Genomic DNA, 57,037 nt, shown 5'->3' with positions numbered 1-57,037 from the left:
TGGCGACGATCATGCTTGAACCTGAGAATTAGTGACTGGTGGGAGGAGAAAATGGTAGAAAAGCGTATTCAGCCACTTGCCCGCGATGCAATGGCCTATGTTCTCGCCGGCGGTAGGGGAAGCCGCCTCAAGGAACTGACCGACCGACGAGCCAAACCAGCCGTCTATTTCGGCGGCAAGGCGCGCATCATCGATTTCGCACTGTCCAATGCCTTGAATTCCGGCATCCGCCGCATCGGCGTCGCCACCCAATACAAGGCGCATTCGCTGATCCGCCACATGCAGCGCGGCTGGAACTTCTTCCGTCCGGAGCGAAATGAAAGCTTCGACATCCTGCCCGCCTCCCAGCGCGTTTCCGAAACGCAATGGTACGAAGGCACCGCCGACGCCGTCTATCAAAACATCGATATCATCGAGGACTACGGCGTCGAGTACATGGTCATCCTGGCCGGCGACCATATCTATAAGATGGACTATGAATACATGCTGCAGCAGCATGTCGATACCGGCGCAGACGTGACCATCGGCTGCCTGGAAGTCCCGCGCATGGATGCGGTCGGTTTCGGCGTCATGCATGTCAACGAGAAGGACGAGATCTTCGCCTTCATCGAAAAGCCGGCCGATCCGCCTGGTATTCCGGACAAGCCGGATTTCGCGCTCGCGTCCATGGGCATCTACGTCTTCCGCACGAAGTTCCTCATCGAGGCGCTTCGCCGCGATGCCGCTGATCCGACTTCGAGCCGCGACTTCGGCAAGGATATTATCCCCTATATCGTCGAGCATGGTAAGGCGGTCGCCCACCGCTTCGCGCAATCCTGCGTCCGTTCAGATTTCGAACACGAGCCTTACTGGCGCGACGTCGGTACGATCGACGCCTACTGGCAGGCCAATATCGATCTGACCGCGATCGTTCCAGCCCTCGACATCTACGACAAGTCCTGGCCGATCTGGACCTATGCCGAGATCACCCCGCCGGCGAAATTCGTCCACGATGATGAAGACCGACGCGGTTCGGCAACGTCATCCGTCGTTGCCGGCGACTGCATCATCTCGGGCGCAAGCCTCAACCGGAGTCTTCTCTTCACCGGTGTCAGGGCCAACTCCTTCTCCAAGCTGGAAGGAGCGGTCATCCTGCCCAATGTGAAGATCGGCCGGCGCGCGCAGCTCAAGGATGTTGTGATCGACCACGGTGTCGTCATTCCTGAAGGTCTGGTCGTCGGCGAGGATCCCGAACTTGACGCCCGACGCTTCAGACGGACGGAAAGCGGGATTTGCCTGATCACGCAACCGATGATCGACAAGCTGGATATCTGACTTATGAAAGTTCTTTCGGTTTCGTCCGAAGTCTTCCCGCTGATCAAGACAGGGGGCCTTGCCGACGTGGCGGGCGCCCTGCCGATAGCCCTCAAATCCTTCGGTATCGAAACCAAGACCCTAATGCCCGGCTATCCCGCCGTGATGAAACTCTTGCAAAATCCGGCCGTCCGGCTGGAGTTTTCCGATCTTCTCGGCCAGCCTGCACGCGTGCTCGAGGCCGAGCATCAGGGTCTCAATATTCTCGTCCTCGATGCTCCCGCCTATTACGATCGTCCCGGCGGTCCCTATCTCGATACGAACGGCAAGGATCACCCCGATAATTGGCGCCGCTTCGCCGCCCTTTCGCTGGCAGGTTCCGAGATCGCTGCAGGCCTGCTGCCCGGATGGCGCCCGGATCTCGTGCATGCGCACGATTGGCAATCCGCCATGGTGCCGGTCTACATGCGCTATTATCCGACGCCGGAACTGCCGAGCATTCTGACGATCCATAACATCGCCTTCCAGGGTCAGTTCGGCGCCGATATCTTCCCACACCTTCGTCTGCCACCGCACGCTTTCGCTACCGAAAGCATCGAATATTACGGCACGGTCGGTTTCCTCAAGGGGGGCCTGCAGACCGCCACGGCCATCACTACAGTCAGCCCTTCGTATGCCGACGAAATCCTGACCCCGGAATTCGGCATGGGCCTGGAAGGCGTCATCGCCAGCCGCCGCGACGTACTGCATGGCATCGTCAACGGCATCGACGCTGATATCTGGAATCCGGCGACCGATCCGGTCGTCCATACCCATTACGGTCCGACGACACTGAAAAACCGCGCTGAAAACCGCAGGTCGATCGAGGAGTTCTTCCATCTTGACCATGACGACGCGCCGATCTTCTGCGTCATCAGCCGGCTCACCTGGCAAAAAGGCATGGATCTCGTCGCAAGCGCGGCCGACAAGGTCGCCGCTTTTGGCGGCAAACTCGTCGTTCTCGGATCGGGCGAAGCGGCCCTCGAAGGCGCGCTGCTGGCTGCCGCCCATCGCAACCCCGGTCGCATCGGCGTTTCCATCGGTTATAACGAGCCGATGTCGCACCTCATGCAAGCCGGCTGCGACGCAATCATCATCCCGTCGCGCTTCGAGCCCTGCGGCCTCACCCAGCTTTATGGCTTGCGTTACGGCTGTGTACCGATCGTGGCGCGCACCGGCGGTCTCAACGATACGGTGATCGATGCCAATCATGCCGCACTTGCAGCCAAGGTGGCGACAGGCATACAATTCGCACCGGTAAACGAAGAAAGCATGCTACAGGCACTGCGCCGCGCCATGCACCTTTACGCAGATCAAAAAGTCTGGACCCAATTGCAAAAGCAGGGCATGAAGTCGGATGTCTCTTGGGAGAAGAGCGCCGAACGTTATGTTGTCCTGTATTCAAGCCTCGTCTCGAAAGGCATGACCTAAAATGATCAAGTCCATTCCAACCACGCCCTATCAGGACCAGAAGCCTGGCACCTCGGGTCTGCGCAAGAAGGTTCCCGTCTTCCAGCAGCCGAACTATGCGGAGAACTTCATCCAGTCGATCTTCGATTCGCTCGAAGGTTATCAGGGCAAGTGTTTGGTCATCGGCGGCGACGGACGCTACTATAACCGCGAAGTCATTCAGAAGGCGGTCAAAATGGCCGCCGCCAATGGCTTCGGCAAGGTCATGGTGGGCAAGGGCGGCATTCTCTCAACCCCGGCAGCTTCCCATATCATCCGCAAATACAAAGCCTTCGGTGGCATTATCCTGTCGGCCAGCCACAATCCCGGCGGCCCGACAGAAGACTTCGGCATCAAGTACAATGTCAACAATGGCGGTCCGGCACCGGAAAAGATCACCGACGCGATCTTTGCTCGTTCCAAGACGATCGAGAGCTACAAGATCGCCGACTTCGCCGACGTCAATATCGACCGCATCGGCAAGGAAGAGCTGCCGGGCGGCATGATTCTTTCGGTCATCGATCCGGTCGAAGACTATGCCGCGTTGATGGAAGAGCTCTTTGATTTCGGCGCGATCCGCAACCTCATCAGCCTTGGCTTCCGCATCGCCTTCGATGCCATGAGCGCCGTTACCGGCCCCTATGCCAAGGAAATCTTCGAGAACCGTCTCGGCGCTCCCTCGGGTTCCGTGCGCAATTTCATGCCGCTCCCGGATTTCGGCGGCCATCATCCGGACCCTAACCTCGTTCATGCCAAGGAACTTTACGACGAGATGATGGGTGAGGATGCGCCCGATTTCGGTGCCGCATCCGACGGCGACGGCGACCGCAACCTCATCATCGGTCGCGGCATTTTCGTCACCCCGTCCGACAGCCTTGCAATTCTCGCTGCCAACGCCAACCTGGCGCCCGGCTATTCCGGCGGCCTCGCCGGTATCGCACGTTCCATGCCGACATCGGGCGCGGCCGATCGCGTGGCTGAAAAGCGCGGCATCGGCATTTACGAGACCCCGACCGGCTGGAAGTTCTTCGGCAACCTGCTCGACGCCGGCATGGCGACTATCTGCGGCGAAGAAAGCGCCGGCACCGGCTCCAGCCACGTCCGTGAGAAGGATGGCCTCTGGGCCGTTCTGCTCTGGCTGAACATCCTGGCCGTCCGCGGCGAGAGCGTGCAGGAAATCGTCACCCAGCACTGGCAGACCTATGGCCGCAACTACTATTCCCGCCATGACTATGAAGGCGTCGACAGCGATGCGGCAAACGGCCTGGTGGACAATCTGCGCAGTCAGCTTTCCACCTTGCCCGGCAAGACGTTTGGTGACCTCACTGTCGAGAAGGCGGACGACTTCGCCTATCACGACCCGATCGACAAGTCGGTCAGCGAACATCAGGGTATCCGCGTCCTTTTCCAGGGCGGCTCCCGCGTCGTCTTCCGCCTTTCCGGCACCGGCACGTCTGGCGCAACCCTGCGCGTCTATATCGAGCGCTATGAGCCGGATTCGACTCGCCATAATATCGAAACGCAGGAAGCGCTCGCCGATCTGATTGCGGCCGCGGAAAGCATCGCCAACATTCGTGAGCGCACGGGACGCAACGAGCCGACCGTGATCACCTGATCCGGGGGGCATATGGGGGGCAACAGTTCCGCACAGGGCGGCGCCATCGTTTTCGAAACGGGCGTTGAATTTTCTGTATGGTCGCATCATGCAGCGCAGATCGATCTCTGCCTCTTCGACGATGACGGCAAGGAATATGCGAGGCTCCCCATGGCCCGCGACAGCGACCACGTCTTCCGTCTTTTTGTCGATGGAGTGAAGGAAGGCGCGCGCTACGGCTACCGCGCTGACGGCATTTACGCTCCGGATAACGGCCTGTGGTTCGACCCCTCGAAACTGCTGATCGATCCCTATGCGAAGGCCGTCGATGGACCTTTTCATTACGACCCGCGGCTCGGCATCTTCGGAGAAGATACGCAGCACCTGATCCCGAAGTCTGTCGTCACCAAAGACGCGCCTCTCAAAAGCCAAAAGCCGCTCTTCAAACCAGGCGGCTTTATTTACGAGGTGGCCGTCAAGCCCTTCACCATCCTGCATCCGGATGTGCCGGAAGCTCAGCGCGGCACAGTCGCCGCTCTGGCCCATCCCTCCGTCATCGCGCACCTGAAGCGTATCGGCGTCGATGCCGTCGAACTGATGCCCATCACCGCATGGATCGACGAACGTCATCTGCCGCCGCTTGGACTGACGAACGGCTGGGGCTACAATCCCGTTGCCTTCATGGCACTCGATCCGCGTATCGTGCCGGGTGGTATCGCAGAGCTCAGAGAAACAGTGGCGAAGCTGCATGAGGAAGGCATCGCCGTCATCCTCGACCTCGTTTTCAACCATACGGGCGAAAGCGACCGCTATGGCACGACGCTATCGCTGCGCGGTATCGACAATCTCAGCTACTATCGCCACGTAGCGGACCGGCCATCCGTGCTCGTCAACGATACCGGCACCGGCAATACGGTTGCCTGCGACCATCCCTACGTCCAGCGGCTCATCATCGACAGCCTGCGCCATTTCGTCCGCAATGCCGGCGTTGACGGCTTCCGTTTCGATCTGGCGCCGGTTCTTGGTCGCACGGCACACGGCTTCGATCGGAACGGTACGCTGGCCGCGATTCTCGCCGACGATTTCCTCGGCGATCGCATCATGATTGCCGAACCCTGGGATATCGGCCCAAGCGGCTATCAGCTCGGCAATTTCCCTCCGCCCTTCCTCGAATGGAACGATCGGTCCCGCGATGACGTGAGGTGCTATTGGCGTGGCGATGACTGGAAGACGGGTTCGCTCGCAACCGTCCTCGCCGGCTCGTCGAACATTTTCTCAGCCAATGGTGGGGCTGAGACGCGTAGCGTCAATTTCCTCGCGGCACATGACGGTTTCACGCTCATGGACCTCGTATCCTATAGCGGCAAGCACAACGAGGCGAACGGCGAGAACAATCGCGACGGCCACAACGAGAACCATTCCTGGAACAACGGCGTCGAAGGTGAAACGGCCTATCCTGTCATCCGGGAGCTACGCAAGGCCGATGTCAAGGCGCTCATCTCCACCCTCTTTGCCAGCCGCGGCAGCGTCATGCTGACGGCCGGAGATGAAGGCGGACGCACGCAGCACGGCAACAACAATGCCTATTGCCAGGACAACGAGATCACCTGGATCAACTGGAAGCTGCTGGACGAAGACTTGATCGCCCACACCGCCTTCCTCGCAACCCTTCGCCGCCGCTTCTCGGTCTTCTCCCACCTGACCTTCTTCTCCGGCAATGGGGATGTGGAATGGATCTCGCTATCCGGCGAGCCGATGACAACGGGCGAATGGGAAACCCCCTCGCTTTCCACCCTCGGCATGATACTTACGACCGACGATCGTGCTAGCCGCAGGCGGACCCGCCTCGCCGTGCTCTTCAATCGCTCCGAACAGCACCTACCCTTCAAGCTGCCTTCAGTCGGCGAAGCAAACTGGCGCCAGCTTTTACCGGATGGCGCGCGGAAAGTCGGCGGCCGCGCCACAGTTGAGCCACGTTCGGTCGCCTTTTTCGTGGAAAATTGATCGACGAAACCCGCCCGTGCGAATCATTATCGCAATCGTCATGAATGCGGGATAAGGCTTTGCGGCTGCGGCTTTTTACGAGGAATGCATGGTCACGGAAATTTCGCTCTCGGAGGTCCAGGGACTGGTTGGTACGGAAACTGGGTTGTCCGACTGGATCCTTGTCGATCAGAAGATGATCGATGCCTTTGCCGAGGCAACCGGCGACCATCAGTTCATTCACGTCGACCCCATTCGCGCAGCAGCCGAAAGTCCCTTCGGCGGGACCATCGCCCATGGCTTCCTGACGCTCTCGCTGCTGTCGACGATGAATTACAATTGCCTGCCCAAGGTGCGCGAGCAGACGATGGGTATCAATTACGGTTTCGATAAGATCCGCTTCATGTCGCCGGTCAGGAGCGGCACCCGCATTCGCGGCCACTTCGTGCTCTCGGACGCCCGCTTTCGCGGCGCCGGCATGCTGATGACGACCTATGATGTCTCGATCGAAATCGAGAACGAAAAGAAGCCGGCACTAACCGCCCGCTGGATCACTATCATCCAGTTCGACCCGAAAGATCGGCCGGAAGACGTTTAAGGTTCTCTGCGGACCTTAATGGCTCGCGTCCTCGGCGCCTTCGGCGAGCAGGCCGAAGACATAATCCGAAAACGACCGCCAGCATTCCACCCGGAACGTATCCTCCTCGGTGCGGAAGAGCACGATCTCGGCCTTGCCGAAGATTGTCCGCGAGCAAGCGCCCACCGGAAAAGTCTCCAGAGAGAGATCCTGCGGGCAGCCCGCCGACAGCGTCACCTCCGCACCCGGTCCTGAAACAGTAATACCCACATTGCGGTGAGAAACATCGACCGCCGAGTGAAGAGCGTCCGCGCGAGAAAGAAGCGACAGAAGATCTGAACCAGCCTCGTCAATAACGAGCCATTCGTCCGGTCCCAGCCAGAGTGCCGAACGCCCTCCGGCACTGCCGGAGGTCTTGGGTGCTGTCGGCAGGGTCACCCCCAGCGCAGAAGATAGTGCGGATACGGATTCGGCCGGCGCACGCAGCGAAAGGCGGCTTGCGACCGGCGCCACCGTCAGGCGCACCGTCGCCGAGCCGGCAAGGAGACCGGAGAGAGCCGGCTTGCGAATTGCGACCTCAGCCATGGATACGGCCTCCTTCCTTGTCAAAGAACACCAGATCGGTCACCTCGACCGGAATGGTCCGATCCGGCATTGGCACATAGAGCGTTTCACCCACGAGATTGCGACCGCCTTCGATCAGCGCAAAAGCAATCGAACGACCGCAATTTTCAGACCAGTAGGCCGATGTTACGTGGCCGAGCATCTTCATCGGTTTCGGCTGGTTCGGGTTGGCAACAATCTGCGCCCCCTCCTCCAGCACCAGCTTCGCATCCTTCGTCGTAAGACCGACGAGTTGCTTGCGCCCTTCCTTAACGAGATCGGGTCGCTTCAGCCCGCGAATGCCGACAAAATCAGCTTTCTTCTTGGAAACCGCCCAGGAGAGCCCGGCGTCATCAGGCGTCACCGTGCCATCCGTATCTTGGCCGACGATGATATAGCCCTTTTCCGCGCGAAGCACATGCATGGTCTCCGTGCCGTAGACGCAGGCGCCGAGCGGCTCCGCATTGGCCCAAACCGCTTCCAGCACCGACTGGCCGTAATCGGCGGGCACATTGATTTCGAAGCCCGTTTCACCGGTGAAGGAGACACGGAAGAGACGTGCCGGAACGCCTGCCACCTTGCACTCCGCCACACTCATATGCGGGAAGACCTCGTTGGAAATATCGAGCCCTTCAACCAGCGGTGCGACGATCTCGCGCGCCTTCGGCCCTTGGACAGCGATAACAGCCCATTGCTCGGTGACAGAGGTCAACCACACCTTCAGATGCGGGAATTCCGTCTGCAGATAGTCTTCCATGTGATTGAGAACGCGCGGCGCCCCACCGGTCGTCGTCGTCACATGGAAACGGTCATCGGCGAGACGACCAACGACGCCGTCGTCATAAACGAAGCCGTCCTCGCGCAGCATGATGCCGTATCGGCATTTGCCAGGTTTCAGGGTGTCCCAGGCATTGGTGTACATGAGGTTCATGAATTCGGCGGCATCCGGCCCGACGACTTCGATCTTGCCGAGCGTCGAGGCATCGAAGATACCAGCGACCTCGCGCGCAGTCCGGCATTCGCGGGCAACCGCCTGATGCATCGTCTCGCCGGAACGCGGATAGAACCAGGCGCGCTTCCAGTTGCCGACATCCTCGAAGACTGCTCCTTTTGCTTCTTCCCAGGCATGCAGCGGCGTCTTGCGCGTCGGGTCAAACAGCGACCCACGCGAATGCGCGATCAGTGCACCATAAGTCACCGGCGTGTAAGGCGCGCGGAAAGTGGTGAGGCCGACCTGCGGAATATCCTTGCCGAGTGTTTCGGCGGCAATCGCCAGACCATGCATGTTGGATAGCTTGCCCTGGTCGGAGGCCATGCCGTTCGTCGTGAAGCGCTTGATGTGCTCGATCGAATGCATACCTTCGCGCACAGCGAGGCGGATATCCTTGGCACAGACATCATGCTGGAAGTCGATGAACGCCTTGGCGTTCGTCTCCGGTCCGGCCCCTTCGGCAGCACCAATCATGCCACCCGTCCAGTCGAACGCCTGCTCGACGGAAACGCTGATCTTTCTGCCTGCCTTTTTGCCGACGGCCTGCGCCATCAGTTCACCGGCGGCAAGCGATTCCTCGACGGTCTGCTGCAGACCATCCGTACCGTTGCAGGCGCCGACGGACAGGCAATCCTGCGCATAGGTGCCGGGCAGGAAACGCTGCGTTTCGGCATCGAAGGCGACCTTGCCACGCGACTGCGAGAAGAGATGCACGGAGGGTGTCCAGCCGGCGCAGACAAGCAGCGCATCGACGCTGATCTTGCGCGCCGAACCGCCGCCATTGCGCGCGACCGTCATCGACGAGATGCGGAGCGCACCCGACGTATCGACGACCGACTGACCGGTCAGAACATCGATGCCGAGCGTACGGGCTTCGGCCAATACTGCTGCACCCGGCGCCTGCCTGACATCGACGATCGCGGCAATCGAAACACCCGCCCGCTTCAGGTCGAAAGCAGCCTCGTAGGCAGAGTCATGGGCCGTATAGATGCCGACCGTCTGGCCGACCGCAACGCCATAATGATTGAGATACATCCGCCCGGCCGAAGCAAGCATGATGCCGGGACGGTCGTTGTTCGGAAACACCATGTGCCGCTCGATAGCACCCGTCGCCAGGATGACGCGCTTGGCGCGGACCTGCCACAGCCGCTCGCGCGGCAGATCGCGGTCGGGGCGGGCGATATGATCCGTGACGCGTTCGACGAGACCGACGAAATTATGGTTGTAGTAGCCGAAGGCCGTGGTGCGGGTCAGGAGCTCCACGTTCTCCATGGCCTTCAGGCGCGCAAAGGTTCTCTGCACCCAGGCATAGCCATCGATCCCATCCACTTTCACGCCGGCATCGAAGCGCAACGCGCCGCCGGCTTCGGCCTGCTCATCGCAGAGGATGATTTTTGCTCCGGCTTCCGCAGCAGCCAATGCCGCCGAAAGACCGGCAATACCGGCACCGACGACCAATACGTCGCAATGGGCATAACGGCTGGCATAGTGGTCGGGATCGTCTTCCGTCGGAGCGACTCCAAGACCCGCAGCACGACGGATCATCGGCTCGTATACGCGCTTCCACGCGGCCCGCGGCCACATGAACGTCTTGTAGTAGAAACCCGCCGCAAAGAAGGGCGAAAACAGGTTGTTGACCGCACCGACATCGAAGGAAAGCGACGGCCAACGGTTCTGCGACTTCACGATCATGCCGTCGAAGACTTCCTGCACGGTTGCCCGCACATTCGGCTGCTTGCGAGCGCTGTCGCGAGCAACGTCGATCAGCGCATTCGGCTCCTCGGCGCCCGCCGAAAGAATGCCGCGCGCGCGATGATATTTGAACGAACGCCCGACAAGGTGCACACCATGGGCAATCAAGGCCGAGGCAACGGTATCGCCTTCGAGCGCCGTATAGCTCCTGCCATCGAAGGTGAAACGCGCAGTCCTTGCGGGCGTCAGCCGGCCCTTGCCGACGATACGGTTCGCGCCGCTCATTGCGCCTCTCCTTCAACAGCTTCATAGGTCTCGACCGGCGCATGCGGTTCCGCCGCAGCGCCGATATCAGGCTTCGGTTCGCCGGCCTTGTAGGTCATGATGAACTTGTCGCTCACGGTATCGCGTGCCGCATTGAAGAAGCGCCCGCAGCCATGCATGTGGCGCCAGCGTTCGAAAATCAGGCCTTTCGGGTTATCGCGCAGGAAGAAATATTCCTCGAACTCTTCATCCGAGATCGAAGCAATATTGGACGGCCGGGCGATATGGGCGTCGCCGGCACCCCGGAATTCCAGCTCCGAGCGCTCTTCCTGACAGTAAGGGCAATAGATCAGCAGCATGTTTGTCCTCGTGTCAGTGCGCAACGGCGGCAGCGGCCGCCTCGTCGATCAGCCGCCCGCTGCGGAAACGCTCCAGCGTCAGTCCTGCATTGAACTTATGCGGCTCGTCGCGAGCGATCAGATGGGCGAAAAGGTTGGCCGAACCCGGCGTCGCCTTGAAGCCGCCGGTACCCCAGCCGCAATTGACGTAGAGCCCGGGAACCGGCGTCTTCGACTGGATGGCCGAACGGTCCGGCGTGTTGTCGACGATACCGCCCCACTGGCGCATCATCTTCACGCGGCGGAACATCGGGAAGAGCTCGCAGATGGCGTCGAGCGTATGCGTGATGATCTGCAGGCCGCCGGTCTGGGAGTAGGAATTATACTGGTCCGTGCCCGCACCGATGACGAGTTCTCCCTTATCGGACTGCGAGATGTAGGCGTGCACCGTGTTCGACATGACGACGCAGGGGAAAATCGGCTTCAGCGGCTCGGAAACCAGCGCCTGTAGCGGGCTCGATTGCAGCGGCACGCGCACATCCGCCATCTTCATGACTGTGGTCGTGTGACCGGCAGCCGACACGCCAATCTTCTTCGCGCCGATGAAGCCCTTATTGGTCTCGACGCCGGTGACGCGACCATCAGGACCGCGGCGAATGCCGGTGACTTCGCAATTCTGGATGATGTGCACGCCGCGGTCGGACGCTGCACGCGCATAGCCCCAGGCAACCGCATCGTGACGCGCCGTACCCCCACGGCGCTGCAAGGCAGCCCCGTTGATCGGGTAGCGTGCCGTCGCCGAAATATCGAGCGGCGGACAATAGGCCTTGGCCTGTTCCGGCGTCAGCCATTCATTGTCGATGCCGTAAAGCCGGTTGGCATGGATATGCCGCTTGAAGCTCTGCATGTCGTGCACATTGTGCGACAGCATCATCACGCCGCGCGGCGAATACATGACATTGTAGTTGAGTTCCTGCGACAGCCCTTCCCAGAGCTTCATCGAGTGCTCGTAAATGTGCATGCTCTCTTCATAGAGATAGTTGGAGCGGATGATCGTGGTGTTGCGGCCGGTGTTGCCGCCACCAAGCCAGCCCTTTTCCAAGACCGCCACATTGGTGATGCCATGCTCCTTGGCGAGGTAATAGGCTGCGCCTAGTCCGTGCCCACCGCCGCCGATGATGATCACGTCGTATTCGGATCGCGGCTCCGGCGAAGTCCACTGCTTTTCCCAGCCCCTGTGCCCACGCAGAGCCTCCCGCGCTACGGCAAAAACCGAATATTTCCGCATCCGCCATCATCTCCTTCAGGCAAAGGCATTTTCGTCGTGGCCATACAAATCGCAAATCGAATTGCGGCACAACGGTTCTTTTGCGACGTGAAAGAGCGTTTGTTTTGACACGGCGGGAGGCACGCAGCCTCCATCGGCCTCTATTGCACCTTCGCAGATGCGGCATAATCCTTTTCTCACCCATCAGGGCAGGCAGAACAGCCATACGGGAGATGCTAATATTCCCATATATGGGGTGTTAGATGTCGAGTTGGCGTAGCATATGGATCGCGAGCTGCTGCTTCGCGCTTTCAGGCGCATGGCCCGCACACGCGGCTGAGCCCGTCGGCCAGGCAACTCTCATCAAAACTGAAGTGACGGGACAAGCCGGTCCCATTATCGTCAATGACGAGGTCCACCGCGACGAGCGTATCCGCACCTCGCAATCGGGGCTCGGCCAGTTCATATTCCGTGACGGCACCAAGCTTGCCGTCGGCTGGGGCTCGTCCGTTGTCATCGACAAATATGTCTTCGATGATTCCGACTCCGTCAAACGCCTCTCGATCAAGGTGGCTAAAGGCACATTCCGCTGGGTCAGCGGCAATTCGAAATCCTCGGCCTACCGGATACAAACGCCGGCCGGCACGATCGGCGTGCGCGGTACCGCCTTCGATTTCTATGTCGGCCCCGACGGCACAACCGCAGTTGTGCTGTTGAATGGCGCGGCCAGCTTCTGCGGTCCGGGCGGCTGTCGGCAATTGCAGCAGCGGTGTGATTGCGTCGTCGCGCAGCCAAACGGCAACATGACAGATGCGCAACCTGTCAACAGCAGCGTGCTGCAGAGACTTGGCAACCAGCGCGCCCTCCCCTTCCTTTCCGGCAATCAGAGTTTAACGGGCGGCCTAGGCCTGCTCGGCGGTTGCCGAATGGCTTCGGTTGTGCCCGAGCGGAAAGACCGACTTCGTCAGGAACTCCGGCAGCGCACTCCGAATCCCGCGCCTCCTTCGCAACCGCAGAAGCAGGAGGAACCGCAGAAGCAGCGGCCGGAAAAACCGCATCACGACAAACCGCATCATGACAGGGACGACTGGCACCACGAACATGACGAGCATGGCTGGAAGGACAGGCACGATAACGATGACCACGATGACGATCATGGAAGACCGGGTCGGCACGAAAGATCCGATCATGCGGACAGACATGATGCCTCTGACCGACCAAGCCGCACGGAAAGGGCAGACAGCAACCCGGATACGCCGAGCAGACAGGAAAGAAGCGGCGATGAAAACCACGCCGTTGATAATCAGCAGAGTGCGGGAAGAGACCAGCATCGTGACCGGAATCATGGCTGGGGCGGGAACGGAAACCGGGACTGGAACGGCGGCTGGAGCCGCAACCGGTGACTGATTATTCGACGGCCTGCTTTTCCGGCAGACCGATATCCTCCTGAAAATGGTCGTTCCTGGCCGATATCCGCTCGTAGAATTCCGTGAGGCCCGCCAGGACCTTTATCCCGGCGAGTTTTGCCGCACCGATCAGCTTGCGGCTGTTCCTCGAATGCTCGCGCAAGGCGCCCATTACCTTCTCGTGGACGAGATGCAAGGCGCCGAATTCCGGTGAGACAGCGACCCTCTCGTCGCCGACCACAGCGAATATCCGCGTCCGGCTGCTCTTTCCTTTGAGCGGAATAGCTCCTGCCTCCAAGAGCGCCGCCCCGCTTTGCGCCCGCGCCGTGCTGTCGGAGATCAGGATATCGAAACCGACATCCTTACAGCAGGATTCGATGCGCGCCGCGACGTTCACGGCATCTCCCACCGCCGAATAGTTGAAGCGTGTCTTCGCCCCCATATTGCCGACACAGGCAGGGCCGGTGTGGATGCCGATGCCGATCCTGACCTGCTGAGCGCTGCCGAAACCGAACGCGTCGCTTGCGTTGAGCTCGGCGAGTGTCTCCCGCATGGCGAGCGCCGCTCGCAGCGCCTTTGCTGCATGATCCGAAACATCGACCGGCGCATTCCAGAATGCCATGATGGAATCGCCGATGAATTTGTCGAGCGTTCCCTCATTTCCGACAACATGACGGCTCAGCGCATCGAGCAGCGTATTGAGAAACTGGACGACGGCGGTCGGCGTCAGCCTCTCACTGATCTCGGTGAAATTGCGCACATCGACGAACATCATGGTGAGCTCGCGCTCGTCCCCGCCGAGCTTCAGCGCATCGGGCGTATGCTCGATACGATGCAGCAGCGAAGGAGAGAGGTAATGGCCGAAGGCGCGCCGCACCTCCCGTCGCTCCCTGTCGATGACGAGGATGCGGAACGACGTTGCCGCAAAATGCGTGATGGAGCCGCTGATGATCGGCGCCAGCGGATCGAACAGCAGACCGGCATAAAGAAAGCTGAACCACGAAGCGGCAAGCGCCATCGCGGTGATCGCCAGGCCGCAGACCAGCGCCATGGCCGGACTGACGAACGTCGTAATAATGACGAGAAAGATGCCAAGCACGGCGATCGCAAGAATTTCCAGTCCGTCGGCCCAGTCCGGCCGCGACAGGTAGCGGCCTGAAAGGATCTGCTCGACGGTCTGCGCCTGCAGCGAAACACCCGGCACATTTTCTCCGAGCGCTGTCGTGCGAATGTCCTGCAGCCCGACAGCCGAGGTGCCGATGAAAATGATGCTGCCGTCGATTTGGGCCGCGACATCAGGGGCCACACCGCCGGTAGCAAGGACCTTTCCGGCTGAGACATAACGCTCTGCCCGGTTCGGCGTCACATAAAGCCAGATCTCTCCGGCCGCCGTCAGCGGAACGATGAAATCGCCGATCTTCGCCGAGGTGATAATCCCTGCCCGATCCGGCGCGCCGGCCAGCACATAGGTTGAGGCGCCCTGCGCGACCCGCAACGCTTCGATCGCAAGATTGGGATAAAACTGTCCACCATCGCTGAGGAACAGCGGCACCGCGCGAACGACTGATGAAGGACTGCCGGGATTGAGACTGACATGGCCAAGGCCCGCGGCATTCGCCTCCAGGCCCGGCCGGAGCGGCGTAGAAGCGCTGAGATGCGGAGGTGCGGTCAGCGGACTTTCGCCGGTAAAGGCAAAGCCGGCCTTCACTTGCGGCTTATAGCTGCCTTCATTGGAGAGCCCGAAGCCGAGAACGACTGGCTTTCCCTTTATCGATTGAGCGAATATCTCGTCATTGTCAGGCAATTGCGCCGCAAGCGATGGATCGATGCCCTCGACCTCCTGAATTACATTGCGCGGCGACATCCGGTCCGGCTCGGCGAAGATGACGTCGAAGGCGATGGCTGCCGCTCCCATGTCGGAAAGACGGTCGACCAGCGTGGCCAGCTTGTCGCGCGGCCATGGCCACTGACCGAACTCCCGCAGGGAAGCTTCGTCGATATCGACCACTCGGACCGGCATCGCTTCAAAGCTGCGCGGCACGAGGCGCTGATACTCATCGAAGGTGACATCGCGGATCCGCTTCAGCACAGGCGGATCGCTTGCCCGGAACAGCGTAAGCGCAGCCACAATCGTCAGGCCGATCAGCACACCGATCTGCTGCAATCGCGTCATGCGTTCAGGACCTCCCCTCGAGCCGGCTCCAGGAGCCGACCCGCCGCAAGCAGGCTACGCCTCTTTAATGCCAAAGACCATTCGCTCACGCTCACAAGCTGAAAAACAAAGCGGTCGGCAATGCAGTATCCGGCTGTCGGCACCGACCAAGTATTTTCGCCAAGCTGCAGTGGCAACACAGCATGGAATTACTTCGAGATCCGTCCTCGCTTTTGGCACGACCTTTAAGCGTTGGCCTTGCCGCGCCTGCGGCGAAATGGTTTTGTGTCTTCGGGGATTTAACAATTCGATCATTGTCGAGGGGATGAGCCATGGCAGATCCGCAAGGAGAGACCACGGCAAGAACTACGGAAAACTCGGCCTCTGCCGCCCGCAGAAGCGGCTATTGGCTGATCGCCGTTGTGCTGGCGATGCTGGGCGGGCTGCCGCTCGCTGTCTGGCTTGATATCAGCGACCTCTCCGAAAATGCGCTGCGCCGGCAGGCGCGGGACATGAGTTCGCTCGTCACCAGCATACGCTCCTATTATTCAGCGAATGTCGTCGGCAGGGTGCTCGCCGCCCATCAGGCGGGCGACGTCAGCGGCACAGTCGTCTCACACAACTACGCCAATATTCCAGGTGCCATTCCACTACCCGCCACGCTTTCGCTGGAACTTGGCGACGTCATTAGGGAGCAGCAGGCCAACATCACCTATCGCTTCCTCTCCGATCTGCCCTTCAAGAATCGCGCACCGCACGATCTCGACGATTTCGAAACGGCATCGCTCGCATCCTTGCGCGCCAATTCCAGCCAGACACTGACCGACCTCACCCGCGTCGGATTTACCGATACGCTGCGGCTCATCACCCCTGTGATCATGGGCCAGGCTTGCGTCGCCTGTCACAACACTCATCCTGAAAGCCCGAAGAAGGACTGGAAGGTAGGCGATGTGCGCGGCATTCAGGAAGTCATCATCCGCCAGCCCTATGCAAGCAACGTTCTCGCCTTCAAATACCTGCTCTGCTATTTCTTTTTCGTCGCCATCATCGGCATCAGCTTCATTGTTCTGCAGCGCCAGCAGACGCGCGTCATCCACAGTGCCAACCGCGATCTTGAAGCGGCTAACGAGTTCCTCGCCAGCGTCTCCCTGAAAATTTCCCGCTATCTCCCGCCGCAGATCTACAAGAGCATCTTCAGTGGCCAGAAGGATGTGGTCGTCCACACGGAGCGAAAGCGACTGACGATCTTCTTCTCCGACATCAAGGATTTCACCGCCACGACCGAGCGCCTGCAGCCGGAGGCGCTAACGGAAATGCTGAACGAATATCTGACCGAAATGTCCACGATCGCGCTCAAACACGGCGGGACGGTGGACAAGTTTATCGGCGATGCCATGCTGGTCTTCTTCGGCGATCCCGAAACCAGAGGGCCGGAAGAAGATGCCAAGGCTTGCCTGCGCATGGCCATCGACATGCAGCGCCGACTCGGCGAACTGAAGGAGAGATGGCGCCGGAACGGCACGGAAGAGCCTTTCGTGGTGCGCATGGGGATCAATAGCGGCTATTGCAACGTCGGCAATTTCGGCAGCAGCGACCGTATGGACTATACGATCATCGGTGCCGAAGCGAATCTCGCCGCGCGCCTGCAATCGATCGCCCAGGGCGGTGAAATCGTCATCAGCTATGAAACCTACGCACTGGTGAAGGATATCGTCGATGCCCATCCTTTGCCGCCGATCACCATGAAGGGCATCCAGCGGGAGATCGTACCCTACGCCGTGGACGGGCTGATGCTCGGCGCCGATCACAAGAACCGCGTTCTCAGCGAACATCTAGCCGGATTGGACCTGCATCTGGACACGGCTCGGCTTGAGCCGGCGGACCGCTCCCGTGTCATCGCCGCGCTAAAGGAAGCGATCGCTGCTCTGGACGAAACGAAGCCGGAGAAGGCACGCTCCTAGCTCCGTATAGGGCATGGGCGGGATTTTTCCGCCCGATCGCATATCCCGTCTGGACTTCATTCCGTCGATCTGATATTTCGCAACACCAATCGCAAGGCCGCGGCCGCGCGAACGTTATTTTTTTGCCCCAGGCGCTGCGCCGCCTTTCGGCATCAACCAACCAAAGGAACGTGATTCTCGTGCAGGTACTTGTCCGCGATAACAATGTTGACCAGGCTCTCCGCGCTCTCAAGAAGAAGATGCAGCGCGAAGGCATTTTTCGCGAAATGAAGATGCGCGACTACTACGAAAAGCCGTCGCAGAAGCGTGCTCGCGAAAAGGCCGAGGCTGTCCGTCGTGTCCGCAAGCTGGCCCGCAAGCGCGCTCAGCGCGAAGGTCTGGTTGCAGCACGCTAAGGCGGTGCCGTCGTTTTTTCGACGTTTTCAGGTGCATGTGTGGCGGGGGCGATAGGTTTCGCCGCCGCCTTTTTAATTTCTGCTGAAGATTACATATCCGCCTTGCTGGATATGCTGCATGGGGAAAGCGAGCCCGAATGGCTGTCATAACCTTCAATCCGTCCCGCTCGTTGCGTTCGCAGAAATCGGTCGTGCTCGCCTCGCTGGCACTTGCCGCAGCGCTGGGCCTCGCCGGTTGCGAAACGACTAACACGTCGGACGCTGTGATCCGCATTGACAAGGCGCAGGGCTCGCAAGAGAACATCGCATCGCTGACGGCCGTCATCAACGCCAATCCGCGCGATCCGGAAGGCTACAATGTCCGCGGTTCAGCTTATGGTCGCGGCGGTGAATTCCGCAAGGCGCTCGACGACTTCAACACCGCGCTGCAGATCAACCCGCGCTTCTTCCAGGCCTACGCCAACCGCGCGCTGGTCTACCGCAACATGGGCCAGCAGCCGCAGGCGATCGCCGATTACAACGCCGCCCTGCAGATCAATCCGAGCTATGACGTCGCCTATATCGGTCGCGGCAATGTCTACCGCATGGCCGGTCAGGACGATCAGGCCTTCAATGATTTCTCAAGAGCGATTCAGCTCGGCACCACCGATGGTCGCGCCTATCACAATCGCGGCCTGATCTATCAGAAGCGCAATCAGCAGGATAAGGCGATCGACGACTTCTCGAAGGCGATCTCGCTGTCGCCGAACTCGCCCGAGCCCTATAACGGCCGCGGCATTTCCTACATCGCGCTGAACGACAACGACAACGCATTCGCCGACTTCAACCACGCGATCGAGCTCAACGGCAACCTCGCCGAATCCTGGGCGAACCAGGCTCTCGTCTACGAGCGCCGCGGCGAGAAGGACAAGGCCACCCGCTCCTACCGCCACGCTGTTAGCCTCGATCCCAAATACCAGCCGGCCCGGGATGGACTTGCCCGCGTCGGCGGCACTGCCGGCTGACAGATACTCGAAGAGATGACGACGATGATTGCGAAACCGCTTGCGATCATCGTCGGCGCCGGCCTGCTAGCCACGAGCTTCTGTCAGGCAAGAGTGACGAAAGCCTCTTGCCCTTCCGGTTGCAGCGCTTCACCGACGCAGAATAGTCGTTCAAAAAATTGACGATTTTGCACCTGACTATTTTAGTAGGTTGCAACCAAATGTCCCGCCCCCTAACATGACCCTGCTTTGATAGCGAGCTATTGGGCGGTACGGATGTGAGGGGCGTTTGCGAGCAATGCGGATTCTGGCTTTCGTTGGACTCTGCGAAACCGAGTTTTCCCAGCATCCAGCCCCGGCAGTTCGCGGGCGGCACCGATGAGGTTCGCTGCGCGTCTTTTTCCGAAAGCCTCCATCGGAACATATCTCATCGCCATGGCAGTGGCGATTGCGCTGCCGATCTTCGCCTTCGTTGCCCTTCTTCTCATGCAGCTGGAAGACAACCAGCGGTCTACGCTCAAGCGCGAAACCGCGCAGGATGCGCTCGCCCTCTCACGCACCATCGACCGCCAGCTTCAGGATATGGCGACGACTTTGCGGCTGCTGTCCTCCTCGCCGGAGCTGGAGAGCGGCGACTATGAGTCTTTCTACAACCGTACGGAAACGGCACTGCGGGGCGATACTCTCTACGTGATCGCCGTCGACAGGGCCGGACAGCAATTTTTGAATACTCGTCGCCCCTTCGGCACGCCACTCGGCAAGATAACGAACATCGCGGCTTTTGAAGCCGCGATGAAATCCGGCCGGATCGAAGCCTCCGACGTCTTTATGGGCGCAACGAGCGGCATGTGGGTCTATAACGTCGCTCTGCCGCGCGACGAAGGTCCTGTCGCCGCATTGATCATCACCCAGAATGCCAACGACCTTGCCAAACTTGTCACGACAGAGGGTCTTGCCTCCGGCTGGTCTGCGGCGGTTATCGACCAGGGTGGCCATGTTGTCGCGAGCCGCGGCCCCGCCAATCTGCAACCCGGCGAACCCTTCGACCCACGCATCCTGCCTTCGCTCGTCGCTTCCAGCGGCGTTTTCGAAGACAGCGACATCCTCCCGCATGCCCTGTTGGGCTATGCGCAGATCCCCGGCTGGTCCTGGAAAACCGTGGTATGGGGGCCGATCGCCACCGCCCAGGCACCCATCCTCAGCACCTGGCGCTTCCTGTTGATCGGCGGCCTCGTGCTGTTGCTCGTTGCCGTGCTTGCCACTTATGCCGTTGCCCGGCAAGTCCGCTCGACAATCCGTGAAATAGCCGACATGGCGAACCGGCTCGGCGAAGGCCATATCGTGTCTCCCGTCGAAACCAGCGTCATCGAGGCCAACCAAGTGGCGATTGCGCTTTCCAATGCCTCTTTCGACCGTAGCCAGAGCGAAGACCGGCTGCGCTTCGTCATGCATGAGCTGGTTCATCGCACCAAGAACCTGCTGACGCTTGTTCTCGCAATGATGCGGCAGCTCTCCAAGCAGGCCGACAGCGTTGAGACATTCCGGCTGGCCGTCGCTCACCGCCTTGAAGGGCTCGTGCGCTCGATCGAGCTTCTGACGGGCGAGCAATGGTCCGGCGTCTCGCTGCATCGCGTCATCGATATTCATCTCCAGGCCTTTCCGCAGGCACGCGAGCAGGTAGAAATTGAGGGCAAGGATTTCGTCCTCAAGCCTGATGCCGTGCAGAATCTCGGCCTGGCACTGCATGAACTCGCCACCAATTCGGTGAAATACGGGGCGCTCTCCGTGCCACAGGGCCGTGTGCGCTTCGAATGGCAGCCGGCGGAGGACAACATGCTACGTCTGACCTGGACTGAAAGCGGCGGCCCGCCAGTCAGTCCGCCTTCGCGCACCGGTTTTGGCACCACGGTCATCAAGGCACATGCCGCATCCGCTTTCCGGGGCAAGGTTGATGTCGACTTCCGCCCGGAAGGTCTCGTCTGGATCCTCACCGCCCAGCGTGGGACGATGGCGCGGGAGTAGCGCCACCGGAACAATCACTGCAACCGCCCGTTTCGAACAGGTCGTTCAAAAGGAGAAGGACCATGTTCAAGCAAACCATGATTGCCGCGGCAGTCGTCTCGGCCGCAGCCTGGGCCGGCCCGGCCGCTGCAGCCGATTATATATCGCTTGGCCGGCTCGTCTGCGGATCGGATGGTGGACAGGGGTTGATCGTTACGTCTGAAAAGAATCTGATCTGCACCTATACGCCTGCGTCCGGTGGCCCGAAGGCGGTTTATGCCGGCAAGATCGAGAAATTCGGCATTGATATCGGCCAGACCGGCAAGAGCGTGATGATCTGGCAGGTGCTCGCCAAGACCGGCACCGATATGCCTGATTTTGCACTCGCCGGCGAATATTACGGCGTCGGCGCGGACGCCAGCCTCGGCGCCGGCGCAGGTGCCAAAGTCATTGCCGGCGGCACGGACAAGGCCTTTATGCTGCAACCGCTGAACCTGCAGGCGCAAGAGGGTCTCAACCTTGCCGTCGGTGTCGAGAAGATGACGCTGGTGCCGGGCGAAATCTGACAGTTGGCCGCAATGGAAGAAAAGCCTGACGAAGCGGGCCTTTCGGTTAGTGAGCGATTGACTTGTAGATCTCTTCGGTCACCTTCTTGGCGTCTCCAAGCAGCATCATCGTGCTGTCCTTGTAGAACAGAGTATTGTCGATGCCGGCGTAGCCCGAGCCGAGAGAACGTTTCACGAACAGGCAGGTTTTGGCCTTGTCGACGTCGAGGATCGGCATGCCGTAGATCGGCGACGACTTGTCGTCGCGCGCCGCCGGATTGGTGACGTCGTTGGCGCCGATGACATAGGCAACATCGGCCTGGGCAAATTCCGAGTTGATATCCTCAAGCTCGAAGACCTCGTCATAGGGCACGTTGGCCTCGGCAAGCAGCACGTTCATATGGCCCGGCATGCGCCCGGCGACTGGGTGGATCGCGTATTTCACTTCCACACCGTTCTTCTTGAGATTGTCGACCAACTCGCGCAATGCATGCTGCGCCTGCGCCACGGCCATGCCATATCCCGGCACGATGATGACCTTGGAAGCGTTTGCCATCAGGTAGGCAGCGTCCTCTGCCGAACCAAGCTTGACGGTCTTGTCCGAATTATCCGCCGCATTGCCGCCCGTCTCCCCACCAAAACCGCCCAGGATGACGGAGATGAAAGAGCGATTCATGCCCTTGCACATGATGTAGGACAGGATCGCGCCCGAAGAACCGACCAGTGCGCCGGTGATAATGAGCGCCAGATTGCCGAGCGTGAAGCCGATGCCGGCAGCAGCCCAGCCCGAGTAAGAGTTGAGCATGGATACGACAACCGGCATGTCGGCGCCACCAATCGGCACGATGAGCAGCACGCCGAGAGCCAGCGACAAAGCGACGACGGCCCAGAAATCGAAATGGCTTTCCGTCACCGCCAGCCCGACGATGAAGAGCACGATCAGGGCAAGCAGAGCGATGTTGATCACATGACGGAAGGGCAGCAGGATCGGCTTACCGGACATGCGCCCGTCGAGCTTCAGGAAGGCGATGATCGAGCCGGTGAAGGTCAGCGCACCAATCGCCACACCGATCGCCATTTCGATACGGGCTTCAGTGTGGATCTGGCCAATCTCGCCAATGCCGAAAGAGCCCGGCGTATAGAGTGCCGATGCGGCAACGAGAACTGCGGCGAGGCCCACCAGCGAGTGGAAACCGGCAACAAGCTGCGGCATCGAGGTCATCGCAATAGTGCGGGCGATATAGGCACCAGCGCTGCCACCGATGGCAAGGCCGAGAATGATGAGCACAAAGCCGCCAAAATTCGGCATCGCCAGCACCAGCGTCGTGAGAATGGCGATCCCCATGCCGATCATGCCGTAGAGATTGCCCTTGCGGCTGGTGGCCGGATGCGAGAGCCCGCGAAGCGCCAGAATGAACAGGACGCCGGAGACAAGATAGAGGAAGGCTGCAATATTGGTCATTCGTGCGGCCTCACTTGTCCTTCTTGCGGTACATCGCCAGCATGCGCTGCGTGACGAGGAAGCCGCCGAAGATATTCACCGAGACAAGAACGAGCGCCACAAAACCGAAGCCGGTAGCAAGCCCACTGCTCGATATGCCGACGGCAAGCAGCGCACCGACGACAATGACTGAGGAGATCGCGTTGGTAACGGCCATCAGCGGCGTATGCAGCGCCGGCGTTACCGACCAGACGACGTAGTAGCCGACGAAGATCGACAGCACGAAGATCGCGAGCTGAAAGACGAAGGGATCGATCGCCCCGCCGGTGGCAGCACTTGCCGCTTCAGGCGCCTGGGCAGCAGCGGCGATGACCGCGGTGACGGCTTGGTCGAGCTGCTCCAGCGCCTTGTCCATTGCTTCACTGGCCATCAGTTATCCCCCTTCTTGGCGCCGCCGAATGCCGGATGCACCACGTCGCCCGCATAAGTCAGCATCGTCGCCTTGATCAGCTCGTCCTCGAGGTTGAGCACGACCGATTTTGTTTCCTTGTTCACCATCGTCTCCAGGAAGGTGACCAGGTTCTTGGCGTAAAGCGCTGAGGCACTGGCGGCCACACGGCCCGCCATGTTCGCAAAGCCGATCACCTTCACACCTTCGACATCGGCGACCTGCCCTGCTACCACACCTTCAATATTGCCGCCGCGCTCGACTGCGAGATCGACAGCAATCGCCCCCGGCTTCATCGAAGCCAGCATGGCGCGCGAGACGAGCCGCGGCGCCGGACGGCCGGGAATGAGAGCTGTGGTAATGACAATGTCCTGCTTGGAGATGTGTTCGGCCACGAGTGCGGCCTGCTTGGCCTGATAGTCGGCCGACATTTCCTTGGCGTAGCCGCCGGCCGTTTCCGCCGCCTTGAACTCGTCATCCTCTGCGGCGATGAACTTTGCGCCGAGAGATGCAACCTGTTCTTTCGCTGCGGGGCGAACATCGGTTGCCGAAACGGCGGCACCGAGCCGCCGTGCCGTCGCAATCGCCTGAAGGCCGGCAACGCCCGCCCCCATGACGAAAACCTTGGCGGCAGGAATAGTACCGGCTGCCGTCATCATCATCGGCATGGCGCGGTCATAGACCGCGGCTGCCTCGATGACCGCCTGGTAGCCGGCGAGATTGGCCTGCGACGAAAGCACGTCCATGGACTGGGCGCGGGTGATGCGCGGCATCAACTCCATGGCGAAGGTGGAAAGACCAGCGCGTGCCATCGCGGCGACGGCCTCGTCATTGCCGTAGGGATCCATGATGGCAATGACGACGGCACCGGTCTTATAGCCGGAAATCTCGCTCTCGCTCGGCCGGCGGACCTTGAGGATAACGTCGGCCGACGCTGCATCTGCAAAAGCGCCGATTGCGGCGCCCACCGCCTCGAACTCACTGTCCGGAATGCGTGAAAGTGTTCCGGCGCCCGCTTCCACCACGACATCGAAGCCGAACGACTTTATCTTTTTCACGGTTTCGACGGACGCGGCAACACGCGTCTCATCGCCTGTGATTTCCTTTGCTACGAAAACGATATTGGCCAACTGCCCCCTCCTCCGGGTCAGCTGGACCGTCGCAAGCTGCCTGCCTGCGCGGGCCAAGCATCTACATCACAAAGTTCGGAAAACTTGTCTTCCGCAGACCGCGCTTAGCGGAGCAGGAAGATGCCGGCGACGAGGATGATGAGGAAGACGAGAATGCCGCCGAGGAAGCCGGCGCCGCCGAAGAAACCCGCAGTCATAGCAAGCATCAGGGCGACCAGAATCATCGTGCCGTATTTCGTGCCGGCAATGAACATGTTGTAGGTCTTCTCATGTTCCTTGTAGTCCATCGGCGCGCCGGTCTCGACCGGTCCGGTATGATGTTCGGCCATGAATATCGTCTCCCTGAAATGCCTTAGCGCTGCCTGATTCCCTCGCCTCGGCGAGGCAAATCCCCACCCGCAGGGATTACACAATGACGGGAGAAAGCGCAATGCATGAGAATGCCGCAGGGATGCCCCTCTCCTGATGTGAAGAGAGCATTCCCTATGGAAGAATCAAAGCGGCAGATCCGTTCCAAGCTGGCCTTCCGGCACGAAACGAGCGGTGGGAACGATGGTGAGCGAAGGCAGCGTGCTTCCAGGGCTGCGCGCGAACATCATCCGCTGCTCGCTGGCGCTGGAAATGAAGAAGGGATAACGCGTGAGAAGCTTGCGGCCGACCTCGATGACGTTGGTCGCCATGAGCGTCATGTCGATTCCGTAATTCTTCGCCTTCCGGCCCGGCACAACAGTATCGGCGTAAAAGACGCGCTTGTAGAAGGCCGCATGCGGTGGACGGACGAACTGCAGCACCCGGTGCGCGCGGAAATGCGCAGCAGCGACGATGCTCGGTCGCAATGTCAGATACGGGATCCAGGTCAGATCGGCCGTCAGTTCCGGATCGGCGGCAAAACGCGCCGGGTCGATCAGGCTGAGGCCGGCGTCCAGAAGCGCGTCGATCGCTTCCGGAAAGGCGCCGGCCGATTGGCTGACGCGATGCTCCGGGGTCACGTAGTGGATGCGGATCGTGCTGACCAGCTCACCGTAATAATAGAGCCCGAAAACGTAGGCATGGCTGTCGAAATCGGTGTCGTCGAGCAGTCCCTTCGGCGCCAGCGCCAGCGTGTCGTGCGCCTTGTAAGCCTTGTAACGCAGCCGCTCGACATCCTCCATGTCCTCTGTGCTCTCGACGCGGCGATATTCGATATTATCAAGAATTTCGAGAACCTTCTTCGAAAAGTCACTGGTACTGAAAGGGACAGATGCCATGTTGGACCCCGTTTGTTAACGGGTCATTAATCATATCTCGTTCGTTAAAGCGCAAGATTTGATAAGAATTTGGGCCGTATTTGAATTATTAAGGTTAACGGCCGTGCATATACCGTCGGGTAGCGCCGCGATCAGGCGACCTTGCTGCGCCGCCGCGGTGCCGTGCGGCGGTTGAGAGCCTGCGAGAGAATACCGATCTCTTTCGAGGGGACGGGCGGGGAAAAGACATAACCCTGTATGAGATCCGTGCTGCGGTACTTGTTGAGAAGCACCAGCTGCTCGTGGGTTTCAACACCTTCGACCACGATTTTGAGGCCGAGCTCTCGGGCGAGATGAACCGTGCCGCGCAGCAGTTTCAGGCGACGCGTATCTTCGACGATATTACGCACAAAGGAGCGGTCGATCTTGACGATATCGAGCGGCAGCGTGTCGAGATAGCTGAGACTGGAGAAGCCGGTCCCGAAATCGTCGATGGCGATGGTAATGTCGCGGCTGCGCAACTCGGCGAGGATTGCACGAACGACACCCGGCTCGTCGATGAGGCTGCTTTCGGTGATTTCCAGATGCAGGCGTGATGCCTCGAGACCGGAATACGCCAGTGCATCCGAAACCACGGACAGGATATCCGCGTCGCGAAGGTCACGTGCCGACAGATTGACTGAAACGGCGATATGGTCCGGCCAGTTCATGCATTCTTCGCAGGCCTTGAACAGCACGAAGCGCGTGATCTGCGAAATTATGCCCATCTCTTCGGCGAGGCGAATGAAGACATCGGGCGGAATAGAACCCTTTTCCGGATGCACCCAGCGAGCCAGTGCTTCGGCGCATTCGATGCGCGTACCATCGGCCTTGAACATCGGCTGGAACATGAGGTGCAGCGCATTTGCAGCCACCGCCTCGCGAAGATCCGCCTTGAGCTTCTGCTGCTCGATATAGCGGCCATCCATTTCATGCTCGAAACCCATGATGCCGCCTTTTAAGCGCGACTTGCTTTCGAACAGCGCAAGGTCGGCCTTGACGCTCCATTCGTCCATGGCGAAAGCGTCGCTCTCGAGAACGGCGTAACCGGCACTGAGCGAGACGAGGAAAGTTATCTCATCGACTTCGTACTGCCCCTGGATTGCGGCGTGCAGCTTGCGGATGCTGGCATCCAGCACCTGCCGATCACGCGCATGCGGGAAGAACAAGATGAACTGATCGCCCATCAGCCGGCCGACGATGGCGTTGCCGGCCATCTCCTTGACCCGCATGGCGATGGCGCACAGCAGATGGTCGCCCGTGACATGCCCTCGCATGTCGTTGACATGCTTGAACTCGTCGATATCGAGAATCATGAAGCCGAGGGGGCCTCGCTTCTTCGATTGTCTGACGAGATAATCCTGTACGAGATGGCCGAAATACTCGCGGTTCGGCAGGCCGGTCAGCGCGTCGAAGCGCACCATGTGCAGGATCTTCTGCTCGGCCTTCACACGGGTCGAAACGTCTTCGAAGATCAATACCGCGCCACCGTCCGCACGCCGGCTGGCTGAGAATTCCAGCGACAGTGCCTCGGGGAAATGAATGAGCGTGCGCGACAGGCTGCCTTCGGCGACCTGCGTCAATTGCCGCAGGATCAACTCGGGTTGCGAGGCATCCATGAAGCTGTAGCGCGCGCCATAACGCAACACCGCGCCAAGATCGCGATCCTTCAGCCGGTCCGGTGCGCCAATTTTCAAAAGTTCGCAGGCCTTGCGGTTGATGACCTGGATCCGATTCTCCTCGTCGACCATGACGAGGCCGTGCGGCATATTGCTCAGCGCCGTATCGAAACGATCAGCAATCGAAGCGATCTCGCGGCGCGCGATCACATTCTCGTAGAGGAACTCGCGCACGCCGGTCGCCATCGCCCGCGTCGTCAGCCAGAAAGGAATGAGGAAGACCGACAGGATGCCGCGGTAGAAATCCAGCGTCATCACGCTGCAGATGATCATCGGCAGGCAACAGGAGAAGGTCTGCAAATCGACCGCCATGCGCGAGCCATAGTTGCGGCCGACGACGGAAACCATCGTCGCCATGGTCACTGCAATACAGGCGAGTTCGGCAAAGGAATCGCGCGTGAAGAAGATGGCATAACCGCTGCCGATACCGAGGAGCGTCGTAATGCCGGCTGCTCCGACTACGAGAATTTTCTCCCACCGCTCGATCTCGGCAAATGACAGCGCGTCCTTGTTCACCTTGTCGAACAGGCGGAAGATCGCCATGCGGGCGCAGAACACGAGGATGACGGCAACGGCCAGGAATATGTAGACCGGGGATTGGGTTTTGGCGGCTACCGCCAGAAAGGTTGCGGAATGTACAATGACGCCAGCCAAAAGCGTCATGCGGTTCCCGGAGAGAGAACTCACAAACGACAGATACACATCCTTAGGGACCCTGTCCGGGTTATGTGGCTTCATCCATACTTTCCCTGTGCGCGGGAAATGTAAACCGAACCCTTTAAAAATTGATTTCAAACAGTTCAAACATTTGGTCAATTTTTCTAAAACCGCAGGGTGAGCAACTCATCCCAGGCGCGATAATACAGCTTCTTCGCGAGGTTATTGAAAAATATATCCACGCGTGAGTTGTTAAATTTCCGCCGGAAGATCACAGGCCCTAGACACCTAAGACTATACTCCTAGGCGGGCCATTTATCCTTCCAATTCCAAAAACCCTGGTTTACACCGATAGTAGAGGGAGAACTGCCGAAACGGCAAGATAACAAGGGGAGGCGAATGTCGGTATTTCTGGCCGTCAGTCGGCTGATCGACTCGATCAGCGAGTTCATTGGAAAACTATCCGAATACATGGTGCTGTTCTGCTGTCTGATCAGCGCCGGAAACGCCGTCGTCCGCTACGCCTTCAACTACAGTTCGAACGGCTGGCTCGAGATCCAGTGGTATCTCTTCGCCTTCGTCGTGGTGCTGGGTGCCTCGCATGCGCTGCGCAATAACGAGCATGTCCGCGTCGATCTGATCTATGGGTCGGTTTCCGACAGGGCGAAGATCTGGATCGACATCGTTGGCCTCATCCTATTCCTCATTCCCGTCTGCATCTTCCTCACCTGGATCTCCTGGCCCTTCTTCGCGCTTTCCTACCGACAGGGGGAAATATCGGGCAACGCCGGCGGGCTGATCCGCTGGCCCGTCAAGCTGGTTCTTGTCGCCGGTTTCGCGCTGCTCTCCCTTCAGGGCGTTTCCGAGCTGATCAAGCGGATCGCAACCGTTACCGGCCATATCAGCATCGACACGAAATACGAAAAGCCGCTGCAGTAACGCGCGCCTGGAGGAACAGATTTGTTTGATTTCGGCATCATTCCGCCGGCCATGTTCCTGGGCATGGTCGTATTCATGCTCTACGGCTTTCCGGTCGCCTTTTCACTGGCCGCCGTCGGCCTGTTTTTCGGCATCATCGGCATCGTCACCGGCCATTTCAACGAAGCCCTCCTACAGGCGCTGCCGCTGCGCTTCTTCGGCATCGTCTCCAACGATCTCTTGCTTGCCATTCCCTTCTTCACATTCATGGGCGCGGTGCTGGAGCGTTGTGGGCTGGCAGAAGACCTGCTCGAGGGCACCGGCAAGCTCTTCGGCGGCGTTCCCGGCGGCCTGGCCTATGCTGTCATCCTCGTCGGCGCCGTGCTTGGCGCGATCACCGGCACGGTGGCCGCCTCGGTCATCACCATGGGTGTGATTTCGCTGCCGATCATGCTGCGCTACGGTTACAATCCGCGCCTTGCCACCGGCGTCATCGCCGCCTCCGGCACGATCACCCAGGTGATCCCGCCCTCGCTGGTGCTCGTCGTTCTCGCCGACCAGCTCGGCAAATCGGTTGGCGACATGTATCGCGGCGCGATCGGCCCGTCGATCCTGCAGGTGGCGATCTTCGTGCTCTTCATCCTGGTCCTGTCGATCGTCCGGCCAAAATCGATGCCGCCACTGCCGAAGGAAGTGCGCGGCGACTTCAATTGGGCGCTGCTCGTGAAGGTGCTGATGGGCATGGTGCCCTCGATGGTGCTGATCTTCCTCGTGCTCGGCACGATCTTCATGGGCCTTGCGACGCCGACGGAAGCCGGCGCGCTCGGCGTCGTCGGCGCCATGGCGCTCGCGGCCATGAACCGGCGCCTCACCTGGCCGCTGATCCGCGAGGCGATGACATCGACCACGCATATCACTTCCATGGTTGTGATGATCCTGATCGGCTCCACCTGTTTCAGCCTGGTCTTTCAGGGCATGGACGGCTCGCACTGGATCGAGCACATGCTCTCGGGTATTCCCGGCGGCCCGGTCGGTTTCCTGATCTTCGTCAACATCTTCATCTTCGTGCTCGCCTTCTTCCTCGATTTCTTCGAGATCGCCTTCATCGTTATCCCGATGCTCGCCCCTGTCGCCTCCAATCTCGGCATCGACCTGATCTGGTTTGGCGTGCTGATCTGCGTCAATATGCAGACGAGCTTCATGCACCCGCCCTTCGGCTTCGCGCTCTTCTACCTGCGTTCGATCGCCGGCCGCGAGGTCAAGACCTCAGATATTTACATGGGTGCGCTTCCCTGGGTCGGCATGCAGCTGATCCTGGTGGCGATCGTGATCTTCTGGCCACAATCGGTGACCTACTGGCTGGACCATGGCCCGAAGGTCGACCCGAACTCGATCAAGATTGAAGTCCCGGGCTTTGGCAGCCAGCTCGGCCTGCCTCCGCTCGGCGGCAACAATGGCTCGCCGCAGACCCCGGGCTTGACCCTGCCACCGCTGAATGGCCTTCCGGGAGCGCCGGCGCCCGCCAAATAGTCAGCAAAAGCAAAACCCCGGATCGAAATCCGGGGTTCAGGTATCGTGTTCGCGTAAACCGCCAATGTCCAGCGGCGGAGGCTTATCAAATCTTACCTGCGCGCTGCTGGATCATCATGAACGTGTCGAACGTGTATTCCGAGAGCTGCATCCAGAGATAGGCATCCCGCTTGAAAGCGGTCTGGTCGTCGTAGATTTTCTTGAAATACTGGTTCGTGCCCGAGATTTCGCCGTAGATGCCCATCGCGGCCTGGAAGCAGGCCTCCATGATCTCCTGGCTGAACGGCCGTAGCGTTGCGCCTTCAGCTACAAGCTGCTTCAGCGCGCTCGGGTTCTTCGTGTCGTATTTTGCCAGCATGTTGGTGTTGGCGAAAGCGCAGGCGTCGGTGAGTGCTGCCTGATAGTGCTTCGGCAGGCTGCTCCATTTATCGAGATTGAAGAAGGCATGCACCGTCGGGCCGCCTTCCCACCAGCCCGGGTAATAGTAGTATTTCGCCACTTTGTGGAAGCCGAGCTTCAGGTCGTCATAGGGGCCGACGAATTCTGCAGCGTCGATCGTTCCTTTTTCGAGCGCCGGGTAGATGTCGCCGCCGGCGATCTGTTGGGGGATGACGCCGACCTTCTCCATGACGCGGCCGGCAAGACCGGCAATGCGCATCTTGACGCCCTTGAGATCGTCGAGAGTATTGATTTCCTTTCGAAACCAGCCGCCCATCTGCGCACCGGTATTGCCGGCCGGCAGGGCATACATTCCCTGTGTGGCATAGAACTCGTTCATCAGCGTATTGCCGTTGCCCTCGTAAAACCAGGCATTGGTCAGGCGGCTGTTCAGCCCGAACGGAATGGCCGTTCCGATGGCGTAGGTCGGGTCTTTGCCGACGAAATAATAGGAGGTGGTGTGGGCTGCTTCGACAGTGCCCGCCGCCACCGCATCGACGGCCTGCAGACCGGGGATGATTTCGCCGGCTGCGAAAGGCTGGATCGTGAAATTACCGTCCGTGGCAGCGGAAACATGCTTGGCAATATCTTCGGCGCCGCCATAGATCGTATCCAGGCTCTTCGGAAACGACGAGGTCATGCGCCAGGAAATCTTCGGGTTTTCCTGCGCAATTGCAGGCGCTGCCAAAGCAGTCGCGGCAACGGCACCGGCGCTGGCCGTTCCCGCCTTCTTCATAAATGAACGACGATCCATCAAAAACCTCCCGTATAGATGGCACTGCGCGGTCAATCCTCACCCCTACCCGCAGTAATGGCAAAGCTAAGCATGGCGGAAGAAGCGTTTCAAGCTTTAGTCTATTAGTCTTTGGGATCACGCCGCTTCTGTGGCACAAGCCACACATCCATCGAAATCAGCGGCTTAGCTGCAGCGTGCCGGCTACACCGCCTGAGCGCCGCAAATTTGGCCACCGCTTGCAGCCAAGCGTTGACTTCCCGGCCATTCTGGCTGCAGAAACGTCCGATATTGTTTTCTTCGGGGCACAAATGACGAAACCGATCGTTGCGATTCCCGCCGATATCCGCAGCCTTGACGGTGCAACTTGGCATGCCGTGCAGCACCAATATGTGCGCGCCGCGATGAATGCCGCCGGCGTGATGGCCTTCATCATTCCCGCCTTCGAGGAAGGTTATGACACCGATGCGATACTCGACCGGGTCGACGGTGTGCTGGTTTCAGGCTCGGCAAGCAATGTGCACCCCTCGCTCTACGGTCTCGAAGCCACCGATGCCGATGGCCCCTTTGACCCCGCCCGCGATGCGACGAGCCTGCCGCTGATCCGTCGCGCCATCGACCGCGCCATTCCGCTTCTTGCCATCTGCCGCGGCATTCAAGAATTGAATGTTTCGCTCGGCGGCTCGCTTGCCAGCGAAATTCAGGAGCAGCCGGGGATCTGGGACCATCGCAAGCCGGATGTCGGCGACCGCGACGGCATGTATGCTATCCGCCAGAGTGTCTTCATCAAAGAAGGCTCCTGCATTGCCGGCATCCTCGGCGCCGGCGAGATCCGCGTGAACTCGCTGCACCGGCAGGCAATCGCCAAGACCGCGCCTCGCCTGCAGGTGGAGGCCAAGGCAGAGGACGGGACGATCGAGGCCGTCTCTGTCATCGACGCCAAGGCCTTCGCCGTCGGTGTGCAGTGGCACCCGGAATATTGGGCGGAGACTGACAAGCCTTCGAACAAACTCTTCACCGCCTTCGGCGATGCCGTCAGAGATTACGCCGCCAGCAAGCTGCCGGCCCCGCCGGCGCAGGCTATCGCCTGAAACCGAAAGGCCGCCAAATCACTCCGCCGGCCTTTTCCTGAAGAAATCACTCAGCGACTGCCTTCAATCCTACGATGACGCTGGTTGGTGCCGTGGACACCATAGGGATATTGTCCCGGCGTCGGCGCACTGATCTCATTGAGTTTCGCTGTCTCTTCCTCGGATAGCACCAGCTTCGCAGCATCGAGATTATCGGCAAGCTGTTCGGAGGTGCGTGCGCCGAGGATGACCGAGGTCACGGCCGGGCGCGCGGCCACCCAGGAGAGCGCAACCTGCGCCATGCTGACGCCATGCGCTCTGGCGATCTCTTCGACCGCGCCGATGATATCCCATGTCCGCTCTTGCGCGTTTCGGGCCGCATAGGCTTCCCCGCCGCGATTGGGATTTTCACCGAGGCGCGTGGCTCCCGTCGGCATCTCGTCACGCTTGTACTTGCCGGTCAGCCAGCCGCCCCCGAGCGGCGACCATGGCAGCAGGCCCATGCCCGCATCCTGGCAGGCATCGACGATCTCGAGCTCGATGTCGCGCATCAGCAGGTTATACTGCGGCTGTAGCGTCACCGGCCGCGTATAACCCTGTGCCTTGGCGATTTCGGAGGCCTTGGCAATATGCCAGCCGACATAGTTGGAGAAGCCATAGTAACCGATCTTGCCCGCGCGAACGGCATCGTCGAGGAATCGCAGCGTTTCCTCGATCGGTGTCAGCGCATCCCAGGCATGCATCTGGTAAAGATCGATATGCTCGACATCGAGGCGACGCAGCGAGTCGTTCAGCGCCTGATTGAGGTGGCGGCGCGAAAGGCCAATGTCGTTCGGCCCGTCACCCATCGGGAAGCGGCCCTTGGTGGCGATCACGGCCTGCTTTGCTTCTGTCGGGCGTGCCTTAAGCCAGCGGCCGATGATCTCCTCCGATGCACCAGCGCTGTAGACGTCAGCGGTGTCGATAAAATTGCCGCCCCAGGCAAAATAGTCGTCGAGTATCTTGAAGGAAGCCGCCTCATCGGACTCCTTCCCGAACGTCATTGTACCCAGGCAATAAGCGGTGACGACGGCCCCGCTGGGACCGAGCTTGCGATAATCCATTTCTGCCTCCTTCCGGAGGCGCCCGCTGCCCGCGCGAAAGTCGCCGGGCGGAGCAGACGCTCCCCGATCAAATCGCTATGTGTGTGCTTGAGACGGCGAGATGCCGCCGATGATAATTGCGGTCGCTGGGAATGACGCGGCCGGGGCTAACCATAGCCAATCCTTCCCCGCTGACCAAGTGGGAAACTGGAAAAAGACCAAGGGCAAAATAGGAATAAACGAAAACACTCCTCCGCCTTCACGAAAGGAGTGCGTAGAGACCTATTGTTTGACCGGTGTTTCGGCAACCGGTGTCACCGGCTTGCCCTGCTCGAACCAGGAGATGAGGTTCTCCACCACCAGATCCGCCATGGCATTGCGCGTCGGGATGGATGCCGAGCCGACATGCGGCACCAGGACCGTATTCGGTGCGGAAAGCAGACCGGGCGGCACGTTCGGCTCGTCATAGAAGACATCGAGGCCGGCGCCACCGATGGTGCCTGCATTCAGCGCAGCAATCAGCGCATCCTCATCCATCGTCCAGCCGCGGCCGACGTTGACGACGACGCCATCAGGGCCGAGCACAGAAAGAACCTCCGCATTGATCGTTTTATGCGTCTGCGGCGTCTTCGGCACGATCGCAATTAGCGTATCGACGGCCTCGGCAAGCCCCTTCAGCGTCGGGTGATAATCATAGGGCGCATCGGCATGGCGCGAGCGGGTGTGATAGCTGATCTTCACCTTGAAGGGTTCCAGTCGCTTGGCGATCTCAAGACCGATGCGGCCAAGGCCATAGAGGCCAACATGGCGGCCTTTCAGGGAAAAGCGCGTCAATGGATAGGCAGAACCCGACTTCCAATTGCCGTCCCGAAGCCAGGCCTCGGCCTTCGGCAGCTCGCGAATGGCGTTGAGCAGAAGAGCAATGGCTGTGTCGGCCACCTCGTCGTTCAGCACGTCGGGCGTGTTGGTGACGACGATGCCCTTCGAACCTGCAAGCTTGGCATCGATGCCGTCGTAACCGACGCCGAAACTGGCAACGATCTCTAGCGCAGGCAATTGCTCGAACCATGCCGCCGGGAAAGCGCCGCTGATGGCTACGCCGCGAATGCGTTTCACCACCTCGGCATCAAGCGCCAGCGTCTCTGCGCGCTCGACGCCGATGACCTCGAAGCGCTCCTTCAGTCGGGCGAGAACACGATCATGGATCTTCCCGGGAACGAGAACGGCAATACGGGGCATGGCTTTTCCTCTTGGCTTCGGCGGTCAGATACGCGGCCGATAGGGACTGGTGGACTGGCGGATCCGCATTTCCGGCTTGATGAGATGGATGCCATCAGGCTCATGGCTGCCGGCTAACCGATCAAGTAGGGCGCGGGCCGCAAGACGTCCAACCTCCGTCTGCCCGTTCCAGACGGTCGTCAGCGCCGGCGTGGCGATCGAAGCCTCTTCCAGATCGTCATAGCCGGTGACCGAAATATCGCCGCCGGGCACGAGGCCGGCACGCGCTATGCCGTTCATGAGACCGATAGCGACCAGGTCGTTCCAGCAGACGGCCGCCGTCGGCTTCTGCGGCAGGGACAGGAAATGCACGGCAGCTTCGAACCCGCCTTGCTTGGAGCGAGGACCAGGAATGCGCAGATTCGGATCGACCTCGATGCCGGCCTTGCGCAGTGCGTTGACGTAGCCCTGATAACGGTCGCGCCCGGTCGACGTCTGGTCCGTACCACCGATCATCGCGATCGTCCGGTGGCCGAGGCCGATCAGGTGGTTGGTGGCGAGCGAAATGCCGTAGCTGTCGTCGCCGCGATAGGTCGGCACATCCTGGCTGTCCATCGAGCGGGCGACAAGGATTGCCGGCATGCCGTTTTCTTCGGCAAGTTGAATATCTTCCGGCGGCGTGCCGATGGCCGGCGACATGATCACCCCGTCCCCGCCGAGCTGCAGCAGGGTTTCAATGAAGGTGCGCTGCTTTTCGACGGAATCGTAATGGTTGGAAAGAATGAAAGTATGGCGGCTGCGATCGAGTTCGCTTTCGATCGCCTTCAGGATTTCCCCGTAGAACGGGTTCATGATGTCATGCACGACCACGCCAATAATGCCGGAGCGCGAGGTGCGCAGGCTGGCAGCGCGGCGATTGTAAATGTAGCCAAGCGTGCGGGCCTGTTCCTTGATCTTTTCGCGGGTATTGCCTGCAACAAGGGGGCTGTCGCGTAAGGCGAGAGAAACAGTCGCCGTTGATATGCCGAGCGTTTCGGCGATCGTCGAAAGCTTGATCTTCTGAGCCACGTCTCCTCCTCCAGGCAACGCGTGAAGCTGGTCGAGGCTGCCGCAACGCAACAGCCTTAAAAAGTTTAATTAAAAGATTTAAGCGGCGCAGGCAATTCGCCTTTGAGGAAATTTTCAATCTTCCTCATCTTCATCCGCATGCATGGCTTCGGCCTGCAGATTGGCATCGACCGCCTTGAGCAGGCGTACGAGATTACGGATCTCTTTTTCGGAAAAATCGAGCGTTGCGAGCTTATCGCAGGAGGAGGCGGCAAGCTCGATCGCCTTCACGCTGCCGCGCCCGAGTTCGGTGAGATAAACTTTGGTGAGGCGGGCATCCTCGGCATCAGGCTTGCGCTCCAGGAATCCCTGCGCCTCCATGCGGCCGATGGTCCGGGTCATGGTAGGCGCCTTGACACCGAGCTTCTGGGCGAGCCCACCAGCCGTCATGCCATCGCTTTCGGCAAGAGAAAGAATGACTCCGTCTTGGCCTGCATAGAGCCCGCTTTCCAGCAAATTGCGTGACAGGACCGTACGCATGGAGCGGGCAGCCTGCGTCAGAGCCGGCGAAAGATCGACAAGCGTATACTCGGTCTGGTCCTTCTTTTTCTTGCGCTTCTTGCCGTCCTTATGCTTCTTGCCCATTGCCATCCCTTTGATCTTTAAGCACTGCCCAGGCTGCGTTATGACATTGCCCATCATTTCGTCATAAACAAGAGGCAAGGCCGATGTTGGTTCCGTCGTTCCGTTTCGAGGACAATGATCCCGCACTTGCGCCGGAGACACGCCGCCATTGGATAGCGGTCCTGCCACTCGGCGCCCATGAGCAGCACGGTCCGCATCTACCCTTTGAAACCGACGCATTGATCGCGCAGGGCATCGTCAACAGGCTCAAAACCGCCCTGCCGGCCGGTTTGCCTGTCACCGTACTCCCTGTCGAATCGGTCGGCTACTCCTTAGAGCATATGGATGTTGAAGGAACGAAGACGCTCTCCTTTGATGCAGCCGTAAAGCGCTGGCTCGATACCGCTGAAAACCTCTCGAAGCTCGGTATCCGCAAACTCGTGATGCTGAATGCCCATGGCGGCAACTCGCCACTGATGACCATCGTCGCAACGGAAGCGCGCGTGCGCTTCAACATGCTGGCTGTTGCCACCAGCTGGACCCGCTTCGGCGTGCCTGATGGTGTGATCTCACCTGATGAAAAGGCGATCGACATTCACGGCGGCGATATCGAAACGTCGGTCATGCTCGCCCTCTATCCGGAGAAGGTGGATATGGCGAAGGCAACCGACTTCCCTTCCCGGCAGACAGAATTCGTCCAGCGCTTCAAGCACCTGCGCGCCTATGGCCCGCATGCCTTCGGCTGGAAGATGTCGGATCTCAATCCACAGGGCGCGGCCGGCAATGCCGCGAAGGCGACTGCAGCAAAGGGCGAGGCGCTGATTGCTCATGCTGTGAACGGATTGGTGGAGCTGCTGCAGGATATCGATGCCTTCGACGCAGAAACGCTGTGATAAACACGCGGCTTTGCAGACAGAGCAATGTGATCTTATAACATACAAAACCCTTTGAACTGCCGCTTCCAAGCGCCTATATGAAACCGACCAATTCCGGCCCCGGACGTTGCCCTCGGGGTCAAGGCCCTATTCCTAGAGGTTCTCATGACCGACGCGATCCAGACACAGCAGAAGCCCATCCCCGTAACCGTGCTCACCGGTTATCTCGGCGCGGGCAAGACGACGCTGCTTAACCGCATTCTTTCTGAAAACCATGGCAAGAAATATGCAGTCATTGTCAACGAGTTCGGCGAAATCGGCATCGACAACGACCTGATCGTCGAATCCGACGAAGAAATCTACGAAATGAACAATGGCTGTGTGTGCTGCACGGTCCGCGGCGATTTGATCCGTGTCGTCGAGGGCCTGATGCGTCGCCCCGGCCGCTTCGACGGCATCATCGTCGAAACCACCGGCCTTGCCGATCCGGTTCCGGTTGCCCAGACCTTCTTCATGGATGACGATGTCCGCGCCAAAACCGAGCTCGACGCCGTCGTTGCCCTCGTCGATGCCAAGCATCTGCCGCTGCGCCTGAAGGACAGCCGTGAAGCCGAAGACCAGATCGCCTTCGCCGACGTCGTCATCATCAACAAGACCGATCTCGTCACGCCGGAAGAACTGGCTCAGATCGAGGATATCGTGCGTGCCATCAACCCGGCCGCCCGTGTCTACAAGACGAGCCGCTCCGGAGTCGATCTCGCCCGCGTCCTGGACCAAGGCGCCTTCAACCTCGAGCGCGCACTGGAAAACGATCCGCACTTCCTCGAGCACGGCCATGACGATCATGTCTGCGGCCCGGATTGCGATCACCATGATCATGACCATCATCATCATCATGATCATGACCACGACCATCATCACCATGGCCAGATGTCGGCCATCCACGACGTGACGGTGCAGTCCGTTTCGCTGCGTGGCGGCGAGATGAACCCCGAGCGTTTCTTCCCCTGGATCCAGAAGATCACCCAGACGCAGGGTCCGAACATCCTTCGTCTGAAGGGCATCATCGCTTTCAAGGACGACGCCGAGCGTTATGTCGTCCAGGGCGTACACATGATCATCGAAGGCGACCATCAGCGTCCCTGGAAGGATGGTGAAAAGCACGAGACCCGTCTCGTCTTCATTGGCCGCGATCTCGATCGCGCGAAGCTCGAAGAATCCTTCAAGGCCTGCGAGGCTGCCGCCTGATGCCAACAGTTGCACCGCTTGATCTCGACGGCCACGTTCTGGCCGTCGATTTTTTAGGTGATGTCCCCTTTTTCGCGAATGCCAGTGGTACCTTTCACCGGCTCGAAGGAACTGACAAGGTCATCGAGGCCCATCAAGGCATGTTGGCGGCGATCCGCGATCCCTACAGCGAAAGCCTTATTTCAGGCGGTGAGGATGGCAAGGTGTTGCGCATTAGCGCTGACGGCAGCGTCAGCGAGATCGCGTCCGCGCCGCGCAAGTGGATCTCACAGGTCGCAGCCGGCCCCCAGGGCGCCGTGGCCTATGCCTACGGGAAGAGCACACTTGTACGTCTGGCCGACGGCACGACCAAGGAATTCCCCGAGGAGCGCACAGTCGAAGGCCTCGCCTTCGCTCCGAAGGGTCTGCGTATTGCCGCAGCCCGCTACAACGGCGTCTCGCTGCACTGGGTCGGCATGAGCGCGAAGCCTGTCGATCTCGAATGGAAGGGCGCACATACCGGCGTAACCTTCTCGCCCGACGGCAATTTCCTCGTCACGTCCATGCAGGAAAATGCGCTGCACGGCTGGAAGCTCGACGTCAAGTCGGGCGCCGAAGCCCGCCATATGCGCATGACAGGCTATCCTGCCAAGGTAAAGTCACTCTCCTGGTCTTCCAAGGGCAAGTGGCTCGCCTCCTCCGGAGCGCCGGCCGCTATCGTCTGGCCTTTCCAGGGCAAGGACGGCCCGATGGGCAAGGCGCCGCTGGAGCTCGGCACGCGCGCCAACATCATGGCAACCGCTGTGAAATTCCATCCGGCCGAGGATATCCTCGCGATCGGCTTCATCGACGGCATGATCCTCGCCGTACGTCTCGCCGACAGCAAGGAAGCTCTGCTGCGCCGTCCCGGCAAGGGTGCGATTACCAGCATGAGTTGGAGCAAGAACGGCAAGCTGCTCGCCTTCGCCTCTGAAGCCGGCGATTGCGGTGTGGTGGATATCGCGGCGGACTGATTTCTTGGCTCTCGAAGTGGCGCCACTGGATTGCGGGGATGCGTATCAAGCGGCGATGGTGCGGCGTAACGCGCTATGGCGAGCATTGCCGCATCTTCGCGATAGGCATACAGTCGAGGAAGACGAAGCCTACTGGCGAACACATCTTCTGGCGGAGTGCGTGGTTCTAGGCGCTTTCCTTGACGGCAGGCTTGCTGGCGTTATTGCCTACGGGAATGGCTGGATCGAGCAGCTCTATGTTCTGCCCGATGTCCAGGGCGCGGGGATTGGCACAAGGCTTCTCTCCTTGGCAATGAACGACATGGACGACATCCGCGTCTGGACCTTTCAGCAAAATCGCCGCGCTCGCGCCTTCTACAAATCACGCGGCTTCTCACCCGTCAAAGAAACCGATGGCAGCGGCAACGAGGAAAATGAGCCCGACGTGCTCTATCATTGGCGTCGCCTGCCGGAACCGGTGTATAGTGCCGATGCACGCCACCGTTGACATTTTGGCTGCGCACAGATTGCAAGAACAGGGATCCGCGAATGAAAGCTTCGAATAATGCCGCCAGGGAGCTGGGCGTCTTCGCATCCGTCTGGTCGGCAATCCGTGCCGAAGCGGCGGATCTCGCGGCGCGCGAGCCTACGCTGCGGACTTTGCTCGAAATGCAGATCATCGGCGCAGATAGCGATGCTGAGATCATTGCGCGGGTAATCTCCGCACGCCTCGCAGTGGCGAAGGTCGATCCCGAAGACCTCTTCCGGCTGTTTCATGACATATTGCTGGAGCATGCCGATATAAGCGCCGCCATTGAAGCCGATCTTCTGGCCGTGCGCGAGCGCGATCCTGCCTGCACCACCTATCTGCATGCACTGCTGAACCTCAAAGGTTTCCATGCGCTGCAGACACACCGCATTGCCCACGCGCTCTGGACCGACGGTCGTCTCGAGATTGCCAGCTGGGTTTCCAACCTCGCCTCGCTGGTCTTCGGCCCGGATATCCATCCGGCTGCAAGGATTGGTTCCTCAATCATGCTCGACCACGGCTCGGGCATCGTGATTGGCGAAACAGCCGTCATCGAAGATGAAGTCTCCATCCTGCAGAACGTTACGCTCGGCGGCACGGGCAAGGAAACTGGAGACCGCCACCCGAAAATCCGCCATGGCGTGATGATCGGCGCCGGTGCAAAGATCCTCGGCAATATCGAGATCGGTGCTTTCAGCAAGATCGCGGCCGGCAGTGTCGTGCTGAAGCCGGTCCCGGCCCATTGCACGGTTGCCGGTGTTCCGGCTGCCGTCGTGCGCATTCATCGCAATGACGAAATCCCCGCCGAAACCATGGATCAGAATATCTGAGGGAAGGCGGACTGCTCAAACGGCCTGACTTGCAGTTCCGCTTAGCGGCACGACATAATGCGCAGCACAAGCTCAAAAGCGCATCGGAAGGAGACCGCATGGCTCGCGTGATCGTCATCGGAGCAACAGGACATGTCGGCACCTATCTCGTACCCCGCCTCGTCGAGGCCGGCCATGAGGTGGTGGCGATCAGTCGCGGGGCGGCCACGCCCTACAAGGCGAATGATGCATGGAGCCATGTCGATATCAGGCGCATGGATCGCGTAGCGCTCGAGGCGGAAGGCCGCTTCGGCCATGAGATTCGTGCGCTGGAAGGCGAGATCGTCATTGACATGATCTGCTTCAGGCCTGACAGCAACGAACAGCTTGTGACAGCCCTCGAAGGCCGTGTCGACCATTTTCTTCATACTGGCACGATCTGGACGCACGGTTTTTCCACCGTCGTGCCGACGCCCGAGGAGGCACCGAAAAGGCCTTTCGGTGACTACGGCGTGAACAAAGCGGCGATTGAAACCTATCTGCTCAGGATGGCGCGGGAGAAGAATTTTCCTGTAACCCTCGTCCATCCCGGCCATATCGTCGGCCCCGGCTGGAACCCCCTGAACCCGGCCGGTCATTTCAATTCCGATGTCTTCACCACGCTCGCGCGCGGCGAAACGCTTGCCCTGCCGAATTTCGGCATGGAAACGGTGCATCACGTCCATGCCGACGATATCGCTGAGCTCTTTATGGCGGCCATCGCAAAGCCTGAGGCAGCGATCGGCGAGGCTTTCCATGCGGTGTCGGAAAAGGCAATCACGCTGCGGGGTTATGCCGAAGCGATGGCCGCCTGGTTCGGCAAGGAAGCGAAGCTGGAATTCCTTCCCCACGAAGCCTGGGCGGAAAAGCAAGACCCCGACGAAGCCAAGGCCACTTGGGAGCACATCGCCCGCAGCCCCAACTGTTCGATGGAAAAAGCCCGCCGGCTGCTCGGATTCACGCCGCGGCACAGCTCCCTGCAAGCCGTCCAGGAAGCCGTCCGCTGGCTGATCGAGAATGGCCGCGTCGAGGCAAAGGCGCCTTCAACCATCAAAGATAGCCCTTAAACAAAAAGCCCCTCCCGGAGAATGGGAGGGGCTTTGCCGGTCAGGCCGCCTTCCGGACCGGCACGCCGGCCAGCATACGTCCCGAGGGGACGATCATGCCGGCTGCGCCGCCAAGCCAGCCCTCGACGAGCTCCAGCGCAAGGAAGCGCGAGCGTTCGAACGGGCCGGGCATGACGAGGTGACGAGCCTTCTCGGCAAAAAAGCCGAAACGCTCGTAATAGTCCGCATCGCCGACGAGCAGGATCGCACCGTGGCCGCGGTTCTTTGCTTCGAGGATCGCCGCACGCATCAGCGCCGAGCCGATGCCTTTTCCACCATGCCTGCCGTCGACGGCAAGCGGGCCGAGCAGCAGGGCGTCAAGCGGCGTGCCCTCTTTGTTGATACCGGCTTCGACGTTCCACAAGCGCACCGTGCCGATAACACGACCGTCACGGTCGCGCGCGACCAGCGCCAGGCCTTCGGCCGGTACACGGTTGCGGCGGATCATTTCCGAAGACTTCTTGCGGCGATCCGGACCCATGACGCGATCGAGCAGGGTTTCGCGCGCGACGACGTCGGAGGGATTCTCCATGTCGATGGTGAAAGTAACAGGCGCAAAGAAAGCGCGGACAGAATCAAGAACAGCGGCCATCTTGGCCTCCCGTACCCAATACCGTTATCAGCGGTGATGACTGGAAATTGTGAAATTGCCGCCCCGGCTGGCTACGGGGCAGGCAGGAACAAGACCTTAGATGACGTAGGCCTTCAGCGGGTCGAAACCGTTGAAGGCGACCGCCGAATAGGTCGTCGTGTAGGCGCCGGTGCCTTCGATCAAGACCTCGTCGCCGATCGTCAGCGTGATCGGCAGCGGATAGAGGTTTTTCTCGTACAGCACGTCGGCTGAATCGCAGGTCGGACCGGCGATCACGCAGGGCTCCATCTCGTCTCCGTCGCGCTCGGTGCGGATCGGATAGCGGATGGCCTCGTCCATGGTTTCGGCGAGACCGCCGAACTTGCCGATGTCGAGGAAGACCCAGCGGGCATCGTCATTGTCCGACTTCTTGGAAATCAGCACGACTTCAGCCTTGATGACACCTGCATTGCCGACCATGCCGCGGCCCGGCTCGATGATCGTCTGCGGGATCTGGTTGCCGAAATGCGTACGCAGCGCCTGGTAGATCGACTTGCCGTAAGCTTCTGCCGACGGAACATCGCGCAGGTACTTCGTTGGGAAGCCGCCGCCCATGTTAACCATCTGCAGGTGGATGCCCTGCTTGGCAAGCTGGACGAAGACGCGCTTGGCATCGGCAAGAGCCGAGTCCCAGGCATCGACCTTGGTCATCTGCGAACCGACATGGAACGAGACGCCGTAGGACTGCAGGCCGAGCTGATGAGCGTAGACGAGAACGTCGACAGCCATCTGCGGAACGCAGCCGAATTTGCGCGACAGCGGCCATTCAGCGCCTTCACCATCGGTCAGGACGCGGCAGAAAACGCGCGCACCCGGAGCGGCCCGGGAAATTTTCTCGACTTCCTCGTGGCTGTCGACGGCAAAGAGGCTGACGCCGAGCGCATGCGCACGGGCAACGTCGCGTTCCTTCTTGATCGTGTTGCCATAGGAAATACGGGCTGCGGTCGCACCGGCTTCGAGCGCCATTTCGATTTCAGCGACAGACGCGCAATCGAAGTTGGAGCCGAGACCTGCGAGCAGCTTTAGGACTTCCGGGGCCGGGTTGGCCTTGACGGCATAGTAGATGGCGCTGTCAGGCATGGCGTGACGGAAGGCATGGAAATTGTCACTGATCACGTCGAGGTCAACCACGAGGCAGGGACCGTCGGGACGTCGGGTTGCGAGAAAGTCGCGGATGCGCTGGGTGGTCATATCGATTCCCTCTTCCAATTCCAGAGCTCCGGGGTCAACCGGAGGACAAAGGGCATGCAAGAACCGCTCAGGAACCAGCCGGTGGAGACCCCGGATCCTTGACAGCGCTTGATGCGCGGATAGTGAACCAACGCCGCGGATGCGGTATAGGTTCGGCTTTGTCTGCCATGGATTGGAGGGAATATCCCTGCCGCACTTCCGGCAATGAAGGTGTGCCTCTTCAGTAACCCCCGCTGATGGAAAGCAGGGAGAGAACAAAAAGGCCCGCACCGTCGTTGCTTCAGGCGTCCTCGCATTTTCCGGTTGGCCGGAATAGCGACTGGAGGGGTTAATTCCAGGTACCTTACCGATTTCCTCACCAATTCGAGGGTTCGGCGGACACCCATGGGCACGTGCGACTTTGGGCTGAGTGGGAGATAAGAATATTTGCCTTCACAATCAAGAGAAATTTTGTCCCGCCGCCCAAAAAAATAATTGAACGATGAAGGACAATTTGTTCAACCTCCTTCAACAGATTTGGAGGACCGCCCATGGACACCCTGACCCGCATACGTGCCTTCATCGATGTCGTTGAAGCAGAAGGCTTTTCCGCCGCGGCACGTCGCACTGGGCGCTCAAAGGCGCTGCTCTCGAAATACGTGCGTGAACTGGAGGATGAGCTCGGCGCTCTACTGCTCAATCGCACCACCCGGCAATTCTCGATGACAGAGGCCGGTCATACCTATTATCGCACTGCTTCCGACATCCTGAAGGAGATCGACAACCTCGCTGATCTCGTGCGGGAGAACAATGCGCAGCTGAAGGGCCGCCTGAAGGTCTCCGTGCCGCGTACCTTCGTCGATGCCGATGTCGGCCAGTCGTTGATCGACTTCGCCAAGGAAAATCCAAACCTGCAATTGGAGATCGCCGCCGACGACCGGTTCGTCGACCTGATCGAGGAAGGCTTCGACGTCGCGGTCCGCGTGACCAAGCTCGAAGATTCCGGTATGATCGCCCGCAAGATTTCGGATTTCCGCGTCCATATCTGCGCCACACCGGAATTCCTGGAGCGGTACCCCAATATTGAGCATCCGGCCGATATCTCCAATGTGCCCTTCATCGTCGATACCAATTCCCGCAGCCAGACAAGCATCCGCTTCTACAACCCCGACAACACCTCCTTTGCGGTCGCCGTGTCCGGACCGATGGAAGTCAACAGCCCGCACGCGACGCTGCGCGCTGCGCTGTCTGGGATCGGCATTGCGCTGATTCCTGACTTCATCGCTCGCAAACCGATCGAGGATGGCAGGTTGGTGACGTTGTTCAACGACTATATTCCGACCGACCGCGGCATCTATGCTGTCTACCCGCACCGCCGCTATCTGCCGGCAAAGGTCAGGATCTTCGTGGATTACCTCCACAACTGGTTCAAGAAGCATTCCTGATAGAGGGATAGCGCGCCCAAGCGTCGCAGGACCGGTCCCAATTCCGTCCCATTTTCTGGTGAGAAATCACCCAACCGAACAGGGCAACGGGTAAGCATGAAAAGATCGACACTTTTGACGGTTGGGCTTCTTTCACTGGCCCCCGCCACCGCCTTCGCCCATCCGCATATCTTCGTGGAGGCACGGCTGGAAATCGTCGCAGCACCTGACGGCAGCATTCAGGAGCTGCGCAATGTCTGGCGTTTCGACGAGGTCTTCTCCTCTTCGGTCGTCATGGATTTCGACAAGAACACCGATCTGAAACTGGAGCCGAACGAACTCGCCGAGGTCGGCAAGACGGTCCGGGATTCGCTCGCTGACTACGATTATTATATGAACCTGACGATCAACGGGAAGAACATCACCGTTCAGAAGCCCGACATCATCCATGTCGACTACAAGGAAGGTCAGCTTCTGATGTTTTTTGCGGTCAAGCCGGTCGAAAAGATGCCGCTGAAAGGAAAGCTGTCCTTCGGCGTCTATGATCCGACGCTCTACACCTCGATCGACTTTCCGACCGACAACGAACTCGCGACAGTCGGCGACGGTTTCAAGGCTTGCAAGCGCGCCGTCGTGCGCCCGGATGCGGACCAGGTGATTTCTGAAAACAAGCAGTCGCTGACCGATGCTTTCTTCAACGATCCGACTGGTACCAATATGTCGAAACTCTTTGCCACACGGCTGGAGGTCACATGCTGACAAAACGCCTGCCGCTCGCCCTGCTCGCGTTCGCTGTCATGGTCGTGACTGTCCATGCGCAATCGCCGCTCGGTATCGGCACGGCGGAACCGAGCTTCCAGCCGACGGGTGGGCCGCTCGCGTCTCTGTTTCTCTACGTGAACTACGAGCAGCAGGCCTTTTATCGTGCGCTGACCGGCGCGCTGAAAGCCATGCGCGAAGACCCTTGGCGGCTGTCCTCGCTCATCGGCCTCTCCTTCGCCTATGGCATCTTTCATGCCGCTGGCCCCGGCCACGGCAAGGCGGTCATCTCATCCTACATGATCGCCAACGAGGTCGAGCTTCGGCGTGGCGTCGTGATCTCCTTCATCTCAGCCTTCGTCCAGGGCGTCATGGCTGTCGTACTTGTCGGCGGCGCGTGGCTAGTGCTGCGTGGCACCGGTATCACCCTGACCATGGCAACACAGGCGATGGAAATCACAAGCTTCGTGATGGTCATCCTCTTCGGTGGCTGGCTACTCTTCCGCAAGCTGCGCTCGATGGCCGGCAGGCTGCCACGCCGTCAGCTCATGGCAACGCCCGCCGGACCCGTCAGCATGATGCTGGACTGGAAGGATAATGCCGCACACCGCCAAAACCCTAATTTCAGCTTCAACGGCAAGGCGCAGGCCGTCGAGCGTGACCATACCTATATACCAGGCATGGTCTGCGAGACCTGCGGCAATTCACACTTGCCAGATCCCGCGCTGGTCAGCGGCGACAAGTTCAGCGTCCGCGAGGCGTGGTCGGCGGTAATCGCCGTGGGCTTACGGCCCTGCTCCGGCGCACTGCTGGTCATGACCTTCTCGCTGCTGAACGGGCTTTATCTCGGCGGCATGCTCTCGGTCGTCGCCATGTCGCTCGGCACCGCGATCACCGTGGCAATCCTCGCTACACTTGCCGTCACCGCCAAGAGCACGGCAGTTCGTCTCTCCGGCCGCGGCTCGTCAGCCTCCGTCTGGATCGGCAATGCGATCGAGATCCTGGGAGCAATTCTCGTGATCCTGATGGGCGTGTTGCTGCTCGGAGCCTCCCTGCAGGGATAGCCTCACGGCTTTCTGCTGCGCTGGTAGCGCGCCCGTAGCCAGAATATGCCGAAGAAACACATCAGCAGGCAGACGCCGACGATGACCGCCAATGCCGGCGAAAAGCTGCCGATCCACAGCACGATGGTCGGCAGGAAGTAGATCACCAGCCCGGCGCAAAGCAGAATGATAGCGGCGGCGATCGCCTGCGAACGGCTTTCCGGGCTCATGAATAGCTCACTCCTCTTTTCCGGGAGTGGATAGGCCAGCCGCCCCGCAAAGGCAACCGGCCCTGATGCCACTGGACCCGCAGATTGCTGCGAGTTCTCAAGATCACTGCGAGCGAGTGACCTTGGCAGAGGAAACCGTCGCTTCGATGTGATCGACCAGCTGATCGGGCAGGCCGAGCCGGCCCGCAAGCAGATCGAGATAGCCGCGTTCGGCCCGTGAATCCGGCTCTATCGTCAGGCGCGAGGCGGTGTAGAGTTCGACTTTCTGCTCCTCCGTCACCGCCGCCGCGACAAGCGCATCGATATCGGTCGGCTCCGAAAGCTCACGTTCGATGAAGCTCGCCGCCTCGCCACTGACGTCAGCGGCCTTGACCTTGTCCATGATGAGGGCGCGTTCCGCGTCGTCGATATGACCGTCAGCCTTGGCGGCAGCGATTATGGCTCGGATAAGCACAAGCACGAATTCATTGCTGGTCGCAGGTGAAGCCGACCCAAAGCCGGATTCGGCAGGCGGCGGCAGGAGGACGGGATTGTTCGCCGTTGGCGCATCGGAGGGCGCTGCGGGTGCTTGCCCAGCCTGATAGTTCTTCCAGGCTTGGTAACCGAGGCCCGCAATGGCCGCGAGACCGCCGATGGTAATGGCATTACCTGCGATGCTGCGGCCGGTCTTGGTACCGAGAAGCACGGCGGCAAGCGCGCCGGTCTTCAGGGGATTGTCCTTGGCCACTTGAATCGCATCGCCTGCCCGGTCGCGCACGCTGCCGCCCACGCCCGGCACCTGCGAGCCCAGAAACTGATCGAGTAGTTTCTTCGCGTCGAACATGTCCTCGTCTTCTCCCTGTTTAAGGCTGAAGGGGAACATAGGGTTGCGACTGTCGAAATACAAACGAGGGCGGCGCGACTACCTTGGTCATTCATTGGGCTGCGAAGCCGGCAAGCGTCGAAGACTCAGCTCTTTAGCGCGAAAGCTTCGGAGGCGAGCTTGGTGATACCTGCCCAGTCACCCGCAGCAACCAACTCCTTCGGCGCGACCCACGAACCGCCGACGCAGATGACGTTCGGCAGTGCCAGATAGTCGTTGGCATTCTTCAGCGAGATGCCGCCTGTCGGGCAAAAGAACGTGCCGGCGAGCGGCGACGACAGCGCCTTCAGATAGGCAGCACCGCCGGCCTGCTCGGCCGGGAAGAACTTCAGCACCTGATAGCCTTCTTCGCGCAAAGCCATCACTTCGCTTGCTGTCGCAGCGCCCGGCAGCAACGGCACCGGTGAATCGGCTGCGGCATCCAGAAGCTCCTGGGTCGTGCCTGGGCTGACGATGAACTTGGAGCCTGCCTGTACGGCTGCCTCCCAGTGTGCGGCATTGAGGATCGTGCCAGCGCCGACTTCCGCGCCTTCCACTTCCGCGGCGACCGCGCGCACCGCATCGAGAGCGGCCGGCGTGCGCATGGTGATCTCGATGGCTCTCAGACCGCCGGCAACGAGCGCTTTCGCGAGCAGGACGGCCGATTTCGCGTCCTCAACGATCAGGACTGGAACAACGGGCTGGAGTTTCAGGATGGAAAGGAGTCTTTCTGTCTTCTCGCCCATGGCCACGGTTCCCTTAAACGATTGAAATCGGCTTTCGAATAGCGCCCTCACGGAGGCTTGTCGAGATAAAACCAGCCCCTACGACAAGACGGGTATTAAATCACTGGAAATTGGGGTAGCGTGCCACCGATCGTCACAAAAGGTTCATTTGCATGGCGAAAGAGATCGAACGGAAGTTCCTCGTGCGCGGTGAAGCATGGCGCTCTGCCGCAGAGTCCAAATCGGTCCTGAAACAAGGCTATATCGCCTCGATGGAAGACCGCTCCGTGCGGGTTCGCATCCTTGACGAGAAGACCGCGCGGTTGACGATGAAAATCGGCCGCGGCACCCTCACCCGCGATGAATTCGAGTATGAGATCCCCGTCTCCGACGCCGAGGAGCTTTTGGAAAACGCTATCGGTGTCATCATCGAAAAGACGCGCTACCGCGTCCCCTATGAAGGTTTCGTCTGGGAGGTCGATGTCTTTGCCGGCGCCCATCGCGGCCTCGTCATCGCCGAAGTCGAGATGCGGGCCGAAACTGATAATCCTCCGCTTCCCACCTGGCTCGGCCGCGAGGTCACCGGCGATTTCCGCTATTCCAATCAGGCACTTGCCACAGAATTCGAGCACGATAGGCATGGGCTATCGCATACGGCCTGAGGCCGACTTTACCGATGAGTTCCGAAGCGCGGCCGAGGAGCAACTTTCGCGCGCCATTTCCGTTCTGGAGGAGCGGCCCGAAGGCGCCCATGAGGCGATCCACGCTTTCCGCAAGAATATGAAGCGGCTGCGTTCGCTCTATCGCCTCGTGTCCCGCGAAGTACCGGATTTTCAGAAGCGAGAGAACGGGCGGCTTAGGGACGCGGCAAAATCGCTCTCGGCCATTCGCGATGCCGCAGCAATCGTCGGTACCGGCCGCTACCTGAAGGAGAACGCTCGTAACACGGAAGAGGCAGAGGCGCTCAGCCGCATTGTTTCCATTCTGGAAGCGCGTCGCGATTGGATGGCGGAAGCCGAAAGCGGCCTCGAGCAACGGCTGCACGATACCGCCGGCACGCTGCGGGAAGCAATTGCAGCGCTCGACGATGTCGGCTTCGACAAAAGCCACCGCAAGAATGCCCGTATGCTTGCAAAAAGCTGGCGCAGGACGGCATCGCGCGCCAGGAAAGCGCTCGATGCCTGCCACGAAAACCCGGCTGCAGGAGATTTTCATGAGCTGCGCAAGCGCACCTACGATTATCGCCTCTATCACGCGCTTCTGCGCGATGTCTGGCCAAGCGCCATGAAGGCCAAGCGCGACTTCGCCAAGGACCTTGTCGAACGTCTCGGCCACATCAACGATCTCGCCGTGCTTTCAGGTCTGGTGGAGGCAGAGCCGCAGCTCTTCACCCGCAGCGACGACCTCGCCCATCTGCTGGATGCTATCATCTTCCGCCAGCAGGAGGATCGGCGCGAAGCATTGCGCAGAGCCGAAACGCTCTATGGCGATAGTCCTGACGACGAGGCACAGCGTCTGGAACTGCTCTGGGTGTCCATCCGCAATTGACGTATTTGACCTATTGACCTCAACTTTGCTTGAGGTCCTAGCCTCGGCCCTGGTCAATGAACCGATCGAGGAAAATATGTCTGCAGACAATGCCACGACGCCCCAGATTCAGGGCATCTACGAAACCCATCTCACCGTCGCTGATCTGAAGACCTCCGTACCTTTCTACCGCGATATTCTCGGCCTGGAACTCGCCGCCGAATTTCCCGAACGCCGCATTGCCTTCTTCTGGGTGAACGGCAAGAAGAACGCCATGCTCGGCCTCTGGGAAACCGGCACCGGCCCCTTGAAGATGCGTCTGCACATGGCTTTCCGCATGTCGCAGAAAGAAATAATGCACGCGCCGGCGCTGCTGATCCATAAGGGCCTGAAGCTGCACGGCTTTCACGGCGAGCCGATCACCGAACCGATCGTCATCGGCTGGGTGCCTGCGCTCTCGCTCTATTTCAACGACCCCGACGGGCATTCGATCGAATTCCTGAGCGTGCTCGACGAAGAGCCGGATGCCGCTTTCGGCATGCGGTCCTACGCGGAATGGAAAGCGCTTCGGTAAGGCGAGTTCATACGGCGCCTGACTTGCGTAATGTCATTGCGCAGGCCCAGCATATTCTGTATTTCCACGCGCATGACCGACAATGCGATCCAGACAAGCCCGTACCTCGTGGCAGCACTTTACCATTTCGTTTCGCTACCGCGTTACGAAAGCTTACAGCAGCCCTTGCAAGCGCTCTGCGAAGAGAATGGCGTAAAGGGTACGCTGCTCCTCGCCCATGAAGGTATCAACGGCACGATTGCAGGGCCGGATGCCGGCATCCGGAGCGTGCTCGCCTTCCTGCGGACCCAGCCGGAATTCGCGGCGCTGGAACATAAGGAAAGCCGCGCATCCAAGATGCCGTTCCTGCGCATGAAGGTGAAGCTTAAGAAGGAAATCGTCACCATGGGCGTCGAGAATATCGACCCCAACAACGTGGTCGGAACGTATGTCGATCCTGTTGATTGGAATGCGTTGATCTCTGATCCCGATACGATCGTCATCGACACCCGCAACGACTACGAGACGGCAATCGGCATCTTCCGCGGCGCGGTTGACCCCAAGACCAAGACCTTCCGCGAGTTCCCGGACTGGGTGCGCAACAATCCTGGCCTGCACAACAAGCCGAAGATCGCCATGTACTGCACCGGCGGCATCCGCTGCGAGAAGGCGACAGCATTCATGAAGGAACAGGGCTTCGATGAGGTCTATCACCTCAGAGGTGGCATCCTGAAATATCTTGAGGAAGTGCCGCGGGAAGAAAGCCTGTGGGACGGCGCCTGCTTCGTTTTCGACGAACGCGTTTCCGTCGAGCATGGCCTGAAGGAGGGCGAGCACAAGCTCTGCCACGCCTGCCGCAATCCGATCACGGCAGAAGAAGTCACCTCGCCCTATTACGAAGAAGGCGTTTCCTGCAGCAATTGCTACCATACGCGCAGCGAAGAAGATCGCCTGCGCTATCGTCAGCGCCAGCACCAGATCGCGCTCGCCAAGAAGCGCGGCCAGAAGCACATAGGTACATAAGGCGACGTCTAGCCGACGATCCGGCGCAGGACCCGGGCTTCGCGGCGCTCCTGCAATCGGTCATTGATGTGGTCAGCAGTCATCGGTTTGCCAAAGAAATAGCCCTGCAGGCTGTCGCAGCCAAAGAGGCGAAGCGCGACCGCCTGCTCTTCGGTCTCGATGCCCTCCGCAGTGACAGGGATATCCAATGCACGGGCAAGTGCGACCGTCGCCTGCAGCATTTCCCGCTGCCGGCTGTCGCCGATAATGTCGGTCACGAGCGAGCGGTCGATCTTGATGCGATCGAAGCCGAACTGCCGCAGGTAGCCAATCGAAGAAAAGCCGGAGCCGAAGTCGTCGAGCGCCACCTTGACGCCGAGCGACTTCAGTCGCTCGATCGATAGGCGCGTGCGCTGCGGATTCTGGATCATGTAGCCTTCGGTGATTTCCAGCGTGACGCGGCTCGCCTCGATCTCCGTCTGCTTCAGCACGTAGCGAACATAATCGGTGAAGGCCGGATTGCGGAACTGGCCCGGTGAAACATTGACCGAGATCTTCAGCTCCGGCCACTGCTTTGCCGTTTCGCAGGCCTTGCGCAGCACGAAAAGCCCGAGGGATTCGATGAGGCCGCTGGTCTCCGCGATTGGAATGAAAATTTCAGGCGAAACCGGACCATGGCCCGGCCGGTTCCAGCGCACCAGGGCCTCTACGCCGTTCATCTCATGCGTTGAAGCATCGACGAGCGGCTGGTAGGCAAGCGTCAAATCGCCGCTTTCGATCGCCATGCGCAGATCGAGCTCCAGCGCGTTGCGCTGCGCGCGATCGGTATCCATCGCCGGATCATAGAGCGTCATACGGGCGCGGCCGGCTTCCTTCGCCTTGTACATGGCAAGGTCGGCGCGGCGTACCAATTCCTCCCGGTCGATCGAACCGAGCGACGACACGGCGATGCCGATGCTGGCGCCGACCACGACGACACGACGGCCGACTTCGAGTGGCTCGGCAAGGAAATCGAGGATCTGCTCCGCAAGCTGCAATGCAGCCGCATTCTCCGCGTCCGAAAGGAAAGCAATTGCAAATTCATCACCGCCGATGCGCGCCAGCACGGCATCATCAGGGATCAATACGTCCAGTCCCGCCGCAACAGCGCGGATCAGTTGGTCGCCGGTGCCGTGCCCATAGCTGTCGTTGACTTCCTTGAAGCCGTCGAGATCGAGATAGAGCAGCAGGACGTTCCGTTTCGTCTGCCGCGCTTCCGCAACGAAGCGGTCGACGGCAAGCCCCAGGCCGTCGCGGTTGGAAAGGCCGCTCAGGCGATCTCGAAGTGCTTCTTCACGCGCGCTGTTTTCCTCCGCCTTCAGCCGCCGGCCGGCCATCCAACCGATAATGAGGAGGACGACGAAGAACAGGCCGACAAGACCAAGCGCCTGGATGACCATGGGCCTCACCTGCGCGTAACCGATATCGCCGGGCGAACGCGACTCCCAGACAAGCTTGCCGAGAACCGTGTGAGCAGGGTCTGCAATTTCCACCGAATAGGCCGCGGCAAAATCCGCAGGCACCAGTCGTAACGCATTCAGGACGTAAGTCGTGCCGAGAGCGGAGATCTTGTCCTCGTCGAGATGCCGGGCGAAAACCAGATAGCGATGCTGACCCTCGGGCATATCAAGCTCACCCGACTTCTCTCGCACAAGCGCGATACCGACAGCGGCAATGCCCCTGGCGGTCTTGATGAAACCGGTGGCCTGCGGCTTCTCCGCGGCGTCAGGTGCGCGAACCTGGTCCAGAAGCCGCCAAAGCGAGGGGGAGAAGAAATCATCTACCGGCATCTGCATTGGCAAACCGTCCTGATAGGCCATGACGGTTTTCTTCTGGTCATCAATGACGATAGCCATGTCGAAGAGAGGGCTGTTGAGGGACATCTCGCCGTAATTGCTGATTGTCCACGCCATGCCCTCCGGTGCGTAGACATTGGCAGCGGCATCATCCCAGGCGGCATAATCGTCAAGCGTCGCGGCAAGCTGATCTTCGAAGGTCTTAAGTGCGCCGACGGTGGTTTCGCGCGAACGCTCGTCGTCGAGCACATTGGCATTTTCGGAGACGCGTTCCAGCGCCGTCAAAACCATGATGGTGACAACAGCAACAATGACCGCGAAGGAAAAAAGCACGCCAGTAACCGTGGTATGGCGGCCTAAACCCGATCCATTGTTTTTTGACATCAAGACTGCCGGCAACGCACACAACTCCCAGTTCCAGAGATCTTCGCAGTCAAGGGTCAAGAAACGCTTAAAATCATGAGAACAATCGAGAATCCGGCTCAGGATTTACCCGAATGCCGCATGTTTTCGCAGATTGACAACTAGTTTCCAATAATGGTAACTAGTTTCCATAATACCTGTGGAGAACGGCACATCTTGAAGCGGACGATCGAAGCAGACCTGCTGACGGACATCATGCTGATGATCTTCCGCATCAACGGACGACTGTTGGACGGTGGCGACCGGCTCGGCGCACCGCTGAACCTCACGAGCGCCCGCTGGCAGGTGCTCGGAGCGATCTCGCTGTCTTCCGGTCATGTCGCGGTTCCCGCCATTGCGGAGATGATGGGCATGACCCGTCAGGGAGCCCAAAAGCAGGTAAACAAGCTGGAGGAAGACGGCTTCGTCGAAAGGCGGCCCAACCCGCGCCATCAGCGCTCGCCCTTCTATGTGCTGACGCCGCAGGGCGCTGAGAGTTACGCGAGGATATCAGCGCTTCATACCGGCTGGGCCAATGCGCTGGCCAGCGGACTAAACGCACCGGAATTACAGGCGGCACTCGATCTTCTGGGCAGGTTCGACCAACGGCTGGCGCTGGACGCCACGGAAAGCGAGGAACGGAAATGAAAACCTTCGTTCATGCCTGCGCGGGCACAATTGCCATGATCCTGATTGCCGGTTTTCTGACCGCAACGCTGACTTCCGAGCTTCTTCTGGATACGACCGCAATTCTTGCCGTCAAGAAAGCAATCCTTGTCGGTCTCTGTCTGTTGATCCCAGCGCTCGCAATCACTGGCGCCAACGGCTTTTCGCTCGCCCGTGGTCGCCATTCGCCGGCTATCGACAAGAAGCGCTGGCGGATGAAGATCATTGCCGCAAACGGGCTGCTGGTCCTCTTGCCCCTGGCAATCCTGCTCTACCGTCGCGCGGATGAAGGTCTGCTTGACGGTGTTTTCTACGCCATGCAGACCCTTGAACTGCTGGCCGGCCTCACTCAGTTGACGCTGCTTGCCCTCAATTTCCGCGACGGGCGGAAACTGACGAGAGGAAAACGTCTCGTAGCGGCAAAAACGTCGAACGCAATCTGAACCGGCAGGGCATCAATGCCCTGCTGAAAATGCTTAGCCTCAGACGGCCTTGTGGTTGCCCTTCGGGAACTGGCTGGCGAGCTCCCGATACCACCTGCCACTCTTCTTGACCGTACGAACCTGCGTTCCATAATCGACATGAACGAGGCCAAAACGCATGCGATAACCTTCCGCCCATTCGAAATTGTCCATCAGGCTCCAGGCAAAGTAACCGCGTATCGGATATCCGTCCTTGATCAGGTCTGCGACGACATTGAGATGGTCGCTGACATAGTCCAGGCGCATCACGTCATTGACCTCGCCGTTGGCGACATCAGTATTGTCGCAGGCGCCATTCTCGGTGATGTAGCATTCCGGAAGGTCGTAGCGGCGGTAGAGATCCTCGACGAGCAGCTTAAGGCCCGGCGAATAGACTTCCCAGCCGATATCGGTCTTCACGTCGCTGGCCGGAGGTGCTTCCACCGTCCAGGGAAAATCGCCCTTGCGGCTGGCATCGTCTGTAACGCGCTCCGGCTTGTAATAATTGAGACCCCACCAATCGAGCTTCTGGCTGATGATCTTGAGATCGCCGTCCTCGATAACGGGCATGCGGTCGCCGAGCGCCTCGACGAATTCCTTCGGGTACTCGCCCTTGAAAACCGGATCGAAGAAGGCGCCGTTGTGGAATTGATGGGCACGTTCGCCGGCGGCAAGATCGGCAGCACTATCGGAGCCCGGGATGATCGAGGAAGCGTTGAGTACCAGACCAACAGGCACATTTGGCGCTTCCGAACGGATCGCTTCGACACCGAGACCATGCGCCAGGTTCATGTAATGCATGGCGTGCAGGGCTGCCTGCATGTTGCGCTCGCCCGGCGCATGAATGCCATAGAGGTGGCTGAGCCACACGATGCACCACGGCTCGTTGAAAGTGGCGACGCTGTCGAGACGGTCGCCGAGTCGGCTCATGACCGTCTTGGCATAGCGCTGATAGGCATAGGGTGTCGAACGCGCCGTCCAGCCGCCGTCGCCGGCAAGGAGCAGCGGCAGATCCCAGTGATAGAGCGTCGCGAAGGTCTTGATGCCGCGCGCCTTGCAGCCGTCGACGAGCCGGTCGTAGAAATCGAGGCCTTTCTCATTCACCGGACCCGTGCCGTCGGGGATGATGCGCGGCCAGGCGATCGAGAATCGATAGGCATCGACGCCCATATCCTTGATAAGATCGAGGTCCTGCTCCAGCCGGTTGTAGTGGTCGCAGGCAACATCGCCGTTATCGCGGTTATGGACGCGGCCGGGCATGTTGCAGAAGGCATCCCAGATGGACGGCTTGCGGCCATCGGCCTTGCTGGCGCCTTCGATCTGGAAGGCCGCGGTGGCAACACCAAACGTGAAATCGCCGGGAAAGCGGTCGGCAAGC

The 57,037-nt window shown here is 59.8% G+C and carries 53 protein-coding genes (2 of these 53 cut by a window edge); 30 read left to right on the top strand and 23 right to left on the bottom strand.

The features are described 5' to 3' along the window. The 6 genes from glgB to FHT92_RS22575 all read left to right on the top strand — a co-directional run. A protein-coding gene (gene glgB, locus FHT92_RS22600; RefSeq protein WP_183829513.1) for a 1,4-alpha-glucan branching protein GlgB crosses the window boundary here: on the top strand, positions 1–32 show its final stretch. It extends 2,176 nt beyond the left edge of the window; only the last 32 of its 2,208 coding nucleotides appear in the window; its start codon lies beyond the left edge, outside the window; the stop codon is at positions 30–32. Between the two features lie 19 nt (positions 33–51). Next, on the top strand, positions 52–1,314 hold the full coding sequence (glgC, locus tag FHT92_RS22595; protein WP_183829511.1) for a glucose-1-phosphate adenylyltransferase: 1,263 nt from the start codon (positions 52–54) through the stop codon (positions 1,312–1,314). Positions 1,315–1,317: 3 nt separating this feature from the next. Then, on the top strand, positions 1,318–2,763 hold the full coding sequence (gene glgA, locus FHT92_RS22590) for a glycogen synthase GlgA (RefSeq protein WP_183829508.1): 1,446 nt from the start codon (positions 1,318–1,320) through the stop codon (positions 2,761–2,763). 1 nt (position 2,764) lies between these two features. Next, positions 2,765–4,396 (top strand): alpha-D-glucose phosphate-specific phosphoglucomutase, encoded by a 1,632-nt coding sequence (locus tag FHT92_RS22585; protein WP_183829505.1) that lies wholly within the window; start codon positions 2,765–2,767, stop codon positions 4,394–4,396. A gap of 12 nt (positions 4,397–4,408) precedes the next feature. Then, positions 4,409–6,379: a glycogen debranching protein GlgX gene (gene glgX / locus FHT92_RS22580; protein WP_183829502.1), complete on the top strand. Its 1,971-nt coding sequence runs from the start codon at positions 4,409–4,411 to the stop codon at positions 6,377–6,379. An 88-nt stretch (positions 6,380–6,467) separates the two neighbouring features. Beyond that, the gene (locus FHT92_RS22575; protein WP_183748622.1) at positions 6,468–6,956 is read left to right on the top strand and encodes a MaoC family dehydratase; all 489 of its coding nucleotides are present in this window, start codon (positions 6,468–6,470) and stop codon (positions 6,954–6,956) included. A 15-nt stretch (positions 6,957–6,971) separates the two neighbouring features. On the opposite strand, the gene FHT92_RS22570 is transcribed toward FHT92_RS22575, so the two are convergent. Genes FHT92_RS22570 through FHT92_RS22555 form a run of 4 tightly spaced genes read right to left on the bottom strand, consistent with a single transcriptional unit; the run spans position 6,972 to position 12,111 of the window. After that, complete coding sequence (locus FHT92_RS22570; RefSeq protein WP_183829499.1) at positions 6,972–7,520, bottom strand: sarcosine oxidase subunit gamma; 549 nt, start codon at positions 7,518–7,520, stop codon at positions 6,972–6,974. Further along, positions 7,513–10,506 carry a sarcosine oxidase subunit alpha gene (locus FHT92_RS22565; protein WP_183829496.1) on the bottom strand — a complete coding sequence of 998 codons (2,994 nt, stop codon included), beginning with the start codon at positions 10,504–10,506 and terminating at the stop codon, positions 7,513–7,515. The genes FHT92_RS22570 and FHT92_RS22565 overlap by 8 nt, the downstream gene beginning before the upstream one ends. Next, on the bottom strand, positions 10,503–10,844 hold the full coding sequence (locus FHT92_RS22560) for a sarcosine oxidase subunit delta (RefSeq protein WP_183829493.1): 342 nt from the start codon (positions 10,842–10,844) through the stop codon (positions 10,503–10,505). The genes FHT92_RS22565 and FHT92_RS22560 overlap by 4 nt, the downstream gene beginning before the upstream one ends. Before the next feature lie 13 nt (positions 10,845–10,857). Then, positions 10,858–12,111: a sarcosine oxidase subunit beta family protein gene (locus FHT92_RS22555; protein ID WP_183748618.1), complete on the bottom strand. Its 1,254-nt coding sequence runs from the start codon at positions 12,109–12,111 to the stop codon at positions 10,858–10,860. Between the two features lie 242 nt (positions 12,112–12,353). On the opposite strand from FHT92_RS22555, the gene FHT92_RS22550 reads away from it, so the two are divergent. Further along, the gene (locus FHT92_RS22550) at positions 12,354–13,493 is read left to right on the top strand and encodes a FecR domain-containing protein (protein ID WP_183829490.1); all 1,140 of its coding nucleotides are present in this window, start codon (positions 12,354–12,356) and stop codon (positions 13,491–13,493) included. 4 nt (positions 13,494–13,497) lie between these two features. On the opposite strand, the gene FHT92_RS22545 is transcribed toward FHT92_RS22550, so the two are convergent. Beyond that, the gene (locus FHT92_RS22545; protein WP_183829486.1) at positions 13,498–15,669 is read right to left on the bottom strand and encodes a CHASE2 domain-containing protein; all 2,172 of its coding nucleotides are present in this window, start codon (positions 15,667–15,669) and stop codon (positions 13,498–13,500) included. Positions 15,670–15,980: 311 nt separating this feature from the next. Between FHT92_RS22545 and FHT92_RS22540 the strand changes: the two genes are divergently transcribed. The 5 genes from FHT92_RS22540 (at position 15,981) to FHT92_RS22520 (ending at position 21,554) form a co-directional block, all read left to right on the top strand. Beyond that, positions 15,981–17,609, top strand: coding sequence for an adenylate/guanylate cyclase domain-containing protein (locus FHT92_RS22540; RefSeq protein WP_183829483.1), 1,629 nt, complete (start codon positions 15,981–15,983; stop codon positions 17,607–17,609). 179 nt (positions 17,610–17,788) lie between these two features. After that, the gene (gene rpsU, locus FHT92_RS29380) at positions 17,789–18,004 is read left to right on the top strand and encodes a 30S ribosomal protein S21 (protein WP_003542939.1); all 216 of its coding nucleotides are present in this window, start codon (positions 17,789–17,791) and stop codon (positions 18,002–18,004) included. A gap of 137 nt (positions 18,005–18,141) precedes the next feature. Next, positions 18,142–19,008 carry a tetratricopeptide repeat protein gene (locus FHT92_RS22530; RefSeq protein ID WP_183748610.1) on the top strand — a complete coding sequence of 289 codons (867 nt, stop codon included), beginning with the start codon at positions 18,142–18,144 and terminating at the stop codon, positions 19,006–19,008. 357 nt (positions 19,009–19,365) lie between these two features. Continuing rightward, a complete protein-coding gene (locus FHT92_RS22525; RefSeq protein WP_183748608.1) occupies positions 19,366–21,009 on the top strand; it encodes a sensor histidine kinase in 1,644 nt (547 codons plus the stop codon). Between the two features lie 62 nt (positions 21,010–21,071). Next, a complete protein-coding gene (locus tag FHT92_RS22520) occupies positions 21,072–21,554 on the top strand; it encodes a DUF992 domain-containing protein (RefSeq protein ID WP_183829480.1) in 483 nt (160 codons plus the stop codon). Positions 21,555–21,600: 46 nt separating this feature from the next. Here the strand turns inward: FHT92_RS22520 and FHT92_RS22515 are convergent, their stop codons facing one another. From FHT92_RS22515 to FHT92_RS22490, 6 genes are all read right to left on the bottom strand, one after another. Next, entirely contained in the window at positions 21,601–22,995 is a 1,395-nt protein-coding gene (locus FHT92_RS22515; protein ID WP_183829476.1) for an NAD(P)(+) transhydrogenase (Re/Si-specific) subunit beta, read from the bottom strand. A gap of 10 nt (positions 22,996–23,005) precedes the next feature. After that, a complete protein-coding gene (locus FHT92_RS22510) occupies positions 23,006–23,404 on the bottom strand; it encodes a proton-translocating transhydrogenase family protein (RefSeq protein ID WP_183748604.1) in 399 nt (132 codons plus the stop codon). After that, positions 23,404–24,552: a Re/Si-specific NAD(P)(+) transhydrogenase subunit alpha gene (locus tag FHT92_RS22505; RefSeq protein ID WP_183748603.1), complete on the bottom strand. Its 1,149-nt coding sequence runs from the start codon at positions 24,550–24,552 to the stop codon at positions 23,404–23,406. The genes FHT92_RS22510 and FHT92_RS22505 overlap by 1 nt, the downstream gene beginning before the upstream one ends. Before the next feature lie 104 nt (positions 24,553–24,656). Beyond that, positions 24,657–24,881, bottom strand: a complete 225-nt coding sequence (locus FHT92_RS22500) for an aa3-type cytochrome c oxidase subunit IV (protein ID WP_183748602.1) — start codon at positions 24,879–24,881, stop codon at positions 24,657–24,659. A 165-nt stretch (positions 24,882–25,046) separates the two neighbouring features. Further along, on the bottom strand, positions 25,047–25,799 hold the full coding sequence (locus tag FHT92_RS22495; protein ID WP_183748601.1) for an N-acyl amino acid synthase FeeM domain-containing protein: 753 nt from the start codon (positions 25,797–25,799) through the stop codon (positions 25,047–25,049). A gap of 131 nt (positions 25,800–25,930) precedes the next feature. Continuing rightward, positions 25,931–28,234 (bottom strand): putative bifunctional diguanylate cyclase/phosphodiesterase, encoded by a 2,304-nt coding sequence (locus FHT92_RS22490; protein ID WP_183748600.1) that lies wholly within the window; start codon positions 28,232–28,234, stop codon positions 25,931–25,933. A gap of 318 nt (positions 28,235–28,552) precedes the next feature. Between FHT92_RS22490 and FHT92_RS22485 the strand changes: the two genes are divergently transcribed. Further along, positions 28,553–29,092, top strand: a complete 540-nt coding sequence (locus tag FHT92_RS22485) for a TRAP transporter small permease subunit (protein WP_183748598.1) — start codon at positions 28,553–28,555, stop codon at positions 29,090–29,092. A 21-nt stretch (positions 29,093–29,113) separates the two neighbouring features. Beyond that, positions 29,114–30,601: a TRAP transporter large permease subunit gene (locus FHT92_RS22480; protein WP_183829473.1), complete on the top strand. Its 1,488-nt coding sequence runs from the start codon at positions 29,114–29,116 to the stop codon at positions 30,599–30,601. Positions 30,602–30,686: 85 nt separating this feature from the next. On the opposite strand, the gene FHT92_RS22475 is transcribed toward FHT92_RS22480, so the two are convergent. Continuing rightward, a complete protein-coding gene (locus tag FHT92_RS22475; protein WP_183748593.1) occupies positions 30,687–31,793 on the bottom strand; it encodes a TRAP transporter substrate-binding protein in 1,107 nt (368 codons plus the stop codon). A 290-nt stretch (positions 31,794–32,083) separates the two neighbouring features. On the opposite strand from FHT92_RS22475, the gene FHT92_RS22470 reads away from it, so the two are divergent. After that, on the top strand, positions 32,084–32,863 hold the full coding sequence (locus FHT92_RS22470; protein WP_183829471.1) for a gamma-glutamyl-gamma-aminobutyrate hydrolase family protein: 780 nt from the start codon (positions 32,084–32,086) through the stop codon (positions 32,861–32,863). A gap of 50 nt (positions 32,864–32,913) precedes the next feature. Here FHT92_RS22470 and FHT92_RS22465 read toward each other — a convergent pair whose 3' ends face one another. The 4 genes from FHT92_RS22465 to FHT92_RS22450 all read right to left on the bottom strand — a co-directional run bounded on the left by FHT92_RS22465 (position 32,914) and on the right by FHT92_RS22450 (position 36,834). Then, positions 32,914–33,945: an aldo/keto reductase gene (locus FHT92_RS22465; RefSeq protein WP_183829468.1), complete on the bottom strand. Its 1,032-nt coding sequence runs from the start codon at positions 33,943–33,945 to the stop codon at positions 32,914–32,916. A 261-nt stretch (positions 33,946–34,206) separates the two neighbouring features. Further along, the gene (locus FHT92_RS22460) at positions 34,207–35,163 is read right to left on the bottom strand and encodes a 2-hydroxyacid dehydrogenase (RefSeq protein ID WP_183748587.1); all 957 of its coding nucleotides are present in this window, start codon (positions 35,161–35,163) and stop codon (positions 34,207–34,209) included. A gap of 24 nt (positions 35,164–35,187) precedes the next feature. After that, positions 35,188–36,210: a LacI family DNA-binding transcriptional regulator gene (locus FHT92_RS22455; protein WP_183748585.1), complete on the bottom strand. Its 1,023-nt coding sequence runs from the start codon at positions 36,208–36,210 to the stop codon at positions 35,188–35,190. A 114-nt stretch (positions 36,211–36,324) separates the two neighbouring features. After that, the gene (locus FHT92_RS22450) at positions 36,325–36,834 is read right to left on the bottom strand and encodes a MarR family winged helix-turn-helix transcriptional regulator (RefSeq protein WP_183748584.1); all 510 of its coding nucleotides are present in this window, start codon (positions 36,832–36,834) and stop codon (positions 36,325–36,327) included. Positions 36,835–36,917: 83 nt separating this feature from the next. Between FHT92_RS22450 and FHT92_RS22445 the strand changes: the two genes are divergently transcribed. The 6 genes from FHT92_RS22445 (at position 36,918) to FHT92_RS22420 (ending at position 42,351) form a co-directional block, all read left to right on the top strand. Next, entirely contained in the window at positions 36,918–37,706 is a 789-nt protein-coding gene (locus FHT92_RS22445; protein ID WP_183829465.1) for a creatininase family protein, read from the top strand. A 147-nt stretch (positions 37,707–37,853) separates the two neighbouring features. Then, positions 37,854–38,936, top strand: coding sequence for a GTP-binding protein (locus tag FHT92_RS22440; protein ID WP_183829462.1), 1,083 nt, complete (start codon positions 37,854–37,856; stop codon positions 38,934–38,936). Continuing rightward, entirely contained in the window at positions 38,936–39,928 is a 993-nt protein-coding gene (locus FHT92_RS22435) for a WD40 repeat domain-containing protein (protein WP_183829459.1), read from the top strand. Before FHT92_RS22440 ends, FHT92_RS22435 begins: the two co-directional genes overlap by 1 nt. Positions 39,929–39,983: 55 nt before the next feature. Continuing rightward, positions 39,984–40,415, top strand: a complete 432-nt coding sequence (locus FHT92_RS22430; protein WP_183829883.1) for a GNAT family N-acetyltransferase — start codon at positions 39,984–39,986, stop codon at positions 40,413–40,415. A gap of 41 nt (positions 40,416–40,456) precedes the next feature. After that, positions 40,457–41,266 (top strand): serine O-acetyltransferase, encoded by an 810-nt coding sequence (cysE, locus tag FHT92_RS22425; protein WP_183829455.1) that lies wholly within the window; start codon positions 40,457–40,459, stop codon positions 41,264–41,266. A 98-nt stretch (positions 41,267–41,364) separates the two neighbouring features. Continuing rightward, positions 41,365–42,351, top strand: coding sequence for an NAD(P)-dependent oxidoreductase (locus FHT92_RS22420; RefSeq protein WP_183829452.1), 987 nt, complete (start codon positions 41,365–41,367; stop codon positions 42,349–42,351). Positions 42,352–42,391: 40 nt separating this feature from the next. Here the strand turns inward: FHT92_RS22420 and FHT92_RS22415 are convergent, their stop codons facing one another. Both FHT92_RS22415 and odc2 read right to left on the bottom strand, forming a co-directional pair. Beyond that, positions 42,392–42,982: a GNAT family N-acetyltransferase gene (locus tag FHT92_RS22415; RefSeq protein ID WP_183829449.1), complete on the bottom strand. Its 591-nt coding sequence runs from the start codon at positions 42,980–42,982 to the stop codon at positions 42,392–42,394. Positions 42,983–43,078: 96 nt separating this feature from the next. Further along, positions 43,079–44,212: an ornithine/lysine decarboxylase gene (gene odc2 / locus FHT92_RS22410; protein WP_113296001.1), complete on the bottom strand. Its 1,134-nt coding sequence runs from the start codon at positions 44,210–44,212 to the stop codon at positions 43,079–43,081. A gap of 530 nt (positions 44,213–44,742) precedes the next feature. Here odc2 and FHT92_RS22405 point away from each other — a divergent pair. The 3 genes from FHT92_RS22405 (at position 44,743) to FHT92_RS22395 (ending at position 47,438) form a co-directional block, all read left to right on the top strand. Continuing rightward, on the top strand, positions 44,743–45,636 hold the full coding sequence (locus tag FHT92_RS22405) for a LysR family transcriptional regulator (RefSeq protein ID WP_183829447.1): 894 nt from the start codon (positions 44,743–44,745) through the stop codon (positions 45,634–45,636). Between the two features lie 96 nt (positions 45,637–45,732). Further along, on the top strand, positions 45,733–46,374 hold the full coding sequence (locus tag FHT92_RS22400; protein WP_183829445.1) for a DUF1007 family protein: 642 nt from the start codon (positions 45,733–45,735) through the stop codon (positions 46,372–46,374). Beyond that, a complete protein-coding gene (locus tag FHT92_RS22395; protein ID WP_183829442.1) occupies positions 46,368–47,438 on the top strand; it encodes a nickel/cobalt transporter in 1,071 nt (356 codons plus the stop codon). The genes FHT92_RS22400 and FHT92_RS22395 overlap by 7 nt, the downstream gene beginning before the upstream one ends. Positions 47,439–47,440: 2 nt before the next feature. On the opposite strand, the gene FHT92_RS22390 is transcribed toward FHT92_RS22395, so the two are convergent. The 3 genes from FHT92_RS22390 to FHT92_RS22380 all read right to left on the bottom strand — a co-directional run bounded on the left by FHT92_RS22390 (position 47,441) and on the right by FHT92_RS22380 (position 49,234). Continuing rightward, entirely contained in the window at positions 47,441–47,647 is a 207-nt protein-coding gene (locus FHT92_RS22390; protein ID WP_183748566.1) for a hypothetical protein, read from the bottom strand. Positions 47,648–47,750: 103 nt separating this feature from the next. Beyond that, entirely contained in the window at positions 47,751–48,470 is a 720-nt protein-coding gene (locus FHT92_RS22385) for a tellurite resistance TerB family protein (RefSeq protein WP_183829439.1), read from the bottom strand. A gap of 125 nt (positions 48,471–48,595) precedes the next feature. After that, positions 48,596–49,234, bottom strand: coding sequence for a 2-dehydro-3-deoxy-phosphogluconate aldolase (locus FHT92_RS22380; protein ID WP_183829436.1), 639 nt, complete (start codon positions 49,232–49,234; stop codon positions 48,596–48,598). A gap of 152 nt (positions 49,235–49,386) precedes the next feature. Here FHT92_RS22380 and FHT92_RS22375 point away from each other — a divergent pair, with 152 nt between their 5' ends. From FHT92_RS22375 to FHT92_RS22360, 4 genes are all read left to right on the top strand, one after another. Then, positions 49,387–49,875 (top strand): CYTH domain-containing protein, encoded by a 489-nt coding sequence (locus FHT92_RS22375; protein WP_183748560.1) that lies wholly within the window; start codon positions 49,387–49,389, stop codon positions 49,873–49,875. Then, a complete protein-coding gene (locus tag FHT92_RS22370) occupies positions 49,853–50,761 on the top strand; it encodes a CHAD domain-containing protein (protein WP_183829433.1) in 909 nt (302 codons plus the stop codon). Before FHT92_RS22375 ends, FHT92_RS22370 begins: the two co-directional genes overlap by 23 nt. Before the next feature lie 76 nt (positions 50,762–50,837). Continuing rightward, the gene (locus tag FHT92_RS22365; RefSeq protein WP_183829430.1) at positions 50,838–51,314 is read left to right on the top strand and encodes a VOC family protein; all 477 of its coding nucleotides are present in this window, start codon (positions 50,838–50,840) and stop codon (positions 51,312–51,314) included. A gap of 72 nt (positions 51,315–51,386) precedes the next feature. Further along, positions 51,387–52,316: a rhodanese-related sulfurtransferase gene (locus tag FHT92_RS22360; RefSeq protein ID WP_183829881.1), complete on the top strand. Its 930-nt coding sequence runs from the start codon at positions 51,387–51,389 to the stop codon at positions 52,314–52,316. Between the two features lie 8 nt (positions 52,317–52,324). Here the strand turns inward: FHT92_RS22360 and FHT92_RS22355 are convergent, their stop codons facing one another. Continuing rightward, positions 52,325–54,514, bottom strand: coding sequence for an EAL domain-containing protein (locus FHT92_RS22355; RefSeq protein WP_183829427.1), 2,190 nt, complete (start codon positions 54,512–54,514; stop codon positions 52,325–52,327). Between the two features lie 195 nt (positions 54,515–54,709). Here FHT92_RS22355 and FHT92_RS22350 point away from each other — a divergent pair, with 195 nt between their 5' ends. Together FHT92_RS22350 and FHT92_RS22345 are read left to right on the top strand one after the other, a co-directional pair. Further along, complete coding sequence (locus FHT92_RS22350; protein ID WP_183748550.1) at positions 54,710–55,180, top strand: MarR family winged helix-turn-helix transcriptional regulator; 471 nt, start codon at positions 54,710–54,712, stop codon at positions 55,178–55,180. Further along, the gene (locus tag FHT92_RS22345) at positions 55,177–55,641 is read left to right on the top strand and encodes a hypothetical protein (protein WP_183829424.1); all 465 of its coding nucleotides are present in this window, start codon (positions 55,177–55,179) and stop codon (positions 55,639–55,641) included. The genes FHT92_RS22350 and FHT92_RS22345 overlap by 4 nt, the downstream gene beginning before the upstream one ends. 39 nt (positions 55,642–55,680) lie before the next feature. Here the strand turns inward: FHT92_RS22345 and FHT92_RS22340 are convergent, their stop codons facing one another. Next, positions 55,681–57,037: the 3' portion of a GH1 family beta-glucosidase gene (locus FHT92_RS22340; protein ID WP_183829421.1), read on the bottom strand. 17 nt of this gene lie beyond the right edge of the window; 1,357 of the gene's 1,374 nt are visible here — the last part of the coding sequence; its start codon lies beyond the right edge, outside the window — the gene reads right to left on this strand; it ends in the stop codon at positions 55,681–55,683.

It is taken from the genome of Rhizobium sp. BK377, from assembly GCF_014193935.1.
GTDB lineage: Bacteria > Pseudomonadota > Alphaproteobacteria > Rhizobiales > Rhizobiaceae > Rhizobium.
Note: the sequence above shows the minus strand (reverse complement) of the source record. Positions and strands in the feature narration are given on the sequence as shown.

Excerpts from the sequence above, each read along its gene's own strand:
- glgC (WP_183829511.1), top strand. The coding sequence starts at position 52 with ATGGTAGAAAAGCGTATTCAGCCACTTGCCCGCGATGCAATGGCCTAT.
- glgA (WP_183829508.1), top strand. The coding sequence starts at position 1,318 with ATGAAAGTTCTTTCGGTTTCGTCCGAAGTCTTCCCGCTGATCAAGACA.
- FHT92_RS22585 (WP_183829505.1), top strand. The coding sequence starts at position 2,765 with ATGATCAAGTCCATTCCAACCACGCCCTATCAGGACCAGAAGCCTGGC.
- glgX (WP_183829502.1), top strand. The coding sequence starts at position 4,409 with ATGGGGGGCAACAGTTCCGCACAGGGCGGCGCCATCGTTTTCGAAACG.
- FHT92_RS22575 (WP_183748622.1), top strand. The coding sequence starts at position 6,468 with ATGGTCACGGAAATTTCGCTCTCGGAGGTCCAGGGACTGGTTGGTACG.
- FHT92_RS22570 (WP_183829499.1), bottom strand. The coding sequence starts at position 7,520 with ATGGCTGAGGTCGCAATTCGCAAGCCGGCTCTCTCCGGTCTCCTTGCC.
- FHT92_RS22565 (WP_183829496.1), bottom strand. The coding sequence starts at position 10,506 with ATGAGCGGCGCGAACCGTATCGTCGGCAAGGGCCGGCTGACGCCCGCA.
- FHT92_RS22560 (WP_183829493.1), bottom strand. The coding sequence starts at position 10,844 with ATGCTGCTGATCTATTGCCCTTACTGTCAGGAAGAGCGCTCGGAGCTG.
- FHT92_RS22555 (WP_183748618.1), bottom strand. The coding sequence starts at position 12,111 with ATGCGGAAATATTCGGTTTTTGCCGTAGCGCGGGAGGCTCTGCGTGGG.
- FHT92_RS22550 (WP_183829490.1), top strand. The coding sequence starts at position 12,354 with ATGTCGAGTTGGCGTAGCATATGGATCGCGAGCTGCTGCTTCGCGCTT.
- FHT92_RS22545 (WP_183829486.1), bottom strand. The coding sequence starts at position 15,669 with ATGACGCGATTGCAGCAGATCGGTGTGCTGATCGGCCTGACGATTGTG.
- FHT92_RS22540 (WP_183829483.1), top strand. The coding sequence starts at position 15,981 with ATGGCAGATCCGCAAGGAGAGACCACGGCAAGAACTACGGAAAACTCG.
- FHT92_RS22530 (WP_183748610.1), top strand. The coding sequence starts at position 18,142 with ATGGCTGTCATAACCTTCAATCCGTCCCGCTCGTTGCGTTCGCAGAAA.
- FHT92_RS22525 (WP_183748608.1), top strand. The coding sequence starts at position 19,366 with ATGAGGTTCGCTGCGCGTCTTTTTCCGAAAGCCTCCATCGGAACATAT.
- FHT92_RS22520 (WP_183829480.1), top strand. The coding sequence starts at position 21,072 with ATGTTCAAGCAAACCATGATTGCCGCGGCAGTCGTCTCGGCCGCAGCC.
- FHT92_RS22515 (WP_183829476.1), bottom strand. The coding sequence starts at position 22,995 with ATGACCAATATTGCAGCCTTCCTCTATCTTGTCTCCGGCGTCCTGTTC.
- FHT92_RS22510 (WP_183748604.1), bottom strand. The coding sequence starts at position 23,404 with ATGGCCAGTGAAGCAATGGACAAGGCGCTGGAGCAGCTCGACCAAGCC.
- FHT92_RS22500 (WP_183748602.1), bottom strand. The coding sequence starts at position 24,881 with ATGGCCGAACATCATACCGGACCGGTCGAGACCGGCGCGCCGATGGAC.
- FHT92_RS22495 (WP_183748601.1), bottom strand. The coding sequence starts at position 25,799 with ATGGCATCTGTCCCTTTCAGTACCAGTGACTTTTCGAAGAAGGTTCTC.
- FHT92_RS22490 (WP_183748600.1), bottom strand. The coding sequence starts at position 28,234 with ATGAAGCCACATAACCCGGACAGGGTCCCTAAGGATGTGTATCTGTCG.
- FHT92_RS22485 (WP_183748598.1), top strand. The coding sequence starts at position 28,553 with ATGTCGGTATTTCTGGCCGTCAGTCGGCTGATCGACTCGATCAGCGAG.
- FHT92_RS22475 (WP_183748593.1), bottom strand. The coding sequence starts at position 31,793 with ATGGATCGTCGTTCATTTATGAAGAAGGCGGGAACGGCCAGCGCCGGT.
- FHT92_RS22470 (WP_183829471.1), top strand. The coding sequence starts at position 32,084 with ATGACGAAACCGATCGTTGCGATTCCCGCCGATATCCGCAGCCTTGAC.
- FHT92_RS22465 (WP_183829468.1), bottom strand. The coding sequence starts at position 33,945 with ATGGATTATCGCAAGCTCGGTCCCAGCGGGGCCGTCGTCACCGCTTAT.
- FHT92_RS22460 (WP_183748587.1), bottom strand. The coding sequence starts at position 35,163 with ATGCCCCGTATTGCCGTTCTCGTTCCCGGGAAGATCCATGATCGTGTT.
- FHT92_RS22450 (WP_183748584.1), bottom strand. The coding sequence starts at position 36,834 with ATGGGCAAGAAGCATAAGGACGGCAAGAAGCGCAAGAAAAAGAAGGAC.
- FHT92_RS22445 (WP_183829465.1), top strand. The coding sequence starts at position 36,918 with ATGTTGGTTCCGTCGTTCCGTTTCGAGGACAATGATCCCGCACTTGCG.
- FHT92_RS22440 (WP_183829462.1), top strand. The coding sequence starts at position 37,854 with ATGACCGACGCGATCCAGACACAGCAGAAGCCCATCCCCGTAACCGTG.
- FHT92_RS22435 (WP_183829459.1), top strand. The coding sequence starts at position 38,936 with ATGCCAACAGTTGCACCGCTTGATCTCGACGGCCACGTTCTGGCCGTC.
- FHT92_RS22430 (WP_183829883.1), top strand. The coding sequence starts at position 39,984 with ATGGTGCGGCGTAACGCGCTATGGCGAGCATTGCCGCATCTTCGCGAT.
- cysE (WP_183829455.1), top strand. The coding sequence starts at position 40,457 with ATGAAAGCTTCGAATAATGCCGCCAGGGAGCTGGGCGTCTTCGCATCC.
- FHT92_RS22420 (WP_183829452.1), top strand. The coding sequence starts at position 41,365 with ATGGCTCGCGTGATCGTCATCGGAGCAACAGGACATGTCGGCACCTAT.
- FHT92_RS22415 (WP_183829449.1), bottom strand. The coding sequence starts at position 42,982 with ATGGCCGCTGTTCTTGATTCTGTCCGCGCTTTCTTTGCGCCTGTTACT.
- odc2 (WP_113296001.1), bottom strand. The coding sequence starts at position 44,212 with ATGACCACCCAGCGCATCCGCGACTTTCTCGCAACCCGACGTCCCGAC.
- FHT92_RS22405 (WP_183829447.1), top strand. The coding sequence starts at position 44,743 with ATGGACACCCTGACCCGCATACGTGCCTTCATCGATGTCGTTGAAGCA.
- FHT92_RS22400 (WP_183829445.1), top strand. The coding sequence starts at position 45,733 with ATGAAAAGATCGACACTTTTGACGGTTGGGCTTCTTTCACTGGCCCCC.
- FHT92_RS22395 (WP_183829442.1), top strand. The coding sequence starts at position 46,368 with ATGCTGACAAAACGCCTGCCGCTCGCCCTGCTCGCGTTCGCTGTCATG.
- FHT92_RS22390 (WP_183748566.1), bottom strand. The coding sequence starts at position 47,647 with ATGAGCCCGGAAAGCCGTTCGCAGGCGATCGCCGCCGCTATCATTCTG.
- FHT92_RS22385 (WP_183829439.1), bottom strand. The coding sequence starts at position 48,470 with ATGTTCGACGCGAAGAAACTACTCGATCAGTTTCTGGGCTCGCAGGTG.
- FHT92_RS22380 (WP_183829436.1), bottom strand. The coding sequence starts at position 49,234 with ATGGGCGAGAAGACAGAAAGACTCCTTTCCATCCTGAAACTCCAGCCC.
- FHT92_RS22375 (WP_183748560.1), top strand. The coding sequence starts at position 49,387 with ATGGCGAAAGAGATCGAACGGAAGTTCCTCGTGCGCGGTGAAGCATGG.
- FHT92_RS22370 (WP_183829433.1), top strand. The coding sequence starts at position 49,853 with ATGGGCTATCGCATACGGCCTGAGGCCGACTTTACCGATGAGTTCCGA.
- FHT92_RS22365 (WP_183829430.1), top strand. The coding sequence starts at position 50,838 with ATGTCTGCAGACAATGCCACGACGCCCCAGATTCAGGGCATCTACGAA.
- FHT92_RS22360 (WP_183829881.1), top strand. The coding sequence starts at position 51,387 with ATGACCGACAATGCGATCCAGACAAGCCCGTACCTCGTGGCAGCACTT.
- FHT92_RS22355 (WP_183829427.1), bottom strand. The coding sequence starts at position 54,514 with ATGTCAAAAAACAATGGATCGGGTTTAGGCCGCCATACCACGGTTACT.
- FHT92_RS22345 (WP_183829424.1), top strand. The coding sequence starts at position 55,177 with ATGAAAACCTTCGTTCATGCCTGCGCGGGCACAATTGCCATGATCCTG.